Source organism: Paenibacillus apii (genome assembly GCF_011043685.1).
Classification (GTDB): domain Bacteria; phylum Bacillota; class Bacilli; order Paenibacillales; family Paenibacillaceae; genus Paenibacillus_AQ; species Paenibacillus_AQ sabinae.
On sequence record NZ_JAAKGU010000014.1, the window covers coordinates 1 to 55,320 of the forward strand.

Consider the following 55,320-nt stretch of genomic DNA (forward strand, 5'->3'; position numbering starts at 1 on the left):
ATCAAAGTCTCTTTCAGTTCGTCGCCGCGTCTCTTGCAGCGACCTTTATAATATATCACGTCTTCTCCGTTTTAGTCAACCTTTTTTTCAAAATCCATTATCTGGTTCTTATTAAAAGGTTTCCGCTCCAGAGGGACGAGTTATAATTTATCACATAAATGAGCGGGCAGTCAACCATAAATAAATAAAAAAAAGAGAGCGCCGAGCCTCTCCAATTCAAAATCCTTCATATTTAACATAAGGTCAATATATTATAATGTATATCGTATCGGATACCTGCCGCCCGCATCGGCCCACGACGCCATTTCTCTTACCAATGAGCGGGATGTGAGCTTGCGAAGGACCAAAGGCAGTTCCGCTTCCACATCTTTGAGTCCCGGAAGGGCGAGAAGCTCCTCTATGCTGCACGGCTCTTTGCGGTCTCTCAACAGATCAAGAAGCCATTTGCAGCAATCCCCCATTTTGGACATAAGAGAGAACTCACAAGCAAGCTGAACAAGCTCAATTCTTTGTTCCATCGTTTCGCCGCTGATCGTCAATTCATCGTACAGCTTGTATACCGAGTTGTTGAGATTCTTCACCTGCTCCCATACCGCCGGCATCGGATAATGGCCAGCCTCACTGACCTCCAGCCGAGCCCAATGATACAGGGCAACCAGGATACAATTGTACGAATCCATGTAGCAGCCTGCCTGCAAGTAACGTTTGGATTTCACATGCATATGCAGAAACCGGGCAAATTCCACGAACAGTACCCGTTCTCTGAGCGGCTGCTCAAAGCGAATCACTTCTTCGCGGAGCCTCTCCAGGATTCCTTTTGGATCCCAAATGATTTCACCCTCCAGGAGGCAGGTAACCCGCTCATTATTGTCTCCTGTGATGATCGAACGCTCCAGCATCGAACGCCCGACGCGGAGAGTCTGAGTCCGAAATTCGCCTGCAACCATATGATCAATCAGCCGGTTTTCTGCCCCGTTCTCATGAAGAATCAATATGACTTTATCGAAGTCGTGAAGCAGAGCACTCTGAAAAAGAGCATTTCCTTGGGACCCCAAAACAATCGCTCCCAGAGCATTCACGTCAAAAATATCTCCATTTAATAATGTCAGATTGGATAATTCCATATCGTCCTCCATCAAATTTGGCGATTTTGCGTCAATTCAGTTATAATTCTTTTATCTTAGAATCTTAATCTATTAATTCTACATATTGATGTCAGTTCCTTCTGGACGACCGAACTATATTTAGTGGGAGAAAATACTCATGATGTTTAAATCCGCCAAGATTAACGCTTTTCGCACCTGGGGTCTGCTGCTGACGATGCTCGGTATGGGGCTTATGATTCTGGGGACAGCGGGCATTGTGTTCTGGGGTCAGGCAGGTAAAATTGTCGCCGGAATCGGTCTTGTAATCGGCCTGGTTTCGATGGTCGCCAGTCTTGCGATTTATTTTTGGGCAGGTATGCTCTCCACAAGCGCCGTTCAAGTGGAATGTCCAGAGTGCGGCAAACGGACCAAAATGCTCGGCAAAACAGACCGCTGCATGTTCTGCCATACGATTCTTACCCTGGACCCTGAGCAGGCGACCATTACCTCTGAGCAGCTTAAAGACGGGAAGGCTAAACGGTAATCGGAGTTCCGGGCGCAGCAAAAAAGGATGTCGGCACAGGCAACCGGCAGAAAAAAAAGAGGCTCTCCTTGGAGAGACCTCTTTTTTTAATGGAAGATTATATAAATGCCGTTCAGCCGTATTATTGATGTATTCCGTGCAGAGTATTCCAAGCGGCATCATCCGCAAAGCTTCGGTTCCAGGAGGCAATTCCCCCCAGCTTCAAAGACTTGGCCAGTTCCACTCTCGATTTAAGCGAAACCTTGTCCTCAATCCATATTTTGCGGAGAGCTCCGTTTTCCTTATATTCCACATAGTTTTGGCCTGTATCTTTGGAGAGAACGGGCTTAAGCTTCTTGGAACGAATGATTTCGGCAACGGCCTCCATTCCGACCGCCTTGGAGCTTACTTTGGTCTTCCCTTCAACCTTCTGTTCAGTCCAAATACGCGTATACAGGGGAACTCCCAAAACCAGCTTGCGTGCCGGCACCGAGTCCTCTTCGAGAATCCGCTCAACGGCGTTCTGTGACCAGGAAAGGGATGCCACCGAACCGGCTTCAGGGCTGGATGCCCAATGCTCGTCATAGGCCATAACGATAATAAAATCGGCCAACTCCCCCAACGCGCGCCGGTCGAGAAAGAGCGACCACATTTCGCTGTTTGACTTCGGGGTAACGTCAATGGAAAGAACGAGATTTTTGGCTTGGGCCATCGGCTTCAGCTCGCGGATAAATTGTGTGACACTGCCGCCGTCCTTGGTATATACATTTTCAAAGTCGATATTGATGCCGTCGAGATTGTAAAGGTCGCAGTATTCCAGCAGCTGTACGATCGTCCTCATCCGTTTGTCATATGTGGATAGCGCCTGTGTGGTCAAGTCAGGATCGAAGCTGTTGCTCAGCAGTCCCCAGACTTCCATTCCCCGGCCGTGAGCCCATGACACATAAGCCTGATCCGCCTGGCTTCGTACATTGCCCTCGCCGTCCACAATTTTAAACCAGGTGGGGCTTACGACATTTACGCCGGTCAGCTTGCCGATGGAAGCGGGATTAGGATTGCGGTTATACACGGCTTCCCAGGTAAGATTTACGGCTTTACCATCCCAGCGGCGTTCCGCCCGGGTTGGAGCGGAGGGCTTCTTTTTCACCGTTTTGGTTCCGGTCTCGGCTATCTCTGATGCCTTTACATAACCTGCATATCCGGCGTCCATTTGAGCGTACAGCCATCCTTCCTGACGTCCCCAGATTCGTAGTTTAGTTCCTGCCTTCATTTTGGCCAGGGCGGGCGCATGAATCGTCGGCTTGGTCCGCAGCGCGGCTTTTTTGTCCTGTACTTGTCCCAGCTGTACCGTTTCTCCGGCTGTCATAATCAGAACCGCACCTGTATCGGCATTCTCCTGCACATCAAGACCGTATAAGCTTTTGAGCGTCTCGGCCGGCAAATAGGTTATCCCGCCGCGCTCTTCGGGAGCCAGCCGAAGCTGAATCGGCTTATTGTTTAGACTGGCTGACTTCTTCTCCGCCTGCATATATAAAAGCTCGCTGTCCGTCGTAAGAATGACCGACTTCGTCCCGGCTTCATACCGAATGGAAGAGTCGACGTTTTTTTGCAAAAGCGGAAGCGGCAGCAGCAGGCTCTCCCCTGAACCGGAAGCGGAATAGCCGGTATACTTGCCCTTGACAAAAATCGGCTTGTCCTTCCCTTTCCACTCCGGGTCTACCTGAAGGGGATTGGGAAGCACGTAAAAAATGACCGCATATGCCGCTGCCGCAATAATAAGCAGGCCCGAGAGCCTGCGAAGAAGCCCGGCTCGTCTGCCGGGGCGTCCGCGTCTATATTTCTGTCTTTTGTTCAAAATACATCCTCCATACCCTGCTGAATTTAAAGTTAGAGAAATGCTGCTACAAAAAAGAAAACGTGAGGCATCCGCGTTAGATTCGGACTCCGCACGTTGTCATTGCTTTTCAGGCAAAGCGTCCACTGCCCTTAAAGGAGCGGCGGAGTCTTGCATCACTCTGTGTATTACCGTTTCAGTTATCAATGCTGTTTGTTCGAGCAGCATCCGCAAATGCCGTACAGCTCCATGCGCAATCCGTTTACTTTGAAACCGGTAGCCTTCTCCGCCTCAAGTTCAACCTCATGCAGTGAAGGATAACTGAAATCCTCGATTTTGCCGCACTCCTGGCATATGATGTGGTAATGGTCGGATACATTGGCATCGAAGCGGCTGGAGTTGTCGCCGTATGTCAGCTCGCGGACCATTCCCGCTTCCATAAACATCTTGAGATTATTGTACACGGTGGCAACGCTCATGCTTGGAAACTTCGGTTCCAGCGCACGATAAATCTCATCAGCGGTAGGATGATTCATTGCTTCCATCAAGTAGGTTAAAATCGCATGACGCTGTGGTGTAATACGGACCCCCGTTGTCTTCAGTTGTTCCAATGCGTGCTGTACACCGCTTCCCATTCCTGTCACCGCCTTCACATCTAAGTCATGAGTAAATAAACGTTATTGTATTTATTGTAAGACCGGTTCTTCAATATTGTCAACGCGATCAGTTAATTATACTGATTATTATTTGATAAAAATTAGTTTATTCAATTTTTCCTCACATTTAGGTTGCTGTTTCCCTCGACGTTCACCTTGAACTCGCCTGTGCCAACTTTGCCGGAGACTGTTTTTTTATCGATATCCAGTTCGGTGAAGTCCGTAACGATATCTCCGTAGCCGCTGGAACCTTTAATGGAATAATTCCCTTCCGCCGGCAAAAATAAATGGATATCGCCAGCGGCGCTGTAAATATCCCAGTCCCCTTGGACATAAGGAGAGCGGATATCGATGATTCCGTTAAGAGACTGCGCGTTCAAAGCCGATCTTGCTTCATTCACTTCGACATTGCCGTTCTTGGTAGAGACGTCGATATCGGCCCCGCTGCGCTGGGCGCGGATATTGCCGACAGCCGTTGAGAGCTTCAGCCTTCCCGCAACATCCCAAGCCTGCATATCGCCGCCGCTCGTGGACAGGTCGACATCTCCCTGGATTTCTCTGACCCTCACTTCCCCATTGTGGGTCTTCCCTACGATATTACCGAAAACCTTGTGCAAAATAATCGGTCCGTTGCCGGTTTCAAGATGGATGTCTTGGATCGCTTCCGTATTTTGCAGCGTGATGCCGCCGTTCATGGTCGTGATGTCCAGATTGAAACGGCGGCTGTCCGGAACGGCGATATCCAAATCCATGCGCGGCTGGCGCTTACCCGATTCACCGTAGGCCTTGCCCTTGGTCGAAAGCTTGATAGCAGCTCCTTCGGTAACTTCAATGAACGACTGGTCCGAAACGGCTTCCGCTCTTGCTCCGTCCAGTTGGTCGACCCATACGGTGGCGGTCACTTCAATATCATCAATGGGACTGCGGTGTACGACAATGTCTCCGTTAATGGCGTCAACGGTCAGCTTGGCAGACTGCAGCTCCACCGGCACCGTTACAACGGGCTTCTGAAACTTGCTGCCCTTGGCCTCACCGTAATCGACGGCGGCCGCCGTTAAATTGAGACTGACCTTGTTCCACAGATGAAGATAATGCTCCTGCTCCGAGACAATAAACACGCTGGCGCCAAGCACAATCGCAAGCAGAAGGCCGCGGAGATCCAGACGGAATCTCGGACCGGTCCCCGCTCTTCGGGGCCGCCGGGCCAACATGCAGCCCAGCAAATATTCCACGCCCCAAATCACGGGAACGGCCGGCCACCATTTCAGCAGCAGCAGCATATCGTCGGTTCCCTTCAGCCAATCCCGAAACAGGATAACGCCGACTCCAGCCAGCAGGAAAGAGGCGGTAAAACGGCCTACCCGTCGTTCTCTCCGGTCTCCTTGCCTTGACATGAACTTAATGCCCATTTCCCTTGCCGCAAAAGCCACTCCGCCGGCGATCAAGAGTATGCCCATGGCCGCGCCCGCATGATGCTCAATAAAGTACCGAAGCCATGGCGGCCTTTGCCGAAAAAGGAACAGCAGGATTCCGCCGACCAGCAGGAGCAGGCCGAATGAAATATCCGGTTCGCTGATCGAACGCCGGCGCCGCGCCTGAACGGATTGTGTATAGAACTCCGGGGGCACGGCCATTTTCCGGAGACGAACGATCCGGTCCGCTGACTGGAGGGCATCGTAAACATTATAGAAATAGACAACGGGAATAAACAGGGCCAGCAAAATCAAAAGCGGCACATTGATCTGCATGCCGATGGAAGAGAAATACAGCAATGCCGCAATGTCCAGGGCAATCACAAACAGTAAGGATATCCCTTTCCGGAGAAGGCCCAAATAGAAATGACCGGCCCCGGGAATTACAGCCGACAGCAGGCCGGCTATGAATTTGCGCTTGGCTGGCTGCCGCTTTGTCCGGGGAGGAATGACTTCCGCTCCGCCGCTCTCTTCCTCCAGCCCAGACCGCTTGCCGCCCCGTTCCGTTATAGGTAAAGGCTCCCGTTCATTCATCGACAACGCTGTACGCGAATCATTTTTCATCTGGACCGTCTCTCCTTCCCCGTGTAATTGCCGGAATCAACGTTTACCGCTCCGGTTAAATTCGATCAGTTCGACGCCGGGAGCCACTTCCGCGGAAGAAACGGGAACAAAGCCATGCTTGGTGTATAAAGAAACGGCTGGCGTATTCTTTTTGCCCGTAGACACGATAAAACGCTCCTTATCCGGGTAAAGAGCGAATACATGCTCGAGCAGCCGCCCGGCAATTCCTTGGCGGAAATGATCCGGACTCACCATCATCCGTGTAATCGTCAGGCTCTCGGGGTGTTCTTCTTCCGTGGCCACGGCACCGGACAATTCGCCGTCTTCACTGACGCAGCCGTAAAAATCCTCGCCGCAGCTTCTTAACGTATCCCTTGTCTCCAGCAGAGGAGGTATGGAATGAAACCCGATCAACTCCGCCTCCAGGCGATAGGCCTTATGCTGAAGGCTCCACAGACTTCCCAGGGTATCTTCGTCCTGCAGGTCCAGTTTCACGATTTTGGTCATACCGGGTATCTCCTTATATATTGCCGAAGGCCTGCCGCTGCCGACAAGCCTTCAGTATTCATTACCCACTTATTGCATTTTATGTTAGCTGTTCAATACTTCTGTCAGAAGCTTGTTGACAAGCCCCGGATTGGCCTTGCCTTTGCTTTCTTTCATGACTTGTCCGACCAGGAAGCCGATTGCTTTCTGTTTGCCGGCCTTATAGTCCTCGACCGATTGCGGGTTGGCCGCAACGACCGCTTCCACGATCCCCTTGATCGCTCCTTCGTCGCTGATCTGCACAAGCCCCTTCTCTTCCACAATCTTCGCCGGAAGCTTTCCGGATTCAATCATCTCTTTGAACACCGTTTTGGCAATTTTGCTGCTGATGGTGCCCTTCTCGATCAATCCGATCATTTCGCCAAGCCCCTGCGGTGTGATCTTCACCTCAGACAGCTCCAGATTATTTCCGTTCAGATAGGCGAGCAGATCGCCCATAATCCAGTTGGCGACGGCTTTGGCATCGCTGGTGAAATTCAAGCTTCCCTCAAAGAAATCGGCAATTGGCTTGGATGCGGTGAGTACCCCTGCGTCGTATGCGGGCAGACCGTATTCTTCACTATAGCGGACCCGCCGCGCATCCGGAAGCTCGGGAATGGAAGAACGGATGGCTTCCTTCCAAGCATCATCAATATGCAGCACAATCAGGTCCGGATCGGGAAAATACCGGTAGTCATGGGCTTCTTCCTTGCCCCGCATGGAAAAAGTCTTGCCCTGGGCGTCATCCCAGCGGCGGGTCTCCTGCACGACTTCGCCGCCTCCATCGAGAATATCCGCTTGGCGGAACTCCTCATACTCCAGACCGCGCTGCACGCCGCGGAAGGAGTTCATGTTCTTCAGCTCGGCGCGGATGCCGAATTCCTTCTGGCCCACAGGCCGCAGGCTGATGTTCGCATCGCAGCGCATGGAGCCTTCTTCCATCTTGACGTCGGATACGTCGCAGTACTGTATAATCGCCCGCATCTTCTCCAGATAAGCGCGGGCTTCTTCAGGGGAGCGCAAATCCGGCTCGGAGACGATTTCAATCAGCGGAGTTCCTCCCCGGTTAAAGTCGACGAGCGTGCCGAATCCGCCATCTACATGCGTAAGCTTGCTGGCATCCTCTTCCAGATGGAGCCGGGTAATACCAATTCGCTTCGTTTCGCCGTTCACTTCGATATCGATCCATCCGTTCAGGCCGATCGGCTGGTCAAACTGCGAAATCTGGTAAGCCTTCGGCAAGTCGGGATAGAAATAGTTCTTGCGGTCAAACTTGCTGACATCGCTGATCGTGCAGTTCAGCGCCATTGCGGCTTTTATCGCATAGTTTACCGCCTGGCGGTTCAGCACGGGCAACACGCCGGGATGTCCCAGGCAGACGGGACAGGTTTGCGTATTGGGCGGCGCGCCGAACTCCGTGGAGCAGCCGCAGAAAATTTTGGACTTGGTATGAAGCTCGACGTGAACCTCCAGTCCAATAACTGTTTCATACTTGGATGATGACATGATTATCTCTTTCCCTCCTTATGGACCGTTTACAGCTGCGGACGCTGCTTGTGATGATCGGTATGCTGTTCATAGGCGTGCGCGACGCGCAGCACTGTGCTCTCATCGAATTCTTTGCCGATAATCTGCAGCCCCACAGGCAGTCCTTCGGCAAAACCGCAAGGAATGCTGACCGCCGGAATGCCGGCAAGATTGACCGGAATGGTCAAAATATCGTTCAAGTACATCGTAAGCGGGTCCTCCGTCTGGGAACCGAGCTTGAACGCCGTTGTAGGCGCAGTCGGTCCGATGACCACATCGTACTTCTTAAAGACTTCGTCAAAATCCTGCTTGATCAACGTACGCACTTTTTGCGCCTTCAAATAATAGGCATCGTAATAGCCTGAGCTTAACGCATACGTTCCAAGCATAATCCGGCGCTTGACTTCCGGTCCGAAACCGCGGCTGCGCGAATTATGATACAAATCGACCAGCCCGCCTCCATCGTCGACACGCACGCCGTAGCGGACGCCGTCGAAGCGGGCCAGATTGGAGGAAGCCTCCGAGGAAGCAAGCAGATAATACGCCGCTACCGCATATTCGGTATGCGGCAGAGAAACCTCTTCCCAGACGGCGCCGAGGTCTTCCAGCACCTTCAGCGCGGCCAGCACCGTCTCGCGGACGGAGGCATCGACCCCTTCGCCGAGGTATTCCTTCGGCACGGCAATGCGAAGGCCTTTGATGTCGCCGGTAAGGGCGCTCAAATAGTCGGGAATGTCGACCTTGGCGGACGTGGAGTCCTGGGCGTCATAGCCGGCTATCGCCTGCAGCACATAGGCGGAGTCCTCAACAGTCCGCGTCAGCGGTCCGATCTGGTCAAGCGAGGACGCAAACGCTACAAGGCCGTAGCGGGAAACGAGGCCGTAGGTCGGCTTCAGGCCGACAACGCCGCAGTACGAAGCGGGCTGGCGGATCGATCCGCCGGTGTCGGAGCCGAGCGCAAAGAACACCTCGCCCGCAGCCACCGCCGCCGCAGAGCCGCCGCTGGAACCGCCCGGAACGCGTTCCAGATCCCAAGGATTGCGGACCGCCCCGTAAGCGGAGTTCTCGTTCGAGCCGCCCATGGCGAACTCGTCCATATTGAGCTTGCCGATCGTCACGGCGTCCGCCTGGCGCAGCTTAGTAGCAACGGTCGCGTCGTAAATCGGTTGATAATTGTCCAGGAAACGGCTGGCGCAGGTCGTGCGCAGCCCTTTGGTCACAATGTTGTCCTTGATGCCCGCAGGCAGCCCGAACAGCAAGCCTCTGGCCGCTCCGGTGGCCAGCTTGTCGTCCAGCCCTCGGGCCGCCGCCCTGGCGCCTTCTTCATCAAGCGTCAGGAAAGCGTGCACATCGCCATCCACCCGCGCGATGGCCGACAGCGATTCCTCGGTCAGCTCACTGGCCGAGATTTGGACGGCATGCAGCATATTATGTAATTCGGATAACCGATATTGAAACAGGCTCAAAATGTCATCTCCCTACCTATTCAGATTATTCTAGGACTGCCGGTACTTTGAACTGTCCGTCCTCTTCCTCCGGCGCGTTCAGCAGTGCATCTTCTATGGAAAGGCTCTCCTTCACAACATCCTCGCGCATGACATTGCTGACATGCAGCACATGTGTCGTCGGTTGGACGCCTTCCGTATCCAGTCCGCTCAATTTCTCCGCATATTGTAAAATGGCGTTCATCTGCTCCGTTAACATAGCCTCTTCTTCCGGGCTTAGATGCAGGCGGGCCAGCCGGGCCACATGCTGCACATCCTTGACGGTAATGCTCATACTTACGTATCCCTCCTGTTTAAAGGGCTAAAGCGCCCGGATAACGTTACTTATTATATTGTAGATACGTAGACAATTCAATGCGGATATGCTCCACAGCATGCAGGGAATATGCACCTTGCGAAGTGTTAGAAAACAAGAAAAGCACCTCCGGGTGCTTTTGTAAAAAGCTGCTGAATCCCTCTTAAGCCGAGTTCTCCCCTTGCAGCGATTTTGAAAAAAACCGGCTTGCGCCGGTTTTTCTTAAATCCAGGCCCGGAGATTCACCTGCTTGATGAATTCCGCCTGGGACATGTTTTCCTTGGAACTAGTCTCTATATCTTCCGCCTGCTCGGCCTCACCGTTCATCAATTGGTAAAACAGCTTCTCGTTGTGCGTGGACAAAGCATAATCGACCAATGCCTCTCGCGTAGTTCTCTCCGCTTCCTCGGTCAGCAGATCCGCTTCCGTCTCAACGTCATCCGCCGTGACATAGAAGTTCCGGTTCGCCTGAGGGATGCGAATGACATAATCAAACGCATTATCAGGATTGCGGTCGTAAGCGATCACGTATCCGTAATCCCCGATAGGAAGGCTCTGCTCGAAAGCGTCCGCGACAATGACAACCTTTTCTCCTAAACGCAGCATCGCCCTACCTCCTGAGCCAATATCTTTCTTGTTGTGCTTTTTCACAGTCTACTAAAAAAAGATAGACCTGTCTACAGGAAGAAACGGCGCAATTTTGAAAATAAACGCAAAAACATGAAATTGAAAAAAAGTTGTTACATTTTCAGCAAGGACTAAAAGCGCGGCAGTTTATGGCGTCCAAATAATACCGAGGCGCCCAAAAAGCAAAGAACAATCAGCGCAATTCCCGACAGTACCGGAAAAGTCCAATCGGCAGGCGAGACGGACTGCTGCGTGAGCGCCTGAGCGGACAGCTGCGGCAGCGCGGCGGGCGACCAGTTCAGCTGCCGGGGCAGCAAAGAGTGCAGCAGCACCAGAGCCGCTGCGGCCGCGAGCGACAGAAAGGCCGCCGCCGGGGCCCGAAGGCAGGCGCTGAACAGGAGCGTAAGCGAGACGGCGCACATCAGCCATAACCCGTACAGCGCCGATGCTGCCAGAACCCCGCTCCAAGGCAGGCTGCCGATTAACCGGACGGTATAGTAGCCTGCACATGCGGCGCCGAGCCCCAGCGACAGCGCGAGCAGCGACAGCTGCGCCAGCCACTTGGCGGAAGCGGCCGCAAATGGAGTCAGCGGCCTCGCCAGCACCAGTTCCGCGGCCCCTCCCTCCCGTTCGCCCGCAAAGCTGTTCATTGCAGAGAGGGCGAGCACGAGCAGGCCTACCGTTCCGTACTGCCCGATCGAATTGGCCATGACCTCCCCTGCCCCCGGCATCTTGTATAACTCCAGCATTCCGGCGGGTACATCGCCCGACATTCGCAAAATCTCAGGCATATAATAGGCCGATATCGGCTGCATCATCCCGAGGATGATAAACACGACCGGTATCCATAGCAGCTTATAGCTGCGAACCGCCTCCAGCATTTCTTTCCGGTAAAAAATCAAAGCGTTTCTCATTCTCCCACCGCCTCCATAAATACATCTTCCAGAGACAGGGAACCCGCTTCGAAGCGGGCCAACGGAATTCCGCGTTCGGATGCTTCCCGGAGAATCGCGGACCTGGCCGCCTCCATATCCTTGACCTTCAGAAGTACTGAGCCTTCTCCTTCCACGCGGCTCTCAAGGATATACGAGCGGTTGTTCAGCGTTTCCAGCCACTGCAAGGCTTCCTCCCGCTGCTCCACGCGCAGGGCGATAACCGGACGGTTGTACTTGGCCCGCAGCGAAGACAATGTTCCCTGCTCGGCGATGTCCCCGTGGTTCATCAGAATAATGTCGTCACAGACCTCTTCGGCATCATGCAGGACATGCGTGGAAAAAAGAACGCTGGTCTCCCTGCCGATTTCCCGCAGGAGTTCCATGATCTCGCGGCGGCCGATCGGATCAAGCGCCGATACCGGCTCATCCAGCAGCAGGAGCCGCGGGGCGTGGACAAGCGCCTGAGCAAGCCCCAGGCGCTGTTTCATGCCGCCGGAGTAACCGCCGATCCGCCGCTTGGCAGCTTCCGCAAGTCCCATCTGCTCAAGAATGGCGGCAGCGCGGCCCACAGCCTCTTTCCTGCCCATGCCGCTAATTCTTGAGGCAAAGATCAGGTACTCTTCCCCGGTCATCCAGTTGTAAAAAGCCGGTGATTGAGGGAGATACCCAATCTGCCTCCGGTAATCCTGCCCAATCGGCTTGCCGCCGAATAAAATCGTGCCCCGGCCGGGATTTAACAGGCCGGCAAGCATGCGCAGCGTCGTCGTCTTGCCGGCGCCGTTCGGACCGAGCAGGGCAACGCAGCGCCCCTGCTCCATGCTGAAGCTGATTCCATTTACGGAAGTCCGGCCCTGAAAAGCCTTGTAAAGCTCCGAAACTTCTAGCAGCGGCGGCATCATTCTTTCCTCCCTATCGTAAAATAGGCAAGGCTGCCGAGCAGATTCCCAAGCAGGATAATGATTGCCCACATCCACTTCGGACCGCGCACACTTTGCGCTTTGACCAGGGAAACCAGCCCAATGACGGCCAGCAGCCCCTGCAGCGCAATGAGAGGCCATAACAATGATAAATCGATGGACTTCATACCTTGTTCTCCTTCCGTCTCCGGCGGTGTTCGGGAAATATAACAAACATTAGGTAGAGAACCGTAGGCAGCGGGAACGTTGTCATTCCCCACAGCCCCCAGAACCAGTGCCACCTTCCCCGGGCGCGGGCGTCGCGGAATAACAGCGCGCCTTGGGTCATCAGCAGTACCGCAAGTAAAGCCCAGGCCCATAGCGGCAGACTATGTTGTTCTTTCATCTCCGCTCACCGCGCCCTTTCCGTCCGGAACGTATCGCCGCCGCGATGATTCCGGCGACAGGAACAAGCCCCTGAATCGTCCAATACACCGGCGGCGCCGAAGTAATCGCGAGCAGAGAGAACCCAAGTATAACTAAGGAGACCAGCCAGAACAGCAGCCATTCCCTCAGTACCCGGCGGCGATGCCTTTCGGATGCGGCAATCAGCCGGGCTTGCAGCACGCCGAGCGAAGGCGGCGCTGCTTTATTGTCGTAAGCCCGGTCCAGCCGATCCAGACCCGCGATAAGCTCCGTTACCGCCATTTCCGCTGAGTCGGGCCTTCCCTCGTTAGTCATCCTCAATCATCTCCTCTCTCAGCTGCCGTAGACCGTACGCCGCGCGCGACTTCGCCGTCCCCTCGGGGATGCCGAGAATGCGGCCGATCTCCGCATAGCTGTAGCCGTAATAATGCTTGAGCAGCAGGGCGATCCGCTGGGGCGAAGGGACCCGGGACAAGGAGTCCAGCACATCGCTCCACTCTTCGCCCTGGGTTTCAAACTGCCAGCGGATGGACCGAATGCCCTGCTCGCGCCGAATCCATTCTCTCTCACGGCTGCGCCGCCTCATCCTGTCGATATACAGCCGGGTAGCAATCGTAATCATCCAGGAGGAGAACGAGGACGAACCGTTGTAGGAAGCCATCTTCTCCATGCATCTGACAATCGTATCCTGAGTGATGTCTTCTGCCACCTGAGGGTCCATTGTCGCCTTCAGCAAATATTTGTACAGAAAGGAATAGTGATTCTGAAACAGCTGCGCCAGCGCAAAACGGTCACCATGCTGCGCCTGGCGGATCAATCCAAGTTCCTCGTCGCTCATCGGTTCTCCCGCCGTTATTTTTATTCATATGTAATACGTTTGGCCCGAAAAGATCGTTCAAAGGCATGCGAAAAAAATTTACAGTTCATCTCTCCTGTGCTCCCACAGCCTGCGTCTCCACGGCTGTTTCGCTCCCCTTCCCTTCGGGAAACTCCAGAATAAAGGAACGGCCCTCGGAGGCGAAGCCGATTCGTTCTTGAGCATCTCTTGAGGTAAGCGCTCCGCGGCGCCGTAATATCGGGCAGCATCCTCCCGGATATGGCATCGTCCAATTATCTCCGCCTCTTCATCCCGGGAGCCAACCCGTTGGCGGTCCGGCCCATTCTTCTCTCCGGCAGCTTCGATTCGATTATCATGGTACCCAGAGTCCAAAAGATAGCGCATCCTGCTCTTCAACAAAAGCTCCTCCGTTCACCCTTTATCCCCCATTCAAGACAAAAAAAAGAACGCAAACCGGGATGATTCCACAGTCTGCGTGCTTCGCAAGGTAAATGTTACATTCAATTAACATCATTGTAGCAAGTTTGTAGTCTTTTGTCCAGCCTGTTTCTCGCTTTTTGTCGATTGCCGACGCAATCCGTCAAGATACATAAGGATTGTTCGCACGCTCAAAGCCGATTCTCGTCTTCGGACCGTGACCCGGGTGCACAGTCACATCGTCGTCCAGCTTGAACAGCTTGTTCTGAATGGAATCCAGCAGATCGCGCTCTTTTCCGCCAGGCAGATCCGTCCGTCCAACGCTCAACCGGAACAGCACATCGCCGGCGAACAAGTCGTTTCCGCACAAAAAGCTTACACTTCCCGGAGAATGCCCCGGCGTGTGGAAGACGCGGAACGTATTCCCTATCAGCTCAAGGGTCTGGCCCTCGTCCAGATCGAACTCGGCGGGGTCCGTCGTCATCGGAGGCGATACGTTCGGCCATAGAAGCGAGCCGTTCAGCTTGGCGCTTGTCAGCCAATCGCTCTCCAGGGCATGGAGGTAAACAGGGCAATTCTTCAGCTTGCGAATCTCGTCGACGCCGCCGATATGGTCAAAATGAGCATGCGTCAACAGAATCGCTTCGATTTCGATGTCCTGAATGGACCGCACCAGCGGGGCCGGGTTCATGCCCGGGTCAATTATAATGCCTTTGGCGGGGTCCGCTCCCGTCAGCAAATAGGCGTTGGTCTGCAAAGGACCGAGATTAAAACTTCGAATGTTCAGCATGGCTTAAAATCCGGAAATCAGTTCGCGCAGTTCCTTCGCGATCACGGCCTGATATTCCGTTCCCTCCCCGTAAGCCTGGCCCATCGCCTTGCGGACCTCCGCGATTTTGGCCTCATAGTCCGGAGCCTCGCGGTCCGGATTCTCTCTCTTGAAATCATTCATCAGCGACTGCACATGCTGCGGCCGCGGACCCCAGTGTCCAAGCACATGTCCGCCCGTATCCGCAATAATGACGATCGGCACCGCACGTCCGCCCATGGTCAGATAATCGTCCATCACATCCTGATTTTCCTCAAGAATGAGCACTTCCGTCCGGATGCCAGCAGTCTCCAGGATGTGGAATACGGCAGGCACATTGCGAACAACATCGCCACACCAGTCGGCGGCCAGGATAAGCGAGCGCAGATCGTCGCGGTGGTTAAGGCTTTCAAAAAACTCCCGGTCGCTCTCGTCCTGCCAGGAGAAAGCCTCATACCAGGATTCAAACGCCTGCTGGTTCTTGGTCATGCCCTCCACAAATTGACGGGGCGTCAGTCCCTGTCCGAATTTGGAAGCGAGATTTCGCTTCATGCCGCATTACCTCTTTTCTTTTTGGATTGAAGCCACTTGAACAGAAAATAAACCACGATCAGCGCGATCGCGCCGATGATGATCTCATGCGTATACGCGGCGGCTGTTTCATCAATATTCTCCCAATTTTCACCCAGAGTCATGCCGAGATAAACAAACAAAACGCTCCATGGAATAACGGCCAGCGTCGTCAGCACAATAAACCGCCAGATCGGCATACGCGAAATCCCCGCCGGAACGGAAATGGCGTGACGTACGACCGGAATAAACCGGGCCGTAAAAATAACGCCGGTGCCGTACTTCTCAAACCAGGCTTCCGCGTGGTCGATGTGGTGCTTTTTGATTAAAATGTATTTGCCGTACCGCTCCAGCACCGGCCTGCCGCCGTAACGGCCAATCCAATACACGAAAATCTGGGCTACTACCCCGCCAATCGTACCGAAGAGAACGGCCCCGAAAAAATTAATTTCTCCCAAATGAACCAGATAACCACCGTAGGCCAGGACGATCTCGCTCGGTATGACTTCAATCATAAGCCCAATCATAATGCCGATGTATCCCAAACTCTGAATCCATTCAAACAGCTGCGAGACCACATCTGAAATGACGTGCAACTTTTGTTCCTCCTCCCGTTTTTACGAATGCCGTCAGTACGCCCTATGTACAACCCTGGACCCTTGCCCGCATTCTTGTCTATGCAGTAGGTTTCTATTAGACATTCTAGCATAGGGAAGCTTGCAACTTCTAGTTAGGCCGGGAACGGAACTTCGATCATTGACAAAGCGGGTAGTCCTCAACTATTATACATTTAAACAATTATCTAAATATCGAAAGGTCGCCGATAACATGAATGAATCCTTCAAAGCGCTGGCCGACCCTACCCGCCGGCAAATCATCCGTCTGCTGCGCGACAAAGACCGGACCGCAGGGGAAATCGCGGAATTTTTCAACATGTCCAAACCGAGCATTTCCCATCATCTGAACGCGCTTAAAACTGCGGGACTCGTGCAGGACGAGAGGCAGGGCCAGTTTATCCGCTACACGCTGAATACCACCGTTCTGGATGAGGTGCTGAGCTGGCTGCTGGAGCTGACGGACGGCGCCCGGGACAAAAAAGGGAAGTAACCAAATCGGAGGGGTAACAATGGAAAATTTCAAATGGAAATGGCAGGACACTTTGGCCGTTGCGGTGGGTCTGCTTACGGTCGGCTTCGCGCTGGTCAACTATCACCGGCTGCCCGCGCAGCTTCCGGCGCATATCGGTGCATCGGGAGAGTTCGATGAATTTTGGAAAAAGAGTTCGGTTATTCTGCTGTTTGGCGGGCTTGGGGTGCTGCTGCCGGTATTGATGCAAATTACGCGTTCCCTTGATCCGAAAAAAGAGCGCTACACCAAATTCGAGAATGCCCATGCAATGATCCGCCTGGCTGTATCCCTGATCTTTGACTCCGTGCTGGCGGTTTCCGTCTTATACGGGCTTGGCATATCCCTGCAAGGCTCCAGAGTCGCCATTATTGTGCTCGGAGCGGCGCTGCTCGTCATCGGCAATTATATGCCGCAGGTTAAGGACAATTACTTCCTCGGCGTGAAGACGCCCTGGACGCTGGCCAGTCCGGAAGTGTGGCGCAGGACCCATCGTCTCGCAGGTGCGCTCTGGGCTGTGGCGGGCATCGTTATCATTATCAGCGCATTTCTTCCGGGAAAATGGTTCACCTATACCATGATCTCCGCGCTGTTGATTGCCGTCGTGATCCCGTGTATATACTCGTGGGCGGATTACCGCCGACTAAAGGCATAGGCGTCAGACCCACTGTGTTCCTCCTTCAGCCCTGAGGCTTCCCGCTTCAGGGCTTCCTTTCGTTCGTAAAGGGCGCGGGCCCCGGCTGTAAAATGGAAATTCCGGTCATTATGCCCGGCGTCTCCCGCTGTTTCACCCGCAAGCCAAACATACTGCTCCAGCAGTTCTTCTCCCATTTCCGCGCAGCGCAGCGCTTCTTTCGCGTCTCCCTCAGCCAGATAACGCTCACCCTTCGCCAACATTAAGCTTGCAGCTTCCGTTCGTTTAAGGGAATTAAACACATCCAGCCGCAGTCCCCGGTTCAGCCAATACAAGGCTTCTTCCGGAGTCCCTTTCTCCGCGACGGCTACGGCCTTGGCCCAGGTTAATGCAGGGTTTATCGGCGAATAGCGCAGGCCTGCCGCTAATATCTCCTCCCTCGACTCCGGCTCAACAAAAGCAGACAGGGCCAAGGCGCTCTTCGGAGACAACGGGCTCCAGGCGAGCGACCGTTCCAGCAGTGAAACCACCTCCGGCGTATGGCGCGCCGATACCGCCGCGCGGTACAGCGCTTCGCCCCGGTATGCGCGGAAAGAGAGGAGACAAAGCGCAAGCAGCAGGACGCAGATTCCGGTGGCCGCCAGCTTTCGGACAAGCATGTACAGGTTATGGCGGCCCGGTAAATATTTCATTGGCAAAGGCTTTGGGGTTAAAGATTTACCTCGTAAATGATTCGCAGGCTTAGGGTTCGCGGTTGAAGGCGTTGTGGACCGGCGACCGGCATGGAGAAGCTTTGCGGGGTACAGCTTTGCCGGAAAAACCGCTGCCGACCGAGTTAATGCGGATGGACGCCGGCCGGAAAGACCGTAGGCGGTGACAGCTTCAGCCCGGGCCAGCGCGGGCAGCCAGAACAGCAGCAGCCCAAACAGGCTGTAGCTCCAGTCGAAATCAACGGCGCCATGCAGGACGATAACCAGAAACGGAGACAAGAGCCGCCGGGAATGGGCGCTGATCAGCCAGCCCGCCGCCGCAAGACTGACGGCGGCGGCCGCCGTCCCGATGACTCCGGTGTTCAGGAGGAGATCGAGGTATCCGCTGTGCACCTGGCTGCCCACATAGGGGCGGGACTGGACAGCGAGCCAGGCGCTGCGCCAGGTCTCCCCGCCCCTGCCCAGCCAGGGCGCCTCCGCCGCGAACCGCACAGCGTCGCGGTACATCAGCTCGCGCGCGGCGACCGTCGAGGACGGTCCCGTTCCCCGCGCGCGCACGAGCGCAAGGACGGCGGCTCCGCACGCCGTCCAGCCCAGCGCCGCCAGCATGAGCGCGGCGGCGCGCCCCCGGCCGGCCGCATGCTGCGCGCGGCGGCCCAGCCACAGGCCGGCGGCCAGCGCGCCGGCCCAGAGCCCGGCCAGCAGCGGCAGGCCGGGCCAGGGAGCCGCGGGCAGGGCGGCCAGCCCGCGGCAGAGCAGCGCCGCCGCCGCAAGGGGGGCGGCGCCGGCGGCCAGCAGCGGCAGGGCGAGCCGCCGCTGCAGGGGCAGGGCGGCGGCCGCAGCGCAGGCCGCCGCCAGCCACGCGCCGCGCGACTCGCTGAGGAGCAGCGCGGCGGCGTACGGGAACAGCGGCGCCAGGCGAAGCAGCTCGCCGCGAAGTGGCCTTGCGGCCGGGGTGCCGCGGCCAACAGGCGCCAGATGGGTCGGCAGCGTCTCTCCGCCCCGCCCGCTGAAGCCCGGGCGGCCACTACTGGTCCGACCCGAAGGGAGGCCTTCCCCGTCCCGTGCCTTCCGGGCAAGCCCCCCGCCTCTCCGGCTAGAAAGCGCAGCGCCTCCGGCTTCGTTCTTCCGTCCGAGCGGCTCACTGGCAGAGCTCTGGGCAGCCGCGAACAGGCGCTCCAGCAAAAATACCGCCATCGCCGCGCCGAAGGCGTTCGGATACTGCAGCAGCCCGCCAAGCCTTGCGCCCGAGGCGCTGACTTCGGGCGAAGCGCTGTATAATACCGCGTACGGGATCGGCAGCGCCCCGAAGAAGGCCAGTAGTCCGCTCCAGCATAACACCATGCCCGCCGCATGCCATGCCGCCCAGAGGAGACGGCCTGCGCTGACACTGGATGCGGCCGTCCATACCAGGATAGCGAAGCTGGCGCTGCCGCTCCAGCGCAGCAGCTCGTTCATCGTGCCCTGCGCGGATAAAGGGCCTCTGATCCAGGCGGCCGCGTACAGAATGATCATCGCGGCGGGGCCGCCCAGCATTGCAGCCGTGGCCCAAAGCTCTTTCCTTGTCCGCCCGCTTCCTCGTTCCTTTGAGGGACTGCCCGGAATGTTCGGCTCCGCCCGCCGCAACCCGCCGGTATGCCGGAATCCACTCCGCCGCGTATCTCCCCCATAAAGCAGGCTGGCCGCGGCGGCTCCGCACAGCAAGAACCATATGGTTAGAACAGGATACCCATCCCCGGAGAAAAACAGTCCCCGCTTCAGACAGGCGGCTGCAACAAGCCCAGCCACCATCACCGCGCAAAGGTCTCTCAACTCTAACTTCACAGCGCGCCCATTGTACCCGCCGCTTTTTCGCATCGCCCTGTCTCCCAAATGATTAATTAGCATCATTCTTGCCGGTTTTTCCTGGAGGGAAACCTTTTGATCCGGTGCAGGCCCTACGCCAGAAAATAAACAGGAAAAACTCCATCTTATTCAAGGGGAAAACCTATATTTCAGAGATAAACGGGAATTCCTCCCTTTTATTTGGACTAATACCTCCTCCATCCCCATTTCCTCCGGAATAAACGGGAGAAATTCCATTTCATCCCCGGAAAAGAACTGATTTGTTGAAATTGAAGGGGAGCTTTTCCCTTTTAATTCCCAAGAACGCCGTATTTCCCATAGACGCTATTAATCATTGGGACGAAAAAGACAGTCCAAGCTTCCGCTTCAGATTGCGCCAAGTAATGGAGCCATGTAATTGCAGCCGCATAGCCTTTTTTTCTGCAAGAACTCTTGCAATCGTTGATAGGGAGTCGCTGGCCACAGAAAAAACGGGAGCCCTCCTATTCGGAAGACTGCCCGTTTCATAACCGGTTATTGGCTGATCGGAGGATATGATTCTTCGCCGGTTTCAATTGCTCTTTGACGTTTCCCCCGGAAGCAGATCGGCGCATGCGCGCTCCAGATAAGGCTTCGCGCCCAAAAAGTCCCGGAACGCCGCATACTCGCGCCATTTGGTGCCGCTGTCTCCGCCGCCGCTTTTGACCGCGCGAATCAAAATATTTTTGGGCGTATGCTCCATGTCGATAAATTCGAGCAGTTGGGTGCGGTAGCCCATCAGGTCCAGCAGCTTCGCCCGGATCGCGTCGGTCGCAAGCGCCGAGAAGCGCTCCTTGAGAATACCGTGCGACAGCAGCGGCTCCATGATTTCATTGTCAATCTGGGCGAACAGCTCATGCTGGCAGCAGGGAACCGACAGGATGACCGAGGCGCCCCAGCGGACCGCTTTTTCCAGCGCCGCATCGGTCGCGGTATCGCAGGCATGCAGCGTGACGACCATATCAACCCGGTCCAGCTCGTTGTAATCGGCAATGTCACCGACAAGAAAACGAAGCTTGTCATAGCCCAGCTTGTCCGCAAGAGCGCTGCAGTGCGCAATGACATCGGCTTTGAGATCAAGCCCGACAATGCTCAGCTCCCGTTTTTCCCGGATGGCCAAATAGTGATACAGCGCAAACGTCAGATACGATTTGCCGCAGCCGAAATCGACGATCGTCAGCGGCCTGCCCTGCGGCAGGGAAGTCAGCACGTCCTCGACCATCTCAAGAAACCGGTTGATCTGGCGGAACTTGTCGTATTTCTTGGCGAGCACTTTGCCGCTGTCGTTCATAATGCCAAGCTCGATCAGAAACGGCACCGGCTCGCCCTCCTCCAGCACATACTGCTTGCGCCGGTTATGGGAGAGGTCGGCGGCCGCTTTTTTCGTCGGAGGTTTGGTTAGGACTGTCGCTTTTTGCTTTTTGCTGATCAGCACCTGGTAATCCGCTTCCGCCGTACAGAGCAGTCCCTGCCGGAAAGTATCGCCCAGCAGCGATTCCAGCTCTTCCGCCGCTGAATCAGCAGAAATATTTCTATGCTCCACCTGAGTGCCGGTATAGTAAGCAAACTGGTAATGCAGTCCGTTTTTGAGCTGCACGGGCTTGACGCCTACTTTGGTATACGTGGCGCCTTCCTTTTTGCGCAGCTGGCTCAAGGTTCCCGTAATCAGGGTACGGTCTTCAATTATGCGTTCAATCAGAGTATTCAGGGATTCCACAATCATAACCCGCTTTCAAATAATAAAATGGAGCCAAGTCGTCTGGCGGCAGATACTTGATTCCTCCATGGATTCCGCTAGGGACGGGCATGGAACAATCCGCTAACCACCGTCACCGCTTGCCCGGTCAGAAAGACCTTGTCTTCGCTTAGTTTCAGCTTGAGGATACCGCCGCGGCGGGAGGCCTGATAAGCGGTCAGCTCCAAGCGCTTCAGCCTCTCCGCCCAGAAAGGGGTCAGAGCCGTATGCGCGGAGCCGGTTACCGGGTCCTCGTTCACGCCGATGCCCGGGGCAAAGAAACGGGAGACAAAGTCAATGCCCTCCCCGCCTCCTTCGGCGGTTACCGCAACGGCGCGGGGCGGCAGGCTCTTCAGCGCGGCAAAATCCGGGCTAAGGCTTCTTACGGCAGATTCGTCCCGGAGGCGGACCAGCGCGTTATCGGCATAGAAAAATACTTCCTTAATATCTCCCTCTTCCGTTCCCAGCGCGGCGCCCAGCCCCGGTATCGTCTCCGCCGGGATCAGCTCGTATGCGGGAAAGCAAAGCGTAATTCCGCCTTCGCTCTGCTCCGCTGTAAGCAGCCCGCTCAGCGTATGAAATTCCGCCCGCTTCTCGCGCGGAAGACGTCCGGTCTCCCAGAGGGTATGGGCGCTTGCGAGCGTGGCATGCCCGCACAGCTTCACCTCGGCCGCCGGGGTAAACCAGCGCAGCCGATACCCTCCGTTCTCCGGCCACAGAAACGCCGTTTCCGACAGATTCATTTCAGCAGCCGTCCGCGCCATGAACTCTTCCGAAGCCGGCTGTTCCAGCAGACAGACCGCGGCCGGATTGCCTCCAAAAGCATGCTCGGTAAAAGCATCGACGATATAAATGGGAACACTCATTATACACCCGTCTCCTTTGTCTGCCGGTTTAATTCGAGCCATTCCTGCCGGCCCTGTCTAACTTCGTCCAGAGGAAGATTGCCCCGTTCCAGCTCGCCGGGATCTTGCTTAAGCAGACGGTCATACAGCTCCTCGCCTTCCTTCGCGGTCACCTTCCCCTCCTCCAGCAGACGGTACAGCGAATCCTCAGCCTTGCCGTAACGCCCGATAGATTCCATATAGGACATAAGCAGCCGCTCGGTCTTTGCCGGAAGACGGTAAGCCTCCACATCCCGCAAGCAATCGTCAATCTCCTTCGGCAAGCCCAGCAGCTCGCGGTCGGCGCCGTGAAGCGCGGCGTACAGGTACAGGTGCAGCGCCTTCATCAGCCGGGGCAGCGTTTCGGGAAGATTGCCAGCAGATGCGTATATGCTTCCTTCTTCATACAGCAAGCGGGCCATCCCCTGAAGTTTGTCGGCCTCTATTCCTCCGCCAAGGCGGAATATCTCGATAATATCCTCCACGGACAGCGAATTCAGCAGCCGGGAGTTCAACCGGAAATGCTTGTTCAGCAGCTCGTCTACTTCCCATAACGCTTCAGTAGTCTTGCGCTCCTGTTTCAGAGTGAATACTTTGGCGATCATCCCCGTCATATCTTCAATCATCCGGACGATGTAATCCCTACGGAACATCTCTTTCGCCTCCTCCGTAGCATAGGTTCACGCCCTATCTTAAACCATTCCCCTGCGTAATTCCACCGCCCTGCCCAGCTAGTGGCGATAGTCCCGGTGCCGGACGCTGCAAATGAACGCATAACCATTCCTTTCCAATCCGGTGATTGACATTACGGTCCAGCTTCCATTAATCTGTAATCAAGATCGATCTGGATTCCAGATCGTACTGTTAATCAGATCAAAATGGTCAGGAGGCTCAACCTATGCGCGATAACTTGGTACCCGGCAAGCCGGAATCTGCCCTGCCCATCTCCGGCGAACAGGAGAAGCTGCTGCAGAGCGCGCTTCGCATTAAGATCATGCACGCGCTCGCAGGCGATCCCCTGACCTCGAAGCAGGTGGCCGAGAAATTGGGCAAGACGCCCGGCAATATTCACTACCATATTCAGAAGCTGTTCGAAGGCGGCCTGCTGGAGCTTGTGCGGACAGAAGCCGCAGGCGGTATTATGCAGAAGTTCTACCGCTCCAAGGCAACCTGGTTCCGCTCCCCGAGCTTCAGCGGATTCGGGTTCCGCAAGGAGGATACCGTAGAGCACTTCACAACAAGACTCAGCTTGTCCGAGGAGGAGTTGGCTCTTTTCCGGCAGGAGGTCATGCGGCTCATCGGTCAGTGGGAGGCCAAAGCGACTCATGGCGAGGAGTACGGGGTTGAAATGATTATCGGTCAGCTCCTTCACCCATCCGGTGACGGGAATGGAAACGGAGGTGACCAGCCATGATGCCTCTTGAATCGGATAAAGCCAAACCTTCTGCATCCAGTCCGCTGCAGAGGTTTGCGGCGCCTTTTTCGCAGTCGCGGGCATTTCCTTTTTTATGGCTCGGCCATCTGATTTCATTCCTGGGCAGCTCGATTACGATGGTCATTCTGCCGGTGCTTGTTTATTCGCTGACAGGATCCTCGGCCACCATGGGCATTGTCATGGCCGTGTATATGCTGCCCAATGTGCTGATGCTCCCTTTCGCCGGACATATTGTCGATCGGGTTGACCGGGTCAAAATCATGCTGCTCGCGGATATTCTGCGTTTTCTGATTATGGCCGCCACAGCCGTTCTGGCGCTTATGCATCTGCTGAGCATTCCCCTTCTTCTTGTGCTGGTGGGTGGCTACGGATTGCTGGACGGCCTGTTCCAGCCCGCCTATGCCGCCGTCCGCGCTTCTGTGTTCACGCCGGACATCCGTATCGCCGCCAACTCCTTGTCCCAAGTGACGACTCAGGCGGCCCGTCTGATCGGCCCCGCACTGGGCGGTCTGCTTATTACGCATTGGTCGGCGGGCTTTGGCTTCGGCATCGACGCTTTCACCTACCTGATCTCTATGGTCTGTATGCTGTATTTGCGGAAGGCGCTCGGGGGCCGGTCCCGGCTTGGCGAAACGGCGATCCGCCGCTCCAATCACTGGAAGGAGGATTTCAAGGAAGGACTCGCGATTTTGCGCGGTCATCCGTGGCTGTGGATCACGATTCTGGCTTTTTGTTTTATCAACATCTGCTTCACCGGGGTAACAAGCGTGCTGATTCCCTGGCTGTTCAAGGTGCATCACGGCTGGGAGCCATATCTGTACGGGCTTGCCGTAACCTTTTCGGGGGTGGGCGCCATTATTGCGGGCCTGCTGCTCGGCATGAGAAGCCAGTGGAACCATCGGGGGCTTATCGCTTACGGCGGCGCCCTGATCAGCGGACTCGCGCTGCTCTCGCTCAGCTTTGCAAAGACTCCCGGAGCCGCCATCGCGCTGTTCGCCCTAGAGGGCTTCGGCATCATGCTCTTTTCGATGATCTGGGAAATCAGCCTGCAGGATCTAGTGCCCCAGGAGGCGTTCGGACGCGTAGCGAGTCTGGATATGATGGGCTCCTTCGCGCTGCTGCCGGTCGGCTTTATTGTGGTAGGCTGGACGGCCGATTGGATCGGAGGCATTCCGACCATCGCCATCTTCTCTGGCCTTGGCATAGCCGCCATTCTTCTGGTGCTGTGCATTCCTTCCATCCGGCGGTTCCAGTGACAGGGGAGCGGTTATCCGGGGCGGATACGGGGATTCGGTGTATCGCATAATGACCCGGGCGGGATTGGGAGCAAATCATGCGTTGAACTAATTAGCGGGTACACGAAAAAGAGGGCATGCGCCCTCTTTTATTAATTATTTTACCAATACGGCGGCAAAATCCTTGATCACATCGGCAAGCTGCTCGGGTTCCTCGAACAGGCTCATATGGCCGGCCCGGACAATGACCGCCTTCGTTACGTTCGGTGTATCTGCCGTAAAAGTCTTCTCCAGCGGGACAAGGCCGTCCTTCTCTCCTCCCACAAGCAGCACCGGCAGCCCGCTTGCCGAGATTACATCGCGCCGGTCGGGACGTTTCCGCATGGCTAAAGCGGCTCCCACCGCGCCCTGAGGCGGCGTCTTATAGCCGATTTCCCGGGCCCGCTGCAGCAGCGCCGGCGAGGACTTCACCGTCTCGGGCGCGAACAGTCCAGGCACGAACCCGTCCACAAAGTCCGTAATGCCTTTCGACTGGATGACAGCAACAGCCTGGAGCCGCTTCTCCTTCGCTTCATCGCTGTCCGGATAGCCCGTGGAGTGGATCAGGCCGAAGGCATTGAGGCGCGACGCATATCGCTGCGCGAACGAAAGGGTGACATAACCGCCAAGCGAATGGCCCAGCAGCGTAACTTTGGGGATGTCCAGCGCATCCAGCAGAGTTAGAACGTCATCTGCCATTTGTTCAATGGTATAGGCGCCAAGCGGCGCATCGGAAGAACCGTGCCCGCGGAGATCGGGGGCAATAACGCGGTAGCTTCCCTGCAAAATCGGAATGACCTTCTCCCAATATTCCGAGCTGCCGCAGAAACCGTGAAGCAGAACAAGGACTTCACCCTGCCCTTGATCGCTGTAACAAATAGGAATTCCTTCACAACGCACCGTTTCCATGACAGCATCCTTCTTTCTTCTTATATGTACCTGACCGGTAATCTTTATTTAAGCTAAACGGGCAGGATTGAAACGCCTTCAACGGGAGATTCCGAAGCCCTCGGCGGCAGCCGCGGCAATCGTTCCGGCCATGCCCATCACCCGATGCAGCGGCGTTGTCTGAAGCGTCCGGTACGGCTTCGGTCCGTTCGCGTCCACGACGGCGGCCAAGCTGTAATGACCTACCGCCGGGAGAAGCCCTCCTACCGATTTGGCCGGATGCAGCGGTTCCATCGAAACGAAATAATGGCCGACGGCCGCGAGCGGACCAAGGCAGGCGTCAATGGCAATAACGACATGCTCCAAGGGAATTTCAGCAATTCTCTCCGTCAGGTTATTCGCATCACAGGGAGACGGCAGCGTGCCGATCACATGGGGAAATCCGTATTCGAGCAGCCGGCTTCCCGTAAGAGGACCGAGCGAATCTCCGGTGGACCGGTCGGTACCGACGCACAGGAAGGTCACTTCGCCCGGTGTATGCCGTTCGCGGATTTCACGAAAAAAAGCCGTCAGGCCGTCGGCAGCCATCTTTCTTTTTCCGCCCCCGGGCCCTTGTTCCCTGATTGCCATGCCCTGCATTCCCCCTTGTTCTTGAACTTTGGTTCCATCCATTTTACATGAAATTAATTTCGGGGACAAAATATAGTGTCTGCGGCGCCAATCGTGGTAAAATACATAGATTAATGCAAAAGAAAGGATGAACGCGAACATCATGGATTTGACGAAGCCGACAGAGGGCAATATTGAATATATGATCGAAGGCATCAAGACCAAGCTGAAAATGGCCAGCGCCGCCGCGATGCAGTCTTCCGCCTTCTCGCTGGACAAATATGAAGATATCCGGGACATCTACGAAGTCGTTATGGACAGCGAACGGCTCAGCATCGCCCAGGTGGAGGCTCTCGTCTCCGAGCTCGGACGCCTGCGGAAGTAGGAGCCTTTGATTAGGGAACAGGCCCCCTGTGATCGATCCGTGCAAACGGGGTTCGATGACAGGGGGCCTGTTTTTTACGTGTCAACCTTAAATATTTCGGACCTGTTGTCAAGGCAAATCGATTAAAATAAGCTCCGCGCCGCCGGTGCTCATTCCCTTAATCCTCAGCTCGCAGCATTTGCGGATACGGGCCGCATCGCCGGGCCGCAATTGGAAACGGCCGTCGGAGCAGCAGATTTCCGCATGTCCATCAATCAGGAACACATAGGTCCGCCGTTCCTCCTTCTGCGGATGGATGATCTCTCTGCCGGTCTCAAGTGTGGCCAAATAGACGACGGCATTCTCATGTATGGTCAGTGCGCCTTCGGCTCCATTCCCGGCAACTACCGGAAGGAGGGTGTTAAGTCTTGAATCCGGCGGAAAATACTTGGCGCCCCACTTGGGCGGAAGCCCCGCCCGATTCGGCAGCAGCCAAATCTGCAGGAAACGGACATTCTCCGTCCCGGACGGATTCGTCTCCGAATGGCTGATTCCCGTTCCCGCGCTCATCACCTGAACCGAGCCCGCCTGAAGATCGGCTTTGTTGCCAAGGTTATCCTCATGCCGCAGCGTCCCCGATACGACATACGTAATAATTTCCAGATCATGATGGGGATGCCTGTGCATGCCTTTCCCCGGCTTAAGCTCATTATCGTTATGGGCCAGCAAACAGCCGAAATGGGCGTTGCTTGGGTCGTCATAATCGGCAAAAGAAAAGCTGAACTCGCTGTGTATCCACTCTCTATTCGAAGTATGCCTTTCCGCGGAAGTCACCACTTTAATCATAATTACGCACCTCCAAAGATGTAAGAAGCTCCCCTCGGCTTTCGGCCGGGGCAAACCTTTGACTTCAGTAAACAGGCGCTTTAATTATGTATTTTTTACCCTTTCCGCGTCAGGCTCAATCACGCTTCCCTTTAGATAAGCTCAAGCTTGAACACCGTTTCCGCGCGGCCCACATGCATGCCCTCGTCATTCACAATTTCATTTGGGAAAGCGGCCTCCAGCTTGCTGATCGTCGCCCGGTTGCTGTACCCGATCTGCTCCAGAATGCTGCGAACAATGAGCCCCCACTCTTCCTCGGAGCCGTCCAGAATTTTAAAAGCAAATCCGAGACGCTCGTTCCGCAGTCCGAAGCAGTACACGCCCTTGAATCCGCCCTTGGCTACAATATTGTCGTCCTCCAGCAGCAGGGAATCGAGCCGCCCGTAACCGGCAACCATCTCCGGATGGGCATGCATGGACGAGGTAATCCGCTTAACGGCTTCTCTCGTCGCGATATCTTCGATCAGCTCGGGGCAGGAGAGCTTTAAATAAGCATGGGCCAGCGCGGTCAGAGGCAGCGCGAACACCGGCAGTCCGCAGCCGTCCGTTCCAAGGCTGATGTCTTTGGGGGACAGGCCCGCCATATAGGCGACCGTCTGGAGAACCTCCTGCTGAACCGGATGGTCCGGCTGCGCATAGCCTTCCAGCGGCAGCGCCTTGGATTTGCTGTAAGACAGCAGGCCCAGGTGCTTGCCGGAGCAGTTATGGTACAGCTTCCGCTTGCCCGCGCTGCGGATGGCTTCCTCGCGGCTGCCCTCGTCAAGCGGGTAGCTGGAAGCGCAGATCATGCAGCTTTCCGTGATGCCTGTCTTGGCCGAGATGCTCTCGAGCGCCTGAAGATGGTAATCCTCGCCGCGGTGCGAAGCGGTCATCAGGGCGATTTCGGCCGCGCTCAGACCGTACTTGCCGGCAATTCCGCCGCGGATGCCCGGGATCGCCTGCAGCGGCTTCGCCGAAGAACGGGTGAAGGACACAAAGCCGGGGTCCCCCGAGTAGCCTTTTAGCACCCCGTTCTCCCCCACCATTGCAATATGCCCGCTGTGGGCGCATTCCATCAGATTGGCCCGATACTCTTTTACCAAAACCGTCTCCATGCAGGTCTCTCCTCTTTCTCTATATGGTTTCCTATTATTAGTGAATCGAATTGAGCGTTTATGAATGCATCATTTTGAAAGAACTATATAATCTAGCATCGAAAAGACGCCGTTTGTAAAGGTTCAAAAAGGACGGTTTACTCTATATATTAACGCCTATTCACTCCGTTTCCTCCGTTATCCTTCTCCAATCTTTCCCGTACGCCGCCGCTGTTTCAGCGCATACACCCAAGTTTATATACGAAGTAAGATGAACTCATCGTACTACCGATTTCCAGGGTAAAGGAGGCGATCGTATGTGGGGGATCATCATCAGTATCATAATGGCAATCGTTATCGGCATTATCGGTGACGCTATCGCCGGAGGCGATATGCCCGGCGGGATCATCGGTTCGATGATTGCCGGATTTATCGGCGCTTGGGTGGGAGCATACTTATTCGGCAGTTTTGGCCCCGTGGTCGGTAATTTTGCCGTCATTCCGGCAATTATCGGTACGGCGCTGTTTATATTCCTGCTGGGTTTGATTTCCAGACTACTGCGACGCGCCGCCTGATTTTAGATTTACATTATTCTAATGAGGAGTGATTGTGATGAATAAAGCAGAAACAGAATATCCGGTACAGAGCGGCGGGACCTTTGCAAAAGGCATCTTAATCGGCGGCCTGCTCGGTGCGGCGGCGGCTCTCCTCTTTGCGCCCAAGCCGGGACGCGAAATACGGAGTGATTTGTCCGATAAGCTGAGCCTGGCGACTGATAAAACGAAAGAGCTTTCGGGCAAGGTCAGCGACAAGACCAAATCCATTGCTGCAACGGTTGGCGGAAAGGCGTCGGATCTGGCCAGCACCGTCTCGTCCAAAGCTTCCGATATCCTGTCAAGCGTCAGCGACAGCAAGAAGCAAATTGCCGCAACCTTGCAGGAAACCAGTAAGGATGTAGCCGATACCATCAGCTCCGCTTCCGCAGAGGTAAGCGAAGATGTCAAGGAGGCTTCCAAGGATGTAGCCGATCAGGCCAAAGACGCTTCCGAGGATGTCTCGAAGGAAGCAAAGGACGCCTCGAATGAGGTCAAAGCTTCCTATTAATCGACCTCTTATTAAGAAATGCGCGCATTTTAATAGTTTGACCATTTAAAGGCGCGGCCTGCTTCAAGCTTTTCACTTTATCTTTACTCCGCCAACAGCCAGCTGCGATCAGCTGGCTGTTGGCATGTATGGCGCCTCATTTCATGAACCGGAAGCGACGGCTTCCAATTCAAATAAAGCCAGTACGGCTGGAAGAAAGCAGGGGACTTTATGGGAAATCTGACTGGAAGAACGAAAACCTACGAAGTGGATGACCACCCGTTTGAACTCCGCCATGAAGTGAAGCGGCTGAATGCCAGGCTGGACAAAATCGCCGATTCGCTCGAGAAATCGGAATTCAAGGATATTCTGGAGAATTATACCGATCCCAAAAAGCGGATCATTACGAACCTCATGGCCGGCATTTCCCGCGGTCTGGGGCTGTCGCTCGGCACTTTCATCATTCTCGGTATTCTGGGCTACATTATTAGCCTGTTCGTCAATGTGCCGGTCATCGGCGAGTATCTGGCCGAGATTAAGAAGTACATTGACGCCAACAGCTAAAGCGTCCATGCCGCATACTCAGCCCGCCTGAGGCTTCCCCCACACTAATAAAGGGTATGTGCCTCCTTCTTGGGAGAAACACATACCCTTAATTAGTGAGGTTATCAGCTTGTCCATTCATATCAGTAAGAAGAATTGGACATAATCTGCTTCAGCTTCTCGGTCGCGCGCTTCTGAATACGCGAAACGCTCATCTGCGATACACCCAGCTTCTGAGCGATTGCCCGCTGGGACTGTCCTTCCTGGAAGGCCAGCAGCAGCACCTTCTGCTCCTGCTCCTTCAGCTGTCCAAGCGCCTGCTGAAGGTCCATGCGGCGCTCTACGGTGTCGTAGTCGTTCGCATCCGAGCTGATCAATTCGCCCAGCGTAGCGCCAGTCTCCTCTTGAGACAGCGGAGAATCGAGAGAAACGTAATGGTAGCATTCCCTGCCTGCGAGCACTTCGACCGTTTCCTCCACCGACAGATCCAGGTAGTTGGCGATTTCGCCCACGTCCGGAGAACGCTCCAGCTTGACGGTCAGCTCATCAATCGCCTGCTGAACCAATGCACCTTTTTCCTTGATGCGTCTCGGAACCTGTATGTACCAGGATTTATCGCGGAGAAAATTCTTCATATGCCCGATCATGCTCTTCATGGCATACGGCTCGAAAGGAATACCCAGACTGATATCGTACTGCTGCAGAAGGCGGATGAGAGCCATCTGGCCGACCTGATACAGGTCTTCATACAAGTCGGGGCGGTTGCGGGCGATCTTGCCTGCAGCCATTTTGACCATAGGTTCATATTTATGGATTAATGCGGTGGCAATATCATTATCCTTGGTCTGCTGATATTCCCAAATGAGAGAAACGGATTCGTCCATGGACTCTGGGGGAGTCACTTTATCATTCATACTCTCTCCTCGCTGAGATGTATTCTTTTGGTCAAAGTTACGACTGTCCCCTTCCCCGACTCGCTTATTACGTTTACCTCATCCATAAGCGCCTGCATCAGATAGAAGCCCAGACCCCCGACCTGAACATCGCTCAGTTCCTTGTCATGCAGGGTGATGCGTTCTCTGGATGCCACATTGTCAAAGCTCTCCCCCTCATCTTTGACAGTAATGGACAAAGCGTCCGCGCCTACTTCAAAGATCACATCGACAAATCCATCCTCCTGATCATAGGCGTAAAGAACGGAATTGTTGCAAGCCTCGGAAACGGCTACCTTCATATCTTCAATATCCTCGTACGAAAAACCCATCTTCGAAGCGATTCCGTACAAGTTGAGTCTGACAATATCGACATAATCCGCGCTGGCCGGCAATTGAAGTATCACTTTCTGTATATCATCACTCATTCTACGTTCGGTCCTTTCCTAGTGGGAATTCTCTTGGGAGGCAAAAAATTTGGCGATCCCTGTCATATCAAACAGCTTCTGAATTTGCGGCGGCACTTCCTCCACGGTGAATTTGACATCCATCCCGTGTCTTGCCTTGAGGATCGACAAGAGAATTCCGATTCCCGTACTGTCAATATACTTCAATTCTTTCATATTAATGGAAAGATCAAGCGCTGTATCTCCCACCAGCGGCTCCATAATCAGCCGGAAATCGGGAGCAACCGACAAATCCAGCTCTCCGCTTAAGTAGACAGTGCAGACACTGCCTTCGGTCTTGGTCGTAGCATGAAACTTCTCACTCTTATTTGTATTCATAGACATTCTCTCCTGATAAATGTTTTCTTTACCAATAACCCTTAAGGCATGGTGTTGAAACAAAAAAATCGGTCTTCATTCCCTGGTAACCGCTGGATCAGGCGGGATTATACGTGGTATCCCGGTCGTGATCCAGGCTCTCCTCGCCGGAATAGCGGGATAAAATCTGTTTGATACTGCTCAGCTTGAGCGGCTTGCTGATATAATCGTTCATGCCGGCGGCCAGGCAGCGGCTCTGAATGCCGTCCATGACATTGGCCGTCATGGCGATAATAACGGGAGATCCGAATTCCCGCTTGTGTCTGCGGCGAATCTCCCGCGTAGCCGCAAGTCCGTCCATTCTGGGCATCTGGAGGTCCATAAATATCAGATGGTACGGACGGGACAGCGCCATGTCCGCCGCTTGACGGCCGTCCTCGGCTACGTCCGCCTTCACGCCCAGTTTCTCCAGCATGCTGATCATCAGCTTCTGATTGATGGGATGATCTTCGACGATAAGCACTTTGCCTTCCCCTTCGCCTTTGCTTTCCTTGCGAAGCGGGACTTCGGTCTCTTTCTTCTCCGGCTGGCCGCCTCCGCCCGGGTCATCCTCCGGGAGTCCCGCCACAATCGTGAACACGAAGGCGGCCCCTTTCTCTTCCATGTATTCCACCCGGATTTCGCCTCCCATCATGCCTACCAGCGATTTGCAGATGGCAAGGCCAAGGCCGGTGCCTCCATACTTCCGGGTCATCGATGAATCAAGCTGGGAGAAGGGCTGAAACAGACGGTCGCGCTTATCCGGCGAGATACCGATACCGGTATCCTTGACCGTAAATTCGACAACAATCTCGTTATTTCCTCTCTTTGTGCCGGAAACGACTAAATAAACCCCGCCCTGATTGGTGAACTTAACCGCATTCGACACCAGATTCATGAGCACCTGGCGAAGGCGGGCCATATCCCCGTACAGCACCTCCGGCAGCGTGTGGTCGATAAAATAGGCCAGCTCCAGATTCTTCTTACCCGCTTCAGCCGAGAACAGGCTGAAGACCTCCTGAATGCAGGTCCGCAGCTCAAACAGCTGGACTTCCATTTCCATTTTGCCGGATTCCATCTTGGTGAAATCCAGAATATCGTTAATGACGGTGACGAGCGTGTCCGCGCTCCTGCGGATGATTTCCGCGTACTCCTGCTGCTCCTTCGTAAGCGGAGTTTCCATCAGCAGGTCGATCATCCCTACGACCCCGTTCATCGGTGTTCGTATTTCATGGCTCATCATGGCCAAAAATTCGGTCTTTGCCCTCGCGGCGCTTTCCGCCTCTTCCTTCGCCTTGATTAGCTCCTGGTTGATCCGCTCCAATTCCTGCGTCTTCTGCTGCAGCAGCATCGACTGGGTCTGGTGCTTCTTGGTCGTCAGGAACATGTCTACAAAGGCTTCGATCTTCGATTTCAGAATTTGCGGGATAAACGGTTTAACCATATAGTCAATGGCCCCGGCGGAATATCCGGCGAACAGATGCTCCGCTTCCTTGCTGTTGGCCGAAATAAAAATAATCGGAATCTCCTTCGTCTTGTCCCTTGATTTGATCAGCTTCGCGGTCTCAATCCCGTCCATTCCCGGCATCTGAACATCAAGAACGATAACGGCGAATTCATGCCTCAGCAGGCATCTGAGCGCCTCTTCCCCGGAGTTTGCCTTAACCAGTTTGTATTGCTGGCTTTCAAGGACCGCCTCAAGCGCCAGCAAGTTTTCCGGACGGTCGTCTACCAGCAGGATATGAATCGGTTCTTGAACCCCCATAAGCCCCTCCTAAAGACGTCATTTGACTTTACGATAGATTTTCTCCACTCGGTCCAGGGGTTCGTAGCAATCGCTGTACCTGGTAAAATGAATGGATTCCTTCGCTCCGAGGACCAGCACACCGAACCGGCTGAGGCTCTCGCAGAATAATCCGTGGACGTGATCCCGAAGCTCATCGTTAAAGTAAATCATTACATTTCGACAAAATATGACATTAAATTCATTGAATGAAGTATCGGTCGCCAGGTTATGCTCGGCAAAAATAATATTTTTGCGCAAGTCAGGCTGAAAGATGACCGAATTGTATTTCGCCGTATAATACTTGGAGAAGGCATGCTTCCCGCCCGCTTCCAGGTAATTTTTGGTATACTGCTTCATCTTGCTGATTTCGTAGACGCCTTCCTTGGCCTGTTGAAGCGAACGATTATTCATATCCGTGGCGTAAATGCGCGCCTTCTCGTACAGGCCCTCCTCCTGGAGCAGGATCGCCATGGAGTAGACCTCTTCACCCGTGGAGCAGCCGGCATGCCAGATACGGATATACGGGTAGGTCCTCAGGAGAGGAACGACCTTCTGGCGAAACGTCAGAAACAGGCCGGGGTCCCGAAACATTTCCGTAACCGGTATGGACAGGCTGTAGATGAGCCGCTCAAAGCAGGTCCGGTCATGAAGCACCTTCTCCTGCAGCGCGGAGATGCTGGGAAGGTTCTCCGCATGAACATGATGCCAGATACGCCTCTTGATAGAAGGCAGTGCGTAATTCCTGAAATCATATCCATACAGGCGGTGGATGCCAGTGAGCAGAAGCTCGATTTCAATACTTTCCAACTCATTCTTGTTAGGCCCTGCAAGGGACAGTTCGTCGCTTCCTTGTTCTGTTGCTGCCATAGTTATCCCGGCTCCCTTGCGATCGCCGCCCTTGTGGGAACGGCTGTAATTATGTCTGTAAGAGTATTACCCCAAATCAGGAATTACGAATACAACCATACCCTCATTAGCGAAAGAAGCTGATCCGTATCGATCGGTTTCTTCAGGTAATCCGAAGCGCCCGCCTCAATGCATTTGGCCCGGTCTTCTTTCATCGCTTTGGCGGTAAGCGCAATGATCGGCAGCTTGGCGAACTGCGGGATATCCCGAATCCGCCGCATGGCTTCGTATCCATCCATCTCCGGCATCATCATATCCATCAGCACGAGATCGAATTCCGGCTGGTTCTTGAGCATTTCCAGCGCTTCCCTGCCGTTCTCCGCGAACTTCACTTCCATCTGGTACCCTTCCAGCATGCTGGAGAGCGCAAAGACATTGCGGATATCGTCGTCGACGAGCAGTATCTTTTTGCCTTCGAACAGTTCTTCTTTATTATGAAGCCTCTGCAAAATCTTGCGCTTGTCCTCCGGCAGATTCGCTTCGACCCGGTGCAGGAACAGCGTCGTTTCGTCAAGCAGCCGTTCCGGCGAGCGAACGTCCTTGATGATGATGGACTCCGCATATTTGCGCAGCCGGGTCTCCTCCTTGCTGTCCAGATCCTTGCCGGTATAGATGATGATCGGCAGGTCATTCAGCTCCTCGTCGTCGCGGATATGATCCAGCAGCTCGAAGCCGTCCATATCACCCAGCACGAGGTCGAGAACCATGCAGTCGTATTTCCGCTTGCGCAGCTCATCCAGAGCTTCCCCTCCGGTTGAGACGGCGGTAATGGCCACATCATCGTGGCCGATCAGCTCTATAATGGAGCGCCGCTGGATTTCGTCGTCTTCTACGATCAGGAGATGCTTGAGACTGCTCTCCGTGTACGATTCGATCTGCGTAAACGCCCGTTCCAGCGCTTCCCGGGTGGAGGGCTTTCTCAAATAGGCGATTGCGCCCATCATCAGCCCCTGCTTGATTTCATCGCCCACTGAAATCACATGCACCGGAATATGCCGGGTCTTGGCTTCATTCTTCAGCTCCCTGAGAATCGACCAGCCGTCCATTACGGGAAGCTGTATGTCAAGAATAATCGCATCGGGCAAATAAGAACGGGCCATTTGCAGCCCGGTGTCCCCCCGCAGCGCGACCAGCGTCTTGAAGCCGCGGCTTCGGGCCATATCGACCAGAATATGGGCGAACTTGTCATCGTCCTCAATAATCAGTAGCACCTTGTCGCTGGAAGACAGATCCTCGCGGTCATCGGCAAACGGTGCTCCCCGCATTTCCGGCGTTTCCGGTTCCCTAATCGGCCTGGACTCGGATTCGGCGGCAGAGGGCAGATAGCCGATCGCAGGGCTTGGCACGCGGGCTTCACCGGCCGCCGCTTGCTGCGCTCCCGGCAGCAGAGTGTAATTGATGACAACAGGCAGGTACAGTGTAAATTCGCTGCCTTCGCCCTCCCGGGACTCCAGCACAATGCCTCCGCCCATTAAGCGCGACAGCTCGCGGCTGATGGACAGGCCAAGACCGGTGCCGCCGTATTTGCGGCTGGTCGTTCCATCCGCCTGCTGAAACGCCTCGAATACCAAATCCTTTTTGTCCTCCGGTATGCCGATGCCGCTGTCCTTGACGCTTATAGCCATGTATTCCCGGTCCAGCGGCAGATACACCGGCAGAGACTTCTCGCTTGCGCGGCTGACCGAGAACTCCACAAAGCCTTTATTCGTAAACTTGAAGGCATTGGACAGAAGATTGCGGAGCACCTGCTTCAGCCTGTAACCGTCGGTTACAATATGATCCGGCAGCGGCTCGTTGAAGGATAAACGCAGAGAAAGGCCCTTCTTCTGGGCCACAGGGGCAAAGTTCTGCTTCACGAACGTTTTCAGATCCGTGAGGGCGACTTTCTCGCGGTTCAGCTCCATCTTGCCCGCGTCCGCCTTCGATAAATCGAGAATTTCATCAATCATCTTCAGCAGATCTGATCCCGACGTGTAGATGGTCTGGGAGAATTCCACCTGCTTATCCGTCAGATTGCCTTCCTTGTTCTCCATCAGAAGCTGGGACAGGATAAGCAGGCTGTTCAGCGGAGTCCGCAGCTCGTGGGACATATTGGCCATGAACTCGGATTTGTACCTGCTCGTAACGGTCAACTGCATGGCCTGCCTCTCCAATTGGACCCGGGCGCTCTCAATCTCATCCTTTTGCTCCTCAATGAGCCCAACCTGTTCCTCCAGCGAGCGCGTCTTGGCTACCAATTCGCTGTTGTAATGCTCCAGCTCTTCCTGCTGGCGCTGCAGCAGCTCTTCGGAACGCTTGAGAGCCTCCGTCTGCTCTTCCAGGTTCTCATTGGAACGTCTAAGCTCCTCCTGCTGGGACTGCAGCTCTTCGGATTGGCACTGCAGCTCTTCCGTGAGAGCCTGCGATTCCCGCAGCAGCTCCTCAACCACCAGACGATGCGTCGTATTATTAACGATTGCCGCCAAATTCACGGCAAGCTGCTCCAGCAGCTCGTAATGCAGCTCCGAAAACGGCTTGAACGAGGCAAATTCCATAACGCCCAGCAGTTCCTCGTTGAATAGAAGCGGGTAAATCGCAATATTGCCCGGAGCCGAGCTTCCAAAGCCTGAAGCAACCTTGAGATAATCTTCGGGTGCGCTTTCCAGCCGGATCGGCTTTCGGTCCAGCGCGCATTGGCCGACAAGGCCGCTTCCAAGGTCGAAGCCGTCCCTGGGCTTGCTCTCGTCAAAAGCATATGCCCCGTAGATCCCGAGCCTGTCCGGATGGTTCTTCTCTCTCAGATACACCGCGCTGAACTGCGCTCCGACAACGGGTGCGAACTCGCTCACGAAGGTCTGCGAAATCTCGGCCAGCGAGTTCACACCGCGCAGGAGCTCGGTAGTCCGCGCCACATTGGCGTTAAGCCAGGCGTGCTCCTGTTGTTCCTGGATATAGCGGGCTTCCCTGTCCTGCTTCTCCTCGATCTCTTTCGCCATAACCTGAAAAGCACGGGAGACCCCGCCGAACTCATCCTTCGAGGTCACTTTTATCTTGCGGATTTCTTGCATATTCCCGCCGCCGACGCTTCGGATCATCATGGAGACGGTAGCCAGTCCCCTTGTGATGCTGGGAAGCACCCACAAGATGACGCCAAGTCCAAGCAGCAGACCTGCGGCTATCTCCATCGCAACGATTTGAGTGGAGCTCTGATAGCTGCTCTTGGCATTATTGATTTCCTCATTGATCTTGAAATTCTCATAATCGGCCAGATTGTTCAGGCTCGCCAGCACCTCGTTCTGAATACTCGTTCCGAACGCGTTGCGGTAGGCGGTCGCCCCCTCCCTATCCCCTTTGGCCAACAGCGTCAGCACGCTTTCCTGGTATGAAAAATAGGCCTCGGTCGACTTTTCAATGCGCGCGAACATCTGCTGCTCTTCCGCGGTTTTGTTCGCTGCATTCATCAGGGCCGTATATCCCGCGGATCTGGCTTTGCTCCGTCCGATCTCATTGCGCTGAACATCCATATCCACATCGGGATTCAGCAAAATGGTCGCCAGAATACGGGCCATGTCATTGACTTCGCCGCGCATGCCGGCCGAGGCTTGAATTTTCTTGTAGCGGTCCTGATAAATGCTGTCAAGCTGTTTATTCGTATAATGAAGCCGGTCATATCCAACCAGCGCCAGCGTTAGCATGATGACCATAAGCGCGCTGAAGCCGATCAGCAGCTTGGCTTTGATCTTCATCGGTTATTCTTTTCCCTTCTTGAGTGAAATCCACACAAGGCATTTATCGTCGTCGCGCTCACCCGGAGGCGCCCCATCGAAGAAAGCGGCCCGCATCGGCTGTTCCCGCCACTCATGCCCCCCGTCCAGTTGACGGATCAGATATTCCAGCTGCTCCTCGTGGTCTCCGTCGACCATTTCCAGGAGCCCGTCGGTATAGAGCGCCAGGTGGCCTTCCCGCTCATAGCTGACGCTCTGCGGCGTGGCTTCAATCCGGTCGAACAAGCCTACAGGATGGCAGTTGGTCTCGAGCATGAGCGGTTCCCGGGCATCGCCTTCGAAGAACAGGGCCGGCGGATGACCCGCATTGATATAGTCAATACGCCGCAGTCTGGTATCGATTACCATATATATAGCCGTAAAATAGTATTGTACAAGCTGCTTCTCAATATAAAGCTGGTTGAAGCGCCGATTCAGCTCCTGTACGACCTTCTCCGGCTCGACGTAAGTCGTCACCGTATCCTTGAGTACAGAGGCAATGAACATGCAGAACAGCGAAGAAGAAATGCCGTGCCCCATCATATCCAGCAGGATGACGGCGTACCGCCCTTCGCCCAGGTCATACCAGGCGTATAAATCTCCGGCCAGCTCGAAGGAAGGCTGGTAAATGGCATGCACCTCAAGCTCTTCTTTTACCAGCGGCAGGCTGAGCACCGCATTTTGCACAAGCGCCGCCAGCTTCAGTTCATCCTGTATCCGCTGGTCCCGCTCCTTGTGCCAGTCCTTCTCGGCTTTGAGTCTCAGCGCCAACCGGATTCTCGCCATGAGCTCGACCTTGTTGATCGGCTTGGTCACATAATCGACCGCGCCGGCGTCCAGGGCCTCGGCCAGCTTTTTGGAGTCGCCCACGGCGGTTACCATAATAATGGGTATATCCTTCAAATGCTCGTACCGCTGCACGATCCGACAGGCCTCGATGCCATCCATCTCCGGCATCATCATGTCCAGCAGAATCAAATCAACGTCGGAGTGCTTGGGTCTGAGCTCACTGTTATTCTCACGGCTGATCCCGATCATCTCCAGCATTTCTATAGCGGAAGAAGCCGTAACCAGATTGCGGTACCCCTCTTTTTTCAGAATTTCGCGGATAATGATAATATTGGTGGGATTATCGTCTACGATTAAAATCTTCATCACTTCACCTCGCACAGTTTCATGTTTCGACCGAAAATGCCAAAAAGCGCATAATTCTATCTTACGACACTTAGCCTGATATTTTCCATCCGCAAGATTTGTTGAGGCGGCCTTTTCTTTCCTAAGTCAGGAAAATTAAAGAACATTTCTTCAACAAAGTAACCTCCAGCTCCACTGGCTAAAGTGGGACTGGAGGTTACGTTATTGGACTATGAATCGTTACCGATCAGAGTTCGGCGCTCATGCGGATGTTTTTTTGGCGACAACGAGCACTTTGCCCAAATCAAGCTCTCTCTCGAAAAAGTCAGCCTCCGCTTCGCTAAACCCGAGCGAGGTAATCTTGGAGCGAAGCTCGTCGCCGCGCGAGCGGAACATATTCGCCAACGTACCGAACAATCCCTCTTCACTAAGCCCGACTTCATTGCTGTCCGCAGCCTCCGCGATCCGTTCTTCCCGGTCCCGGTCATGGCTAATAACGTACAAATCTTCCTTCATATACCCGCTGTCCCGCAACCGGTTCACTTCTTCAATGGCCTGTACACCATTCTCCAACACCTTAGCATAGGCATGTGCACCGACAGAATCCATGATCTCACTCTCCTTAGCGCGAAATTCATCATTTCTTACAAGGCAGTAACGGCAAAGACAACTATATCTTAATAAACCTGTCGTTTCCGGTTGAAACGGCTCACGACGAATATTCGTCAAACAAATCAATTCCATCCCATTCCCCGGTCTTCTGGCTCCGGTAGATTTTAAGGGCCGTGCTTCCCCTCATGTACACGTCGCCATCTTCCGCCACGAAATCCGGAGAGCCGAGCGTCTCCTGCAGCGTATCGTGAACGGGATCGATCCCGATCCCGTTAAGCCGCAGCCCGTAATCCCGGGCCTGCTGCGGGCTGACATGCACATACACCACAACCCCGTCCGAGACGCCGGCCGACATATCCGCATAGCGATACTCCAGGCTGTCCTGCCAAGGATCGGGAACGATACTCAGCGGCTGGCCTTTACGCGCCGTTAGCTCTTCCTCCGAGGAATACAGCGACACTCCGGCCAGCGAGTCAAAGCTGCGGAAGAACTTATCCTCGCTATCCCCGGTTTCTTGTGCTGCGTTATGGGCTGCCAGCACCGCCTGGTACCCGAATCCGAAACCGTCAGTGTTCATTGGCGCATTCGGGGCAGACGAATCCGCAGCAAAAAGAGGGGAAAGAAGACCGAACAGAAGAATCCATACATTCATATGATTGCCCCGCCTTTCCAGTCTGCATTTCGGCTGCTCTTATCTGCCGGCCGAAATCATTTGCGGTATTTTTGCCAAAGGCCCGCCGCCACGTCGACACCCTTCAGGATAGCCTGGACTCTTCCTTTCTTGCTGTTTGCCGCTTTATAGGAATTCACCGTGCGTTCTTCGGCCGGGGTCATCGGCGCGCTGTCGATTGACACAAGCTCCGATTTTTCTCTCAGCTCCCGGTTTTTGCGGAATTTCTCAATCACCGTTACCGAGACCTGCTTGGCGGTCAGCGTCAGCTCGCTCAGCACCTCTCCCAGATTTTGCACCGAATCCATGATGGGATCGATCTTCCCGATTTTGCTCTGCACATCCGCCGTAATATCGTTGGCATGCCTCACGGTTGTCTTCACTTCATATGTCAGTTCATCAACCGTCTTCTGGACCTCCTGAAGCGTCTGGCTCACTTTATCGAGAGAGTCCTTGGCGGAATTCAAAGTTTTGATTAAAAAGAAGACGAGAACTGCGAATGCGACGGCAATAAGCGCTACGCTTAGGCTAATTATCATGAGTACAAGCTCCTTCCGGTTCGAAATGGTTGCAGCTTCAGCCTGCCTTAATATTGCATAGTTACCCCTAGGTTTCATGGGCGAAACAACCGTTCGGCCGCTCGCCTTCGGGCTTTCCCATTCCCGGTTTTCGCGGTGTTTCAACGCCCCCTGCCCGGCTTTTAACATTTGACTGCCACACCATGATTCATCCTTTTTCTCTTCACAGGGCGAAGTGGCCGGTCAATGTATGTGTATGCGCCCAATTTGAAAAAAGGGCATAACCGCCCCCTGAGCAAAAAATAAGTCCGGGATATCTCCCCCACACGAGAGAGAAGTCCCGGACTTATTTCCATTTCAGCAGCAGTTGAAGCAGATCATTCCAGTTAACGGCAAACGAGATGCGCATGCCGCTGCCCAGCAGCTCGATTCTTTCCACCTCGACCATAAACGGCATATGCTCCCTCAGAGGAACCGTAATCTGCGGAATCGGCAATGCGCCTTCCGGCAGCTTCCGGCCGCGGATCGAAGTATAGTCATTGTGCAGCGTAATCATTCCCCCCGCCCCCGTTGAAACCTCCATCGTCATGCCGAATTCTGCGCCGAACGGCACAGGGCCGGCCATCCCGTTAATATCCGCGGTCAGGCGGTCCCCGCTCTGCCGGAATTTCGCCCCGGTAATCCGGACAAAGGTTGAAGGATGTTCGGCGAGATAGTCATTCAGCCCTTTTTTGAACAGATTGTTCAGTTCGTCTTCGGTCAGCGTCAGAACGGGTCTTCTCTCCTTCGCCATCTGAAGCAGCTGCGGCTCAAGGTCCAGACGGTCGTAGGACAAATCCAGCTTCTCCTCCGGCTTGACGTACCAGACGGTGGCCGCTCCCGCAAGCAGCAGGACGAGCGCGAAGCCGGCAAACAGCCGAAGCCAAATTCTGCGCGGTGTTCTAGTGTTACTCGAACGAGGAGGCATAACGCATCCCCCCTTCCTTATGCTCCGATTCTTATGCTGGTTCATGAGGTCCGCATTTGTTTACTAGGATATTGACGCACCGACTACCGGATAATTCCGGTGAGAACAACATCTAAGGGAGGAATTGAATATGAAAAAGATCACCACTATTGCAGCAGCTATCGGTTTAACGGCTTCCATCGCCGCCACCGCTTCAGCTGACCAAGTAACGGGAACGGCCTCGCTGGCCACCGCCACCTCAAGCACCTACGGCAGCACCGTTACCACGGCAACCTACAGCGGTACCGCTACCTCAAGCACATACGGCAGCAATACGGTGATTGAACCGGTAATTACACCGGAGGATCTCAAACCGTCTACGCCGTTGATCATCCTGACCCGTGTTACCCCGTTCTATTTCTCTAACGGTTCCGTCATGAAGCCAGCCGGCATGCTTAGTCCGCAGGCGGTCGATACGACCGGACAAATGATAACCGATGCTCTCGGCAATGAATGGAGAGAGGTCTATACCTGGCTGGGCCTGGCCTGGATCAAGGTTCCCAATACCGCTTATGTAATCATGCCTTAAGATCACCTTCGAACGCAAATGCAGTGATATCATTCCGGCCGGCATTTCACAGCCTTCACTCATCAGTGCTGGATGATATTCACCTTACGGCCCTGTCAATCGGGATACCGTCATTCAAAATATACATATTGCAAAAGGAAATCATTCTATCTATGAACCTTATTTGTCCACGAGAAAGGGGCGCCTTCAAAGCGATATTCGCATCGCCGAAGGCACCCCTTTCTTCTTGTGTGCTGTACCCGTCACATACATACTGCTGTCGCTTCGCCTTGAATCAGGCTGTATAATCAGTGGACGACCGAGCCTCCGAAGAGAAAACGGCTGGTCCAAGAAGCGCTTAATTTATCCACTCTGACGCCCCCGGAAGATATGGAATACGTATGCAGAATCTGCCCGTCCCCCAAGTAGAGAGCGACATGCGTAATCCTCTGCGCCGACTTGTCGATTCCGGCATACGCCGCCGGCGAGCTTCCTCTGTAGCTCATAAAAAACATCAGATCGCCGCGCTTTAGGTTCGATATATCCGTTACAGCCGAGCTGTTCTGCTTCACCCAGCCGCCCTGCTGCCTGGAGTCGGCCGGAAGCTTGATATTCATCCCTTCCAGATAAATCTGGCGGATAAAATCCGAACAGTCGAAGGTGGATGTGTCGCTGCGGCTTGATCCGAATTCATAAGGCGTGCCGAGATAGGCCATCCCTTTTGCAATGACGGCTTCAATGGTCTGCGACGTCACTGGGATTGGCGCAGGCGCAAGCACGGGAGCAACCGGCGAAGGCTGAGGGGTAGCGCCCGCTCCAGTCATTGCGATATATCTGCCCTGGGAACTGCAATAGCCGATTTCCCCATCCGCGGTGCGGACCTTGTAGAAATAGGCGTTCGTCTTCTCCAGAACCGTTACCGTCTCCCCTTCTTTCAAATAGGAAAGCACGCTGCTGCTTACCGATGGCGCGGTGCGAAGCCGGACTGTGGACTGGATAACGGCCGTCTGCGCCGCCGAAGCCGACAGAACCTCGGATGCGCGGGCGGTCTGGACGCCAAACTCTCCAGAAGAAGCGTAAAATGCGGTCGATAAAAATAACGCGGCAACAAGCTGCTTGGTTAATTTGTTCATACCGTTCCCCCGAATGGCTATGATGAGAAATCAACAAGGGTGGCGCCGCCGTTATTGTTTTCTGCACTCATTATAGGCTCACAAGGATATGGGAACATGCACCAAATTTCACAAATAGCCATGCCAATTCATGGTAATTAGCGGGTCTATAGTCTTGAATCCTACTTATATTTGGTGGAAATTACAGCTAATTAGGAAAATTCACACTGTCAGCTTTTGGGTTCGACATGGACATGCACACTCATGATATTGTGCTTCCTGTGCATGCGCTCCTCAATGGAGTCACTGATTTCATGACCTTCCATTACAGTTAAATCGGCATCGACTTCCACGACGACATCCACCAGCACCTGATTTCCGTGAATCCGCGCTTTCACATCCTTGATGCCCTCCACGCCCGGAATCCGTTCAATTGTGCTGCGCAAATCCAGCAGCCGGTTCTCGTCAAATCCGTCCGTCAGATGGTAGGTGGAGTCGCGAAAAATCTCCCAGGCCGTTCTGCAGATCAGCAGGCCGACCGCGAAAGCCGCAACCGGGTCCATCCAGGGAAGCCCGAACTGGGCGCCGACAATGCCGACGGCCGCTCCAATACTGACGATGGCATCCGAAAAATTGTCCTTGGCCGCCGCCATGAGCGCGTTGTTGTTAATCTTGAGGGCAAGCCGGCGGTTGTAATAATACACTCCGAGCATCGCCAAGGCACTCACCACCGCAACCCCGGCGGACCACAATTCCGGAGCGGTCTCCTTTCTTTCGAACAGGGTGCGCACCGCTTCTATGATGACCTGAATGCCGACCATCGCCATGATGAAAGAAGCTACCAGCGCGGCTACTGTCTCCGCCCGAAAATGTCCATAAGCATGATCCGAATCGGGAGGCTTGCGCGATATGCGCAGGCCGATCAGCACGGCCACGGAAGCGACAATATCGGTCAGGTTATTGAAGCCGTCCGCGAGCAGCGCGCTGGAAGCGAACAGATATCCGCAGATCAGCTTGAAGGTCGACAGGATCAGATAGGCCGCTATACTGATCATCGCACCCCGCTCACCTTTGCGTATATCCTCATAAATATCAACCAATGCCGCCACTCCTTTTTAAAATATAACAAAGTATACATTTTCCAGTGCCACTCTATCCTAGCAAAGCGCATCCCAGTGGGTCCAGAGCAACAGTGTTGCCCTGCCGCAAAGCTCGCCTCGCATAGAGAAGCTTCAATCAAAGACGCTATAACTATTCTTGCCCTTGTCGGCGTTTTCAAAAACCATTAAAATATTCTCATTACAAGCTTCAAGGAGGATTAACGCAAATGACCGAGAGCAGCGACAAGCCCAAAATCAATCTCGCCGATGCCATCCGGCAAAAGCTCGAGCAGAAGAAGCAGCAGAACAACTCCAAACCGGGCGGTTTTCAAGCCGGCGCAGCCAAGACGTTTAAAACCCAGAACAACAAAAAACCGAATAACCAGCGCCGCCGCACCGGCGGGTCCTGACCGGACAGACTGACGATGATCATTGATCTGACCCAGCCTATTCGGGACGGGCTACCGGCCTATCCGGGCGATCCTGAAACCAGGCTTGCCAGGTCCGCCGAATATCGCCGGGACGGCTACAACAACTATTTGCTGACCATCGGCATGCACTCGGGAACCCATATCGACGGACATATGCATATGACGGACTGCACGGAGTACATCAATGAATATCCGCTGGATGTCTTTATCGGCGAAGGCTGTCTGCTGGATGCGTGCGGCAACGGAAGGATCGGGAACAAACCGGAGTATGAGCAGGCCGTCTCCGAAGGGCAAATTGTTCTCGTCCATACCGGCCACGGAGCACATTTCGGAGAGCCTGATTACTACACGGACCACCCGGTGCTTACGCTTGAATTCGCGGAAATGCTGATCCGCAGCAAGGTTAAAATGATCGGGGTCGACACCCCTTCGGTCGAACAATATCCGTTTGACATCCATCGGCTGCTGTTCAGGCATAAAATCCCGATTATCGAAAATCTGGCCAATCTCCATCTGCTTCGCGGGATACCGCGTTTTGAAATCATTGCCCTCCCGCTCAATATCGATGCCGATTCCTCGATTGCCCGGGTCATCGCCCGTACGATCTCGTAAGCAAGAAGCCGGGGCGGCTTACAAGCGCGCATGCCAAAATACGTGGCATCGTCTCTTTAACATGTATCCCCCTGTGCTCAATATCAAAAACAAGGAAGCTCCCGCAGCCGAAAGGCTTTGGGAGCTTCCTTGTTTATGCGCATCCGCGCGCTTACACTTCCACCGGATACATCCGCTGGCGGAGTTCTTTGATCTCGTCGCTTTCCAGGTACTCGTCGTAGCTCATCACGCGGTCGATAATGCCGTTCGGCGTAATTTCGATAATCCGGTTGGCGATCGTCTGGATAAACTGATGGTCATGCGAAGTGAACAGAATCGTGCCGTCGAAGTCGATCAGCCCGTTGTTCAGCGCTGTGATGGATTCGAGGTCCAAGTGGTTCGTCGGCTCGTCGAAGACAAGCACGTTCGCGCCGTTCAGCATCATCTTCGCCAGCATGCAGCGCACCTTCTCGCCCCCGGACAATACGCTTGCCTTCTTCAGAGCTTCTTCGCCGGAGAACAGCATACGGCCCAGGAAGCCGCGCAGGAACGTCTCGTCCTGGTCCTTCGAGTATTGGCGCAGCCATTCCACGAGGTTCAGCTCCACACCGTCAAAATATTTGGAGTTGTCTTTCGGGAAATAGGCCTGGGAGGTCGTGACGCCCCAGGTGTATTCGCCCGACTCCGCCTCCGTTTCGCCCATGATAACATCGAACAGCGTCGATTTCGGCAGCCCGTTCGGGCCGACGAGGGCAATCTTGTCGCCTTTGTTGACGACAAAGCCGACTTCGTCCAGCACCTTCTCGCCTTCGATCGACTTCGTCAGGCTGGTGACGGTAAGCAGCTGCTTGCCCGCTTCGCGCTCCGGCTTGAAGTTCAGGAACGGATATTTCCGGTTGGACGGACGGATGTCGTCCAGCGTGATCTTATCGAGCTGCTTCTTCCGCGACGTCGCCTGCTTCGATTTCGAGGCATTGGCCGAGAAGCGCTGAATAAACGCCTGCAGCTCCTTGATCTTCTCTTCCTTCTTCTTGTTGGATTCCCGCTGCAGTTGGAGGGCCAACTGGCTGGACTCGTACCAGAAGTCGTAGTTGCCGACATACATCTGGATTTTGCCGAAGTCGATGTCCGCGATATGCGTACATACTTTGTTCAGGAAGTGACGGTCATGGGATACGACAATAACGGTGCCTTCATAGTCCATGAGGAAGTTCTCCAGCCAGCCAATCGATTCGAGATCCAAGTGGTTGGTAGGTTCGTCAAGGAGCAGGTTGTTCGGACGGCCGAACAGCGCCTGGGCCAGCAGCACCCGTACCTTCTCGTTGCCGCTGAGCTCCGCCATTTTCTTGTCATGCAGGTCGCGCGGAATACCGAGGCCGATCAGGAGCGCGGCGGCATCCGGTTCAGCGTCCCAGCCGTTCAGCTCGGCGAATTCGCCTTCCAGCTCGCCGGCGCGCAGACCGTCGGCTTCGGAGAAGTCGGACTTCGCGTAGAGCGCGTCCTTCTCCTTCATAATGTCATACAGGCGCGCGTGGCCCATAATGACCGTTTCCAGCACTTGGTTTTCGTCATATTCGAAGTGGTTCTGCTTCAATATGGCCATGCGTTCGCCTGGCGTGATATGAACTTCGCCGGAGTTGGCTTCGATTTCACCGGACAGAATTTTCAGAAACGTCGATTTGCCGGCGCCGTTGGCTCCGATCAGGCCGTAGCAGTTCCCTGGAGTGAACTTTATATTTACATCTTCAAAAAGTGCGCGTTTTCCGTAACGGAGAGTCACGCCGCTTGTGCTGATCATTTGCTCATACCATCCTTTACACATAGGTTTCCGGCATATTATAGCACAAAAACGCACCGAAAAGCCCGTAAACTCCTTGATTTACCGCGAAAAGAGCAAAATTGGGCCATAAAGTGGAGGGATTTCGGGTCATGGCTCCCATTCCCGCTCCGGCTTTAGCGCTCCTCGGGATGAATTACGAGCGTCTCGCCATTTCCGAGCGTCCGAATCCGCTCCCCGGCGAGGCCGCGCTCCTTGTGTGCCGCTTCCATCCGGCCCAGCGCTTCGCGCGCCGTATCGTCGGCGAGCCGGAACGCGCCGTAATGCATCGGAATCATCGTCTCCGCGCCCACATCGAGAAACGCCTGCACCGCCTCCTCCGGATTTACATGCTGCGAGGCCATGAACCATTCCGGCTCGTACGCGCCGATCGGCATCATGGCGATATGCACCTTGAAGCGCCTTCCAATCTCCTTGAATCCCGGGAAATAACCGCTGTCCCCGGCAAAATACAGATTGGGCGGCAGCTTATGCCCGCCCTCGCCTCCCTGCTCCCCTGCCTCGGCAAGCCGCTCCGGCCGCGCGGGCTCCAGAACGAAGCCGCCCCAGTGCGAGGTATTCGTATCAAAAGGCGTCCGCCGCGTCCAGTGCTGGGTCGGTACGAAGGACAGCTTGATGCCGCCGAAATTCAGGCTTTCCCACCACTGCATTTCCACGCAGTTCCGGAAGCCTTTGCGCTGCATTTTCCGTCCAAGCCCCGCGGGTACGACCACGGTCGTCTTCGCATGGTACAACCTCCGGATCGACGCCACATGCATGTGGTCATAGTGGGAGTGGGAGATGAGGATCAGGTCAACGGGCGGCACATCACCAATCGCCATTCCCGGCGGCACCAGCCGTTTTTCCAGACCCAATCTTTGGGCCCAAACCGGGTCGGTGATGATGTTCATTCCTTCATATTGAATAAAAAACGTCGAATGGCCGATCCAGGTTATCGTGGTATCCTGCCGGTTTGCACCCAGATAGGCCAGCTGCGGAGGTACACTGGGAACGACGAACGAGAGGTCTTTAACCTTTCGCCGCCGCTCTTCGCGCCACTGGCGGATTTCCTTGAACGTTTTGACGACGCTGATATTATCCATATTGCTATAGTGGATTTTGGGCATGGCGGTTTCTCTCCTTGAACGTCTTAAAACACGGATGCTTCAATTTTACCAGATTTGCCCCTTCCGTTTCCTCCTCCGCCCTGCTTTGTGTTTTCATTCAAATTTGATGTAAAATGCGGATACAACCTTTCGTATATCTTTTGCGGCGCTGCCGCCTTTAAGGAGGTTTTACCCGAATGAAGATCACATTTATTGAACCGACGCCGAGTCCTCATACGATGAAGCTTCATCTGGATGAAAGTCTCGAGCATGGGGTACGCCGAACCTATACGCCGGAGACCCTGCGCTCGGCGCCAAACTGGGCGCGGGAGATGCTGTCCATTCCGGGCGTGACGAGCGTCTTTCATACCGCCGATTTCGCGGCGATTGAGCGCAAGCCATCTGCGGATTGGGCGGCGATCCTCCGCGAGGTGCAGTCCCGCTTCGGCGGTGAAGCATCCGGGGAGACTGACTGGAGCCTGACGGATGAGAATGCAGGTGCGCACTTCGGGGAGGCGCAGGTATTCGTCCAGATGTTCCGCGCCATCCCGATGCAGATCCGGGTCAAGACCGGAGCAAGCGAGGAGCGCATCGCGCTGTCGCCGCGGTTCACCAAGGCGGTGACGGATGTCGCGAGCGCCGTCCTCATCAAGGAGCGCAAGCTTAGCGATTACGGCGTCCGCTACGGCGATCCGAAGGACATTGCCCGCGAGGTCGAGCAGGAGCTCGAGGCCGCTTATCCGCAGGAGCGTCTTGATTCGCTCGTGAAGCAGGCGATCGAGCATGGGGCCGCGGGCGGCGAGTTCGTCGAGCAGCGCCGAAAGCGCGGGCAGGACGAACTGCTGCAAGACCTGGCGAGCGAAGACTGGCGCGTGCGCTACGCGGCGCTGGAGGATTTGACGCCTTCGCCGGAGCTGCTGCCGCACATCGCCGCGGCCCTGCGCGATCCGAAGCTGCAGATCCGCCGGCTGGCCGTCGTTTACCTCGGCGATCTGCGCACACCCGAAGCGTTGGAGCTGCTGTACGAGGCGATGCGGGATAAGGCTCCGGCCGTTCGGCGTACCGCCGGCGACACCCTCTCCGACATCGGCGATCCAGCGGCCACGCCGGTCATGATCGGCGCGCTGAAGGACGACAGCAAAATCGTCCGCTGGCGCGCCGCCCGCTTCCTGTACGAAGTCGGCACGTCCGAAGCGCGCGAGGCGCTGGAAGCGGCGGTTAGCGATCCCGAGTTCGAAGTCGGGCTCCAGGCGCGCATGGCGCTGGAACGCATCGAATCCGGCGAGGAAGCGGCCGGAACCGTCTGGCAGCAGATGGCGGAACGCGGACGCAGATGAGCTGCTCCGGGCAACGGGCAACCCCTGCCCTGCTTAAATGAAAAATCGCCCTTCCGGGCGTCCTTTAAGGACGGATGGAAGGGCGATCTTTTTTTATTTTCCGGACTATTGCCAGAAGAGCTCAACCTTCAAATCTCCTGTATCTTCGAATGAGGAGGCCTTGTAGCTCAAGCTTGTGAAGCCTGCCTTGTACAGCTGCCGCAGATCGCTCACCAGCCTGTTCTCGCTTCCGCCGTAACGCAGCAGCAGCGAAGCTTCTCCCGCGCTCCGCGCCTGCTGCGCCAGACGGGTCAGTTCAGCCGCAGTATCGACAACGGCGCTCTCCTCATATAAATCGTACCGCAGCTCCCGCTGCAGCTTCTGATAGACCGCCCGCTTCTCTCCCCCGGCTTGCGCCAATTCATTAAGCGTGCGTGAGTATTCTACAGCCGCCGCCGGATAGGCGCGCGTCCAGGTATGGTCGCGGCGCATCTGATTGTCGGTGCGCAAATAGTAAGCCGTGCTGACAGCCCCCTTCCGGTCAGGTGTGGGATCATCCCAGGTCGTATCCAGGTGGTACCAGCGTCCGTTTAATTGAACCAGGTTCCAGGCGTGCGATTGGCCCGTCCCCCCCTGCCAGGCGGTGCCTTCGACGATTTTATTCGCAATTCCGGCTCCCTTCAGGAGCTTGTAGGTCAGCAGCGAATAGCCCTGGCATACAGCGCTGCCGCTTTTCAGCCCTTCATACGCCGTGAATTTGGTGAAAGTGGTATCATACTTCAGATTCAGTACCACCCAGTCGTGGATCGCTTTGACTTTCTCATCCCCTGTCATTCCCGGAGTGATAATCTTACTCAAAATCGCCTTCACCCGCCCGTTGACGTAAGCGGTCTGCTGAAGCGATTCGCGGTAGGAAAGCCGGATGCTTACGGCCGCAGAGCGTGCCCCGCCCCGGTAGGAATAGCTGTAGCTATCCACGATGTAATTCAAATAGGGGTCGCCCGACATCGCCCGATCCAGCGCCGTTTGAATTTGCGACTTCAGGCTTGAGGTCTTGCCCTCATATGTAAACGTGACACTCTCCTTGCGGCTGTTCATCGCTCCGCTCAGACGCTGGGTCATATCGCCGACGGAACGCACTACGTTTCCGCTTGCTGCAGCATAGGCGTAATCCATCCCCCAATACACGGCCGGCGGCACGGCAGCGGCTGCGAGCATGCACAGCAGCACCGTTTTAGTCAATTTGCCCATCTTCCTTCAGCCCCCTGATGCCTGAATTTTTCCGTCGCTCCAAATCATACCCAAAGCGCTCTTCCATATATTACATGCGGGCAGGCCCGTTTCCAATGCTACTTAAGCTCCAAAATTCACAAAAAAACTTGCGTATCGTTACTCTATTATCGGCGATGACGGCTTCCTTCATAAGGGCCGGGGCGGCAGACGAAGTATCCGGGTGCCCCCTGCGGCGCCTGGTGTGAACGAATCGCTTCAGAATGTTTGAAAAACATGCACAGATTTGCCATTCCAAATTTGGAGTTTTTTGTCGATAATAAAAGGAGGAAGTTTTCCTGGGATGGGAAAGGAGACGGAACCGGACATGATACAGCTTGTACCCTTATCACGAGAGAAGCTCGAGAAGGAAGGAAGCTACTGCTATCAAAACAATCCCAATTCCGAAAGCTGCCAGCGGAAAAACAACTGGTTAAGCCCCGAATTGGAAAAGTATATAAGCTATGCAAAAGTAACGGGTGACGGAAGGCTGCGCGGATTTATCGAATTTGCGGAGTCCTACTATTTTTCAAGAATGGTCCATGCCGATTTATATATGATGATCCATTGTTTATGGGCCTGCCCCGGTGACGGGTACGACAGCCGGCTGATCCGCTATTGTCTGGAGGAATCGGAGAGACTCGGCAAGCAAGGAATCGCCGTGGTTGTCCATTCGGGAGATTCGTGGACAGCCTACAAGGATATCTTCCTGAACAACGGCTTCAAAGCGGTGGACAAGGTGCCGGGCGGCTACGAGCTTCTAGCGCTCAAGCTTCATTCGAACGCGTATGACCCTTTTTTCCCCTGTGACTGGGAGGAGCAGTTAAACCGTTACAAGCAGCTGACTCTTCTGCGCGCGTTCCAATGCCCCTATGTTCAAAGTATTACCGAGAATGTCGACAAAGCCGCCTCCGCGCTCCATCAAATCAGCAAAGATATAGCAGACCCGATCAACCGTAATGCGCTGATCCCCTCCTCTCCCACTCCTTACGGCGTATTCGGGGCGGCGTGCGATGGCACGCCATTATCCACTCATCGGCTGACGGTTGAAGCCCTGGTGGAGCAGCTGAAAATTTATACAAGCCGGGAGCGCAGCCTGCAAGCGAATGGGAGCGAACGCTCATGACCTATGTCGATACGTCCGACATTTCGATCCGGATGTTCATCACCGTCCTGCTGTTTCTGGTCGTCATCGCCCCTATGATCAGCCTCGGAGTGCTGCGTCTCTTTCAGTCCAGAAGAAGAGCGGGACTCCTGCTGATCGGAGGCGGCATCGCCGTGTATGCGTTGTTTCAGATCGTAATGTCGCTTCTTGCGGCCTAGTGCCCGGTCGGGGCAAAACGAAGGAACGATTTGAACCTTAATCCTGCCGCTTAACTGAGCGGGACAACCTCAATGGCAGCTATTACAACCACGACCGGTCCCCCTTTTAGCTGCCACTAGCACGACAAGCTCTCCTTTTTTGCAGCTACTATACGACAGGCTCTCCTTTACAGCTACCACTTCCACACAAGAGGGGGAAGCCTCCCTCGGTTGCTGTCAAGAACATGGAAGGGAGAACCTCCATTGGTAGCAGCCACGAACATGAACGGGAGATCCCCCTTTTAGCTTACACTAACACACGAGAGCCCCCCCATAAGCTGCCACTAACACGAACGAGAATACCCCTTGCAGCCGACACGAACCTGAACGGGAAAACCTCCCTTTTATTTATGAAAAAAGCGCCGATTTCACGAATGAACCGGAATTACTCCAGCTTATTTCCCGATACTCCTTCGTTTCCCTTTGAAACACCGATATATGAGGGAGAATTTCCAGCTCAGGCACGCCAATGGACTTCATTTTGAGGAATAGAAGGGAAGAATTCCGCTTTATCCGGCTCCTTCAAATGCCAAGCAGTAGCATTTCTTCCCGAAGCATCTGCCAGCTCTCGATTGCCCCTATTACTTAGGCTTCTAGGGCGGGCGGGATTTTGATTTCAAGTCCGGTTTACGCATGTCTTTGCTGAAATCTTCACCCAAAAAACGCAAAAAAGGCACCTCTCGTTAACCGAAAGACGCCTCTTGCCATGCATCGCTGTATTATTGCGCAGCCGCAAGGACCTTGTCAAACTGCGTTTTGTTCATGCCTACGATTTTGTGTTCGCCGATCACCGTTACAGGCACGGCGCGCATGCCCATATCCCATACCTGCTGCGCATATTCGTCGTTCTGCTCAATGTTGCGCTCCTCGTAAGAGATGCCCTTCTCGCTCAAAAAGCTCTTCACCTGACGGCAGTGCGGACAATTCGTGGATGTGTACACCACAACTTTTTCCATAGTAGGTTACCTCCCAAATATCTCTTTTTTGTTGTTATTATAACACCTGACGCGCTCCGATGAAAATTAGAGCATTACCGCGCTGTGCTCAAGACTCTCAATGTATTTCTCAGCGTCCATAGCCGCCTTGCAGCCGCTGCCAGCAGCCGTAATGGCCTGTCTGTACCGGGTATCCTGCACGTCGCCGCAGGCGAATACGCCCGGAATGTTCGTTTCGGAAGTGCCTGGTGTCGTCACGATATAACCGTTCGCGTCCGTAGTAATCTGTCCTCCGAGGAAAGCCGTATTCGGATGATGGCCGATCGCCACGAACACGCCGCTTGCCGGAATGATCTCTTCTTCGCCGGTTTCGTTGTTCAACACCTTCAGCCCGGTTACGCCGGTATCTCCCGCCAGAACTTCAAGCGGTGTGCGGTTCAGACCCCATTCCACTTTCTCGTTGTCGCGGACGCGGTCCTGCATAATCTTGGATGCGCGGAGTTCGTTCCGGCGGTGCACCAGCGTTACTTTGGAGGCGAAACGGGTCAGGAAGCCGGCTTCCTCCAGCGCGGAGTCGCCGCCGCCCACCACAATAATCTCCTTGCCCCGAAAAAAGAAGCCGTCGCAGGTCGCGCAGGTGCTGACGCCCCGGCCCACATTGTCCTGCTCACCGGGAATGCCCAGGTATTTCGCTGTAGCACCGGTGGAGATGATCAGCGTATCGGTCTCAAGCGTACCCATTTCTTCAACGTTCAGCTTGAAGGGACGCTCGCCCAACTCCACGCTGTTGACCCAGCCGCTGACAAATTTCGCTCCGAAACGCTCAGCCTGAGCCCGCATGTTGTCCATCAGTTCCGAACCCAGAATTCCATCCGTAAATCCCGGAAAATTCTCGATCTCCGTCGTCGTGGTAAGCTGGCCTCCCGGCTGCGGTCCTTCGATAACCAGCGGATTCAGATTGGCGCGTGCCAAGTAGATAGCGGCAGTCAGTCCGGCAGGGCCGGTACCAACAATAATGGATTTATACATGAGTACATCCTCCTTAATTATGGAACG

The 55,320-nt window shown here is 54.7% G+C and carries 60 protein-coding genes; 15 read left to right on the forward strand and 45 right to left on the reverse strand.

From position 1 onward, the window contains the following. Positions 1-251: 251 nt before the first annotated feature. The gene (locus G5B47_RS22235; protein WP_165103003.1) at positions 252-1,124 is read right to left on the reverse strand and encodes a nucleotidyltransferase-like protein; all 873 of its coding nucleotides are present in this window, start codon (positions 1,122-1,124) and stop codon (positions 252-254) included. A gap of 139 nt (positions 1,125-1,263) precedes the next feature. On the opposite strand from G5B47_RS22235, the gene G5B47_RS22240 reads away from it, so the two are divergent. After that, entirely contained in the window at positions 1,264-1,629 is a 366-nt protein-coding gene (locus tag G5B47_RS22240; protein ID WP_165103006.1) for a DUF2614 family zinc ribbon-containing protein, read from the forward strand. Between the two features lie 121 nt (positions 1,630-1,750). Here G5B47_RS22240 and G5B47_RS22245 read toward each other — a convergent pair whose 3' ends face one another. The 18 genes from G5B47_RS22245 to G5B47_RS22330 form a co-directional block, all read right to left on the reverse strand. Beyond that, positions 1,751-3,463 (reverse strand): glycosyl hydrolase family 18 protein, encoded by a 1,713-nt coding sequence (locus G5B47_RS22245; protein WP_165103008.1) that lies wholly within the window; start codon positions 3,461-3,463, stop codon positions 1,751-1,753. A gap of 182 nt (positions 3,464-3,645) precedes the next feature. Further along, a complete protein-coding gene (gene perR, locus G5B47_RS22250; protein ID WP_025336480.1) occupies positions 3,646-4,077 on the reverse strand; it encodes a peroxide-responsive transcriptional repressor PerR in 432 nt (143 codons plus the stop codon). Positions 4,078-4,208: 131 nt separating this feature from the next. Continuing rightward, entirely contained in the window at positions 4,209-6,134 is a 1,926-nt protein-coding gene (locus G5B47_RS22255) for a DUF4097 family beta strand repeat-containing protein (RefSeq protein WP_235957304.1), read from the reverse strand. A gap of 36 nt (positions 6,135-6,170) precedes the next feature. Then, on the reverse strand, positions 6,171-6,641 hold the full coding sequence (locus G5B47_RS22260; protein WP_165103011.1) for a GNAT family N-acetyltransferase: 471 nt from the start codon (positions 6,639-6,641) through the stop codon (positions 6,171-6,173). 84 nt (positions 6,642-6,725) lie between these two features. Beyond that, positions 6,726-8,165, reverse strand: coding sequence for an Asp-tRNA(Asn)/Glu-tRNA(Gln) amidotransferase subunit GatB (gene gatB, locus G5B47_RS22265; RefSeq protein WP_165103014.1), 1,440 nt, complete (start codon positions 8,163-8,165; stop codon positions 6,726-6,728). Positions 8,166-8,194: 29 nt separating this feature from the next. Then, entirely contained in the window at positions 8,195-9,652 is a 1,458-nt protein-coding gene (gene gatA, locus G5B47_RS22270) for an Asp-tRNA(Asn)/Glu-tRNA(Gln) amidotransferase subunit GatA (protein WP_165103017.1), read from the reverse strand. 25 nt (positions 9,653-9,677) lie between these two features. After that, the gene (gene gatC, locus G5B47_RS22275) at positions 9,678-9,965 is read right to left on the reverse strand and encodes an Asp-tRNA(Asn)/Glu-tRNA(Gln) amidotransferase subunit GatC (protein WP_165103020.1); all 288 of its coding nucleotides are present in this window, start codon (positions 9,963-9,965) and stop codon (positions 9,678-9,680) included. 243 nt (positions 9,966-10,208) lie between these two features. After that, positions 10,209-10,592: an ATPase gene (locus G5B47_RS22280; RefSeq protein WP_165103023.1), complete on the reverse strand. Its 384-nt coding sequence runs from the start codon at positions 10,590-10,592 to the stop codon at positions 10,209-10,211. 152 nt (positions 10,593-10,744) lie between these two features. Next, positions 10,745-11,527, reverse strand: coding sequence for an ABC transporter permease subunit (locus tag G5B47_RS22285; protein WP_165103026.1), 783 nt, complete (start codon positions 11,525-11,527; stop codon positions 10,745-10,747). Beyond that, the gene (locus G5B47_RS22290) at positions 11,524-12,444 is read right to left on the reverse strand and encodes an ABC transporter ATP-binding protein (protein ID WP_328804628.1); all 921 of its coding nucleotides are present in this window, start codon (positions 12,442-12,444) and stop codon (positions 11,524-11,526) included. Before G5B47_RS22290 ends, G5B47_RS22285 begins: the two co-directional genes overlap by 4 nt. Then, the gene (locus G5B47_RS22295) at positions 12,444-12,632 is read right to left on the reverse strand and encodes a PLD nuclease N-terminal domain-containing protein (RefSeq protein ID WP_165103032.1); all 189 of its coding nucleotides are present in this window, start codon (positions 12,630-12,632) and stop codon (positions 12,444-12,446) included. Before G5B47_RS22295 ends, G5B47_RS22290 begins: the two co-directional genes overlap by 1 nt. Further along, positions 12,629-12,850 (reverse strand): hypothetical protein, encoded by a 222-nt coding sequence (locus G5B47_RS22300; protein WP_165103035.1) that lies wholly within the window; start codon positions 12,848-12,850, stop codon positions 12,629-12,631. Before G5B47_RS22300 ends, G5B47_RS22295 begins: the two co-directional genes overlap by 4 nt. Next, on the reverse strand, positions 12,847-13,185 hold the full coding sequence (locus G5B47_RS22305) for a YxlC family protein (protein WP_165103038.1): 339 nt from the start codon (positions 13,183-13,185) through the stop codon (positions 12,847-12,849). The genes G5B47_RS22300 and G5B47_RS22305 overlap by 4 nt, the downstream gene beginning before the upstream one ends. Then, the gene (sigY, locus tag G5B47_RS22310) at positions 13,178-13,708 is read right to left on the reverse strand and encodes an RNA polymerase sigma factor SigY (protein ID WP_165103041.1); all 531 of its coding nucleotides are present in this window, start codon (positions 13,706-13,708) and stop codon (positions 13,178-13,180) included. The genes G5B47_RS22305 and sigY overlap by 8 nt, the downstream gene beginning before the upstream one ends. A gap of 85 nt (positions 13,709-13,793) precedes the next feature. Next, positions 13,794-13,973 (reverse strand): hypothetical protein, encoded by a 180-nt coding sequence (locus G5B47_RS22315; RefSeq protein WP_165103044.1) that lies wholly within the window; start codon positions 13,971-13,973, stop codon positions 13,794-13,796. Positions 13,974-14,288: 315 nt separating this feature from the next. Further along, entirely contained in the window at positions 14,289-14,915 is a 627-nt protein-coding gene (locus G5B47_RS22320; protein ID WP_165103047.1) for an MBL fold metallo-hydrolase, read from the reverse strand. Positions 14,916-14,918: 3 nt separating this feature from the next. After that, on the reverse strand, positions 14,919-15,485 hold the full coding sequence (locus G5B47_RS22325; RefSeq protein WP_165103050.1) for a thioredoxin family protein: 567 nt from the start codon (positions 15,483-15,485) through the stop codon (positions 14,919-14,921). After that, entirely contained in the window at positions 15,482-16,099 is a 618-nt protein-coding gene (locus G5B47_RS22330; protein ID WP_165103053.1) for a DedA family protein, read from the reverse strand. Before G5B47_RS22330 ends, G5B47_RS22325 begins: the two co-directional genes overlap by 4 nt. A 232-nt stretch (positions 16,100-16,331) precedes the next feature. Between G5B47_RS22330 and G5B47_RS22335 the strand changes: the two genes are divergently transcribed. Both G5B47_RS22335 and G5B47_RS22340 read left to right on the forward strand, forming a co-directional pair. Next, entirely contained in the window at positions 16,332-16,610 is a 279-nt protein-coding gene (locus G5B47_RS22335; protein ID WP_165103056.1) for an autorepressor SdpR family transcription factor, read from the forward strand. Between the two features lie 19 nt (positions 16,611-16,629). Further along, complete coding sequence (locus G5B47_RS22340; RefSeq protein ID WP_165103059.1) at positions 16,630-17,283, forward strand: SdpI family protein; 654 nt, start codon at positions 16,630-16,632, stop codon at positions 17,281-17,283. Here G5B47_RS22340 and G5B47_RS22345 read toward each other — a convergent pair. The 4 genes from G5B47_RS22345 to G5B47_RS22360 all read right to left on the reverse strand — a co-directional run bounded on the left by G5B47_RS22345 (position 17,262) and on the right by G5B47_RS22360 (position 23,107). Further along, positions 17,262-19,862 (reverse strand): O-antigen ligase family protein, encoded by a 2,601-nt coding sequence (locus tag G5B47_RS22345; RefSeq protein ID WP_165103062.1) that lies wholly within the window; start codon positions 19,860-19,862, stop codon positions 17,262-17,264. The two genes, G5B47_RS22340 and G5B47_RS22345, sit on opposite strands and share 22 nt — an antisense overlap. Before the next feature lie 505 nt (positions 19,863-20,367). Next, positions 20,368-21,558, reverse strand: a complete 1,191-nt coding sequence (locus tag G5B47_RS22350) for a class I SAM-dependent methyltransferase (protein WP_165103065.1) — start codon at positions 21,556-21,558, stop codon at positions 20,368-20,370. A 71-nt stretch (positions 21,559-21,629) separates the two neighbouring features. Beyond that, on the reverse strand, positions 21,630-22,436 hold the full coding sequence (locus G5B47_RS22355) for a PhzF family phenazine biosynthesis protein (RefSeq protein ID WP_165103068.1): 807 nt from the start codon (positions 22,434-22,436) through the stop codon (positions 21,630-21,632). Further along, entirely contained in the window at positions 22,436-23,107 is a 672-nt protein-coding gene (locus tag G5B47_RS22360; protein WP_165103071.1) for a DUF6483 family protein, read from the reverse strand. Before G5B47_RS22360 ends, G5B47_RS22355 begins: the two co-directional genes overlap by 1 nt. A 245-nt stretch (positions 23,108-23,352) precedes the next feature. Here G5B47_RS22360 and G5B47_RS22365 point away from each other — a divergent pair, with 245 nt between their 5' ends. Together G5B47_RS22365 and G5B47_RS22370 are read left to right on the forward strand one after the other, a co-directional pair. Continuing rightward, positions 23,353-23,868, forward strand: a complete 516-nt coding sequence (locus tag G5B47_RS22365; protein WP_165103074.1) for an ArsR/SmtB family transcription factor — start codon at positions 23,353-23,355, stop codon at positions 23,866-23,868. Further along, on the forward strand, positions 23,865-25,145 hold the full coding sequence (locus tag G5B47_RS22370; protein ID WP_165103077.1) for an MFS transporter: 1,281 nt from the start codon (positions 23,865-23,867) through the stop codon (positions 25,143-25,145). The genes G5B47_RS22365 and G5B47_RS22370 overlap by 4 nt, the downstream gene beginning before the upstream one ends. Before the next feature lie 135 nt (positions 25,146-25,280). Here G5B47_RS22370 and G5B47_RS22375 read toward each other — a convergent pair whose 3' ends face one another. Next, positions 25,281-26,072 (reverse strand): alpha/beta fold hydrolase, encoded by a 792-nt coding sequence (locus tag G5B47_RS22375; protein WP_165103080.1) that lies wholly within the window; start codon positions 26,070-26,072, stop codon positions 25,281-25,283. 78 nt (positions 26,073-26,150) lie between these two features. Continuing rightward, the gene (yyaC, locus tag G5B47_RS22380; RefSeq protein ID WP_165103083.1) at positions 26,151-26,681 is read right to left on the reverse strand and encodes a spore protease YyaC; all 531 of its coding nucleotides are present in this window, start codon (positions 26,679-26,681) and stop codon (positions 26,151-26,153) included. A gap of 142 nt (positions 26,682-26,823) precedes the next feature. Between yyaC and G5B47_RS22385 the strand changes: the two genes are divergently transcribed. After that, positions 26,824-27,045, forward strand: a complete 222-nt coding sequence (locus G5B47_RS22385) for a DUF1128 family protein (RefSeq protein ID WP_165103086.1) — start codon at positions 26,824-26,826, stop codon at positions 27,043-27,045. Between the two features lie 108 nt (positions 27,046-27,153). Here G5B47_RS22385 and G5B47_RS22390 read toward each other — a convergent pair whose 3' ends face one another. Together G5B47_RS22390 and G5B47_RS22395 are read right to left on the reverse strand one after the other, a co-directional pair. After that, positions 27,154-27,870, reverse strand: a complete 717-nt coding sequence (locus G5B47_RS22390) for a pirin family protein (RefSeq protein ID WP_165103088.1) — start codon at positions 27,868-27,870, stop codon at positions 27,154-27,156. A 131-nt stretch (positions 27,871-28,001) separates the two neighbouring features. Beyond that, entirely contained in the window at positions 28,002-29,003 is a 1,002-nt protein-coding gene (locus tag G5B47_RS22395; RefSeq protein ID WP_165103091.1) for an asparaginase, read from the reverse strand. Positions 29,004-29,299: 296 nt separating this feature from the next. Here G5B47_RS22395 and G5B47_RS22400 point away from each other — a divergent pair, with 296 nt between their 5' ends. From G5B47_RS22400 to G5B47_RS22410, 3 genes are all read left to right on the forward strand, one after another. Next, positions 29,300-29,557 (forward strand): GlsB/YeaQ/YmgE family stress response membrane protein, encoded by a 258-nt coding sequence (locus G5B47_RS22400; protein WP_025336512.1) that lies wholly within the window; start codon positions 29,300-29,302, stop codon positions 29,555-29,557. A 37-nt stretch (positions 29,558-29,594) separates the two neighbouring features. Continuing rightward, complete coding sequence (locus tag G5B47_RS22405) at positions 29,595-30,086, forward strand: YtxH domain-containing protein (RefSeq protein ID WP_165103094.1); 492 nt, start codon at positions 29,595-29,597, stop codon at positions 30,084-30,086. A 210-nt stretch (positions 30,087-30,296) separates the two neighbouring features. Beyond that, positions 30,297-30,629: a DUF5665 domain-containing protein gene (locus G5B47_RS22410; protein WP_025336514.1), complete on the forward strand. Its 333-nt coding sequence runs from the start codon at positions 30,297-30,299 to the stop codon at positions 30,627-30,629. 122 nt (positions 30,630-30,751) lie between these two features. Here G5B47_RS22410 and G5B47_RS22415 read toward each other — a convergent pair whose 3' ends face one another. From G5B47_RS22415 to G5B47_RS22465, 11 genes are all read right to left on the reverse strand, one after another. After that, entirely contained in the window at positions 30,752-31,522 is a 771-nt protein-coding gene (locus G5B47_RS22415; RefSeq protein WP_025336515.1) for a sigma-70 family RNA polymerase sigma factor, read from the reverse strand. Next, the gene (gene rsbW, locus G5B47_RS22420; protein WP_165103097.1) at positions 31,519-31,968 is read right to left on the reverse strand and encodes an anti-sigma B factor RsbW; all 450 of its coding nucleotides are present in this window, start codon (positions 31,966-31,968) and stop codon (positions 31,519-31,521) included. Before rsbW ends, G5B47_RS22415 begins: the two co-directional genes overlap by 4 nt. A gap of 18 nt (positions 31,969-31,986) precedes the next feature. After that, positions 31,987-32,325, reverse strand: a complete 339-nt coding sequence (locus G5B47_RS22425) for an STAS domain-containing protein (RefSeq protein WP_165103100.1) — start codon at positions 32,323-32,325, stop codon at positions 31,987-31,989. Positions 32,326-32,422: 97 nt separating this feature from the next. After that, positions 32,423-34,108 carry a response regulator gene (locus G5B47_RS22430; RefSeq protein WP_165103103.1) on the reverse strand — a complete coding sequence of 562 codons (1,686 nt, stop codon included), beginning with the start codon at positions 34,106-34,108 and terminating at the stop codon, positions 32,423-32,425. An 18-nt stretch (positions 34,109-34,126) separates the two neighbouring features. Then, a complete protein-coding gene (locus tag G5B47_RS22435; protein ID WP_165103105.1) occupies positions 34,127-34,996 on the reverse strand; it encodes a CheR family methyltransferase in 870 nt (289 codons plus the stop codon). Between the two features lie 83 nt (positions 34,997-35,079). Next, complete coding sequence (locus G5B47_RS22440) at positions 35,080-38,760, reverse strand: response regulator (protein WP_165103108.1); 3,681 nt, start codon at positions 38,758-38,760, stop codon at positions 35,080-35,082. 3 nt (positions 38,761-38,763) lie between these two features. After that, complete coding sequence (locus tag G5B47_RS22445; protein ID WP_165103111.1) at positions 38,764-39,933, reverse strand: PP2C family protein-serine/threonine phosphatase; 1,170 nt, start codon at positions 39,931-39,933, stop codon at positions 38,764-38,766. Positions 39,934-40,173: 240 nt separating this feature from the next. After that, complete coding sequence (locus G5B47_RS22450; RefSeq protein ID WP_165103114.1) at positions 40,174-40,521, reverse strand: general stress protein; 348 nt, start codon at positions 40,519-40,521, stop codon at positions 40,174-40,176. Between the two features lie 100 nt (positions 40,522-40,621). Beyond that, positions 40,622-41,176 carry a hypothetical protein gene (locus G5B47_RS22455; RefSeq protein ID WP_165103117.1) on the reverse strand — a complete coding sequence of 185 codons (555 nt, stop codon included), beginning with the start codon at positions 41,174-41,176 and terminating at the stop codon, positions 40,622-40,624. Positions 41,177-41,232: 56 nt separating this feature from the next. Further along, positions 41,233-41,733, reverse strand: a complete 501-nt coding sequence (locus G5B47_RS22460; protein WP_165103120.1) for a DUF948 domain-containing protein — start codon at positions 41,731-41,733, stop codon at positions 41,233-41,235. 325 nt (positions 41,734-42,058) lie between these two features. Next, entirely contained in the window at positions 42,059-42,679 is a 621-nt protein-coding gene (locus tag G5B47_RS22465; protein WP_165103123.1) for a hypothetical protein, read from the reverse strand. A 130-nt stretch (positions 42,680-42,809) separates the two neighbouring features. Between G5B47_RS22465 and G5B47_RS22470 the strand changes: the two genes are divergently transcribed. Continuing rightward, positions 42,810-43,247, forward strand: coding sequence for a hypothetical protein (locus G5B47_RS22470; protein WP_165103126.1), 438 nt, complete (start codon positions 42,810-42,812; stop codon positions 43,245-43,247). 287 nt (positions 43,248-43,534) lie between these two features. On the opposite strand, the gene G5B47_RS22475 is transcribed toward G5B47_RS22470, so the two are convergent. Together G5B47_RS22475 and G5B47_RS22480 are read right to left on the reverse strand one after the other, a co-directional pair. After that, complete coding sequence (locus G5B47_RS22475) at positions 43,535-44,359, reverse strand: C40 family peptidase (protein ID WP_165103129.1); 825 nt, start codon at positions 44,357-44,359, stop codon at positions 43,535-43,537. Positions 44,360-44,568: 209 nt separating this feature from the next. After that, positions 44,569-45,393 carry a cation diffusion facilitator family transporter gene (locus tag G5B47_RS22480; protein WP_165103402.1) on the reverse strand — a complete coding sequence of 275 codons (825 nt, stop codon included), beginning with the start codon at positions 45,391-45,393 and terminating at the stop codon, positions 44,569-44,571. 272 nt (positions 45,394-45,665) lie between these two features. Here G5B47_RS22480 and G5B47_RS22485 point away from each other — a divergent pair, with 272 nt between their 5' ends. Beyond that, a complete protein-coding gene (locus tag G5B47_RS22485; RefSeq protein WP_025336530.1) occupies positions 45,666-45,848 on the forward strand; it encodes a hypothetical protein in 183 nt (60 codons plus the stop codon). A gap of 15 nt (positions 45,849-45,863) precedes the next feature. Continuing rightward, entirely contained in the window at positions 45,864-46,481 is a 618-nt protein-coding gene (locus G5B47_RS22490; RefSeq protein WP_165103132.1) for a cyclase family protein, read from the forward strand. A 151-nt stretch (positions 46,482-46,632) separates the two neighbouring features. Here the strand turns inward: G5B47_RS22490 and G5B47_RS22495 are convergent, their stop codons facing one another. Both G5B47_RS22495 and G5B47_RS22500 read right to left on the reverse strand, forming a co-directional pair. Continuing rightward, the gene (locus G5B47_RS22495; RefSeq protein ID WP_025336532.1) at positions 46,633-48,258 is read right to left on the reverse strand and encodes an ABC-F family ATP-binding cassette domain-containing protein; all 1,626 of its coding nucleotides are present in this window, start codon (positions 48,256-48,258) and stop codon (positions 46,633-46,635) included. Between the two features lie 155 nt (positions 48,259-48,413). Beyond that, entirely contained in the window at positions 48,414-49,403 is a 990-nt protein-coding gene (locus G5B47_RS22500; protein ID WP_165103135.1) for an MBL fold metallo-hydrolase, read from the reverse strand. Positions 49,404-49,579: 176 nt separating this feature from the next. Here G5B47_RS22500 and G5B47_RS22505 point away from each other — a divergent pair, with 176 nt between their 5' ends. After that, on the forward strand, positions 49,580-50,719 hold the full coding sequence (locus G5B47_RS22505) for a virulence factor (protein WP_165103137.1): 1,140 nt from the start codon (positions 49,580-49,582) through the stop codon (positions 50,717-50,719). A 105-nt stretch (positions 50,720-50,824) separates the two neighbouring features. Here G5B47_RS22505 and G5B47_RS22510 read toward each other — a convergent pair whose 3' ends face one another. Beyond that, positions 50,825-51,949: a transglutaminase domain-containing protein gene (locus G5B47_RS22510; RefSeq protein WP_165103140.1), complete on the reverse strand. Its 1,125-nt coding sequence runs from the start codon at positions 51,947-51,949 to the stop codon at positions 50,825-50,827. 322 nt (positions 51,950-52,271) lie between these two features. Between G5B47_RS22510 and G5B47_RS22515 the strand changes: the two genes are divergently transcribed. Then, entirely contained in the window at positions 52,272-53,093 is an 822-nt protein-coding gene (locus G5B47_RS22515) for a GNAT family N-acetyltransferase (protein ID WP_165103143.1), read from the forward strand. Further along, positions 53,090-53,290: a hypothetical protein gene (locus tag G5B47_RS22520; RefSeq protein ID WP_025336537.1), complete on the forward strand. Its 201-nt coding sequence runs from the start codon at positions 53,090-53,092 to the stop codon at positions 53,288-53,290. The genes G5B47_RS22515 and G5B47_RS22520 overlap by 4 nt, the downstream gene beginning before the upstream one ends. A 758-nt stretch (positions 53,291-54,048) precedes the next feature. Here the strand turns inward: G5B47_RS22520 and G5B47_RS22525 are convergent. Beyond that, on the reverse strand, positions 54,049-54,285 hold the full coding sequence (locus tag G5B47_RS22525) for a glutaredoxin family protein (RefSeq protein WP_025336538.1): 237 nt from the start codon (positions 54,283-54,285) through the stop codon (positions 54,049-54,051). A 66-nt stretch (positions 54,286-54,351) separates the two neighbouring features. Continuing rightward, the gene (gene trxB, locus G5B47_RS22530; protein ID WP_165103146.1) at positions 54,352-55,293 is read right to left on the reverse strand and encodes a thioredoxin-disulfide reductase; all 942 of its coding nucleotides are present in this window, start codon (positions 55,291-55,293) and stop codon (positions 54,352-54,354) included. Positions 55,294-55,320 lie beyond the last annotated feature (27 nt).

Coding starts and splice junctions, on each gene's coding strand:
- G5B47_RS22320 (WP_165103047.1), bottom strand. CDS start 14,915: ATGCTGAACATTCGAAGTTTTAATCTCGGTCCTTTGCAGACCAACGCC.
- G5B47_RS22515 (WP_165103143.1), top strand. CDS start 52,272: ATGGGAAAGGAGACGGAACCGGACATGATACAGCTTGTACCCTTATCA.
- G5B47_RS22385 (WP_165103086.1), top strand. CDS start 26,824: ATGGATTTGACGAAGCCGACAGAGGGCAATATTGAATATATGATCGAA.
- sigY (WP_165103041.1), bottom strand. CDS start 13,708: ATGAGCGACGAGGAACTTGGATTGATCCGCCAGGCGCAGCATGGTGAC.
- G5B47_RS22505 (WP_165103137.1), top strand. CDS start 49,580: ATGAAGATCACATTTATTGAACCGACGCCGAGTCCTCATACGATGAAG.
- G5B47_RS22370 (WP_165103077.1), top strand. CDS start 23,865: ATGATGCCTCTTGAATCGGATAAAGCCAAACCTTCTGCATCCAGTCCG.
- G5B47_RS22415 (WP_025336515.1), bottom strand. CDS start 31,522: ATGAATGATAAAGTGACTCCCCCAGAGTCCATGGACGAATCCGTTTCT.
- G5B47_RS22355 (WP_165103068.1), bottom strand. CDS start 22,436: ATGAGTGTTCCCATTTATATCGTCGATGCTTTTACCGAGCATGCTTTT.
- G5B47_RS22470 (WP_165103126.1), top strand. CDS start 42,810: ATGAAAAAGATCACCACTATTGCAGCAGCTATCGGTTTAACGGCTTCC.
- G5B47_RS22260 (WP_165103011.1), bottom strand. CDS start 6,641: ATGACCAAAATCGTGAAACTGGACCTGCAGGACGAAGATACCCTGGGA.
- G5B47_RS22480 (WP_165103402.1), bottom strand. CDS start 45,393: ATGATCAGTATAGCGGCCTATCTGATCCTGTCGACCTTCAAGCTGATC.
- G5B47_RS22405 (WP_165103094.1), top strand. CDS start 29,595: ATGAATAAAGCAGAAACAGAATATCCGGTACAGAGCGGCGGGACCTTT.
- G5B47_RS22495 (WP_025336532.1), bottom strand. CDS start 48,258: ATGATCAGCACAAGCGGCGTGACTCTCCGTTACGGAAAACGCGCACTT.
- G5B47_RS22510 (WP_165103140.1), bottom strand. CDS start 51,949: ATGGGCAAATTGACTAAAACGGTGCTGCTGTGCATGCTCGCAGCCGCT.
- G5B47_RS22280 (WP_165103023.1), bottom strand. CDS start 10,592: ATGCTGCGTTTAGGAGAAAAGGTTGTCATTGTCGCGGACGCTTTCGAG.
- G5B47_RS22490 (WP_165103132.1), top strand. CDS start 45,864: ATGATCATTGATCTGACCCAGCCTATTCGGGACGGGCTACCGGCCTAT.
- trxB (WP_165103146.1), bottom strand. CDS start 55,293: ATGTATAAATCCATTATTGTTGGTACCGGCCCTGCCGGACTGACTGCC.
- G5B47_RS22335 (WP_165103056.1), top strand. CDS start 16,332: ATGAATGAATCCTTCAAAGCGCTGGCCGACCCTACCCGCCGGCAAATC.
- G5B47_RS22285 (WP_165103026.1), bottom strand. CDS start 11,527: ATGAGAAACGCTTTGATTTTTTACCGGAAAGAAATGCTGGAGGCGGTT.
- gatB (WP_165103014.1), bottom strand. CDS start 8,165: ATGTCATCATCCAAGTATGAAACAGTTATTGGACTGGAGGTTCACGTC.
- G5B47_RS22445 (WP_165103111.1), bottom strand. CDS start 39,933: ATGAAGATTTTAATCGTAGACGATAATCCCACCAATATTATCATTATC.
- G5B47_RS22435 (WP_165103105.1), bottom strand. CDS start 34,996: ATGGCAGCAACAGAACAAGGAAGCGACGAACTGTCCCTTGCAGGGCCT.
- G5B47_RS22400 (WP_025336512.1), top strand. CDS start 29,300: ATGTGGGGGATCATCATCAGTATCATAATGGCAATCGTTATCGGCATT.
- G5B47_RS22305 (WP_165103038.1), bottom strand. CDS start 13,185: ATGACTAACGAGGGAAGGCCCGACTCAGCGGAAATGGCGGTAACGGAG.
- G5B47_RS22235 (WP_165103003.1), bottom strand. CDS start 1,124: ATGGAATTATCCAATCTGACATTATTAAATGGAGATATTTTTGACGTG.
- yyaC (WP_165103083.1), bottom strand. CDS start 26,681: ATGGCAATCAGGGAACAAGGGCCCGGGGGCGGAAAAAGAAAGATGGCT.
- G5B47_RS22240 (WP_165103006.1), top strand. CDS start 1,264: ATGATGTTTAAATCCGCCAAGATTAACGCTTTTCGCACCTGGGGTCTG.
- G5B47_RS22425 (WP_165103100.1), bottom strand. CDS start 32,325: ATGAATACAAATAAGAGTGAGAAGTTTCATGCTACGACCAAGACCGAA.
- G5B47_RS22500 (WP_165103135.1), bottom strand. CDS start 49,403: ATGCCCAAAATCCACTATAGCAATATGGATAATATCAGCGTCGTCAAA.
- G5B47_RS22315 (WP_165103044.1), bottom strand. CDS start 13,973: ATGCCATATCCGGGAGGATGCTGCCCGATATTACGGCGCCGCGGAGCG.
- G5B47_RS22455 (WP_165103117.1), bottom strand. CDS start 41,176: ATGAATGTATGGATTCTTCTGTTCGGTCTTCTTTCCCCTCTTTTTGCT.
- G5B47_RS22290 (WP_328804628.1), bottom strand. CDS start 12,444: ATGCCGCCGCTGCTAGAAGTTTCGGAGCTTTACAAGGCTTTTCAGGGC.
- G5B47_RS22450 (WP_165103114.1), bottom strand. CDS start 40,521: ATGGATTCTGTCGGTGCACATGCCTATGCTAAGGTGTTGGAGAATGGT.
- G5B47_RS22430 (WP_165103103.1), bottom strand. CDS start 34,108: ATGGGGGTTCAAGAACCGATTCATATCCTGCTGGTAGACGACCGTCCG.
- G5B47_RS22520 (WP_025336537.1), top strand. CDS start 53,090: ATGACCTATGTCGATACGTCCGACATTTCGATCCGGATGTTCATCACC.
- G5B47_RS22395 (WP_165103091.1), bottom strand. CDS start 29,003: ATGGAGACGGTTTTGGTAAAAGAGTATCGGGCCAATCTGATGGAATGC.
- perR (WP_025336480.1), bottom strand. CDS start 4,077: ATGGGAAGCGGTGTACAGCACGCATTGGAACAACTGAAGACAACGGGG.
- G5B47_RS22375 (WP_165103080.1), bottom strand. CDS start 26,072: ATGGAAACGGTGCGTTGTGAAGGAATTCCTATTTGTTACAGCGATCAA.
- G5B47_RS22365 (WP_165103074.1), top strand. CDS start 23,353: ATGCGCGATAACTTGGTACCCGGCAAGCCGGAATCTGCCCTGCCCATC.
- G5B47_RS22295 (WP_165103032.1), bottom strand. CDS start 12,632: ATGAAGTCCATCGATTTATCATTGTTATGGCCTCTCATTGCGCTGCAG.
- G5B47_RS22475 (WP_165103129.1), bottom strand. CDS start 44,359: ATGAACAAATTAACCAAGCAGCTTGTTGCCGCGTTATTTTTATCGACC.
- G5B47_RS22525 (WP_025336538.1), bottom strand. CDS start 54,285: ATGGAAAAAGTTGTGGTGTACACATCCACGAATTGTCCGCACTGCCGT.
- G5B47_RS22465 (WP_165103123.1), bottom strand. CDS start 42,679: ATGCCTCCTCGTTCGAGTAACACTAGAACACCGCGCAGAATTTGGCTT.
- G5B47_RS22485 (WP_025336530.1), top strand. CDS start 45,666: ATGACCGAGAGCAGCGACAAGCCCAAAATCAATCTCGCCGATGCCATC.
- G5B47_RS22300 (WP_165103035.1), bottom strand. CDS start 12,850: ATGAAAGAACAACATAGTCTGCCGCTATGGGCCTGGGCTTTACTTGCG.
- gatC (WP_165103020.1), bottom strand. CDS start 9,965: ATGAGCATTACCGTCAAGGATGTGCAGCATGTGGCCCGGCTGGCCCGC.
- G5B47_RS22360 (WP_165103071.1), bottom strand. CDS start 23,107: ATGTTCCGTAGGGATTACATCGTCCGGATGATTGAAGATATGACGGGG.
- G5B47_RS22350 (WP_165103065.1), bottom strand. CDS start 21,558: ATGATTGTGGAATCCCTGAATACTCTGATTGAACGCATAATTGAAGAC.
- G5B47_RS22255 (WP_235957304.1), bottom strand. CDS start 6,134: ATGAAAAATGATTCGCGTACAGCGTTGTCGATGAATGAACGGGAGCCT.
- rsbW (WP_165103097.1), bottom strand. CDS start 31,968: ATGAGTGATGATATACAGAAAGTGATACTTCAATTGCCGGCCAGCGCG.
- G5B47_RS22440 (WP_165103108.1), bottom strand. CDS start 38,760: ATGAAGATCAAAGCCAAGCTGCTGATCGGCTTCAGCGCGCTTATGGTC.
- G5B47_RS22390 (WP_165103088.1), bottom strand. CDS start 27,870: ATGATTAAAGTGGTGACTTCCGCGGAAAGGCATACTTCGAATAGAGAG.
- G5B47_RS22410 (WP_025336514.1), top strand. CDS start 30,297: ATGGGAAATCTGACTGGAAGAACGAAAACCTACGAAGTGGATGACCAC.
- G5B47_RS22460 (WP_165103120.1), bottom strand. CDS start 41,733: ATGATAATTAGCCTAAGCGTAGCGCTTATTGCCGTCGCATTCGCAGTT.
- G5B47_RS22325 (WP_165103050.1), bottom strand. CDS start 15,485: ATGAAGCGAAATCTCGCTTCCAAATTCGGACAGGGACTGACGCCCCGT.
- G5B47_RS22340 (WP_165103059.1), top strand. CDS start 16,630: ATGGAAAATTTCAAATGGAAATGGCAGGACACTTTGGCCGTTGCGGTG.
- G5B47_RS22345 (WP_165103062.1), bottom strand. CDS start 19,862: ATGATGCTAATTAATCATTTGGGAGACAGGGCGATGCGAAAAAGCGGC.